55 protein-coding genes (1 of these 55 only partly in view) are annotated in these 57,671 nt (G+C 54.0%); 36 read left to right on the top strand and 19 right to left on the bottom strand.

Annotated elements, in window-relative coordinates; all coding sequences use genetic code 11:
• Positions 1–734, bottom strand: the 5' end (the start) of a protein-coding gene (locus COO92_RS03395; RefSeq protein WP_101299853.1) for a 2Fe-2S iron-sulfur cluster-binding protein. 1,399 nt of this gene lie to the left of the window's left edge; the window shows 734 of its 2,133 coding nt (coding positions 1–734); it begins with the start codon at positions 732–734; the stop codon falls past the left edge of the window.
• Between the two features lie 98 nt (positions 735–832).
• Positions 833–1,450 carry a glutathione S-transferase family protein gene (locus COO92_RS03400; protein WP_101299855.1) on the bottom strand — a complete coding sequence of 206 codons (618 nt, stop codon included), beginning with the start codon at positions 1,448–1,450 and terminating at the stop codon, positions 833–835.
• 136 nt (positions 1,451–1,586) lie between these two features.
• On the opposite strand from COO92_RS03400, the gene COO92_RS03405 reads away from it, so the two are divergent.
• Positions 1,587–2,483 (top strand): LysR family transcriptional regulator, encoded by an 897-nt coding sequence (locus COO92_RS03405; protein ID WP_101299857.1) that lies wholly within the window; start codon positions 1,587–1,589, stop codon positions 2,481–2,483.
• 123 nt (positions 2,484–2,606) lie between these two features.
• Positions 2,607–3,353, top strand: a complete 747-nt coding sequence (locus COO92_RS03410; protein WP_276307555.1) for a ComF family protein — start codon at positions 2,607–2,609, stop codon at positions 3,351–3,353.
• Between the two features lie 98 nt (positions 3,354–3,451).
• Here COO92_RS03410 and COO92_RS03415 read toward each other — a convergent pair whose 3' ends face one another.
• Together COO92_RS03415 and COO92_RS03420 are read right to left on the bottom strand one after the other, a co-directional pair.
• Positions 3,452–4,267, bottom strand: coding sequence for an NAD-dependent epimerase/dehydratase family protein (locus tag COO92_RS03415; RefSeq protein WP_101299861.1), 816 nt, complete (start codon positions 4,265–4,267; stop codon positions 3,452–3,454).
• Complete coding sequence (locus COO92_RS03420) at positions 4,264–4,716, bottom strand: MarR family winged helix-turn-helix transcriptional regulator (protein WP_240626299.1); 453 nt, start codon at positions 4,714–4,716, stop codon at positions 4,264–4,266. Before COO92_RS03420 ends, COO92_RS03415 begins: the two co-directional genes overlap by 4 nt.
• A gap of 292 nt (positions 4,717–5,008) precedes the next feature.
• Between COO92_RS03420 and grxC the strand changes: the two genes are divergently transcribed.
• Positions 5,009–5,266: a glutaredoxin 3 gene (gene grxC / locus COO92_RS03425; protein ID WP_022733069.1), complete on the top strand. Its 258-nt coding sequence runs from the start codon at positions 5,009–5,011 to the stop codon at positions 5,264–5,266.
• 51 nt (positions 5,267–5,317) lie between these two features.
• On the opposite strand, the gene COO92_RS03430 is transcribed toward grxC, so the two are convergent.
• Entirely contained in the window at positions 5,318–6,199 is an 882-nt protein-coding gene (locus COO92_RS03430) for a LysR family transcriptional regulator (RefSeq protein WP_101299862.1), read from the bottom strand.
• A gap of 127 nt (positions 6,200–6,326) precedes the next feature.
• Here COO92_RS03430 and COO92_RS03435 point away from each other — a divergent pair, with 127 nt between their 5' ends.
• Positions 6,327–7,379 (top strand): NAD(P)H-dependent flavin oxidoreductase, encoded by a 1,053-nt coding sequence (locus COO92_RS03435; protein ID WP_101299863.1) that lies wholly within the window; start codon positions 6,327–6,329, stop codon positions 7,377–7,379.
• 91 nt (positions 7,380–7,470) lie between these two features.
• Here the strand turns inward: COO92_RS03435 and COO92_RS03440 are convergent, their stop codons facing one another.
• From COO92_RS03440 to COO92_RS03450, 3 genes are all read right to left on the bottom strand, one after another.
• A complete protein-coding gene (locus COO92_RS03440) occupies positions 7,471–8,808 on the bottom strand; it encodes an NAD(P)H-dependent oxidoreductase (protein WP_101299864.1) in 1,338 nt (445 codons plus the stop codon).
• 24 nt (positions 8,809–8,832) lie between these two features.
• Entirely contained in the window at positions 8,833–9,627 is a 795-nt protein-coding gene (locus tag COO92_RS03445; protein ID WP_022733073.1) for a phytanoyl-CoA dioxygenase family protein, read from the bottom strand.
• A gap of 79 nt (positions 9,628–9,706) precedes the next feature.
• Positions 9,707–10,378, bottom strand: coding sequence for a GntR family transcriptional regulator (locus COO92_RS03450; RefSeq protein WP_101299866.1), 672 nt, complete (start codon positions 10,376–10,378; stop codon positions 9,707–9,709).
• Between the two features lie 280 nt (positions 10,379–10,658).
• Here COO92_RS03450 and COO92_RS03455 point away from each other — a divergent pair, with 280 nt between their 5' ends.
• The gene (locus COO92_RS03455) at positions 10,659–11,483 is read left to right on the top strand and encodes a carbon-nitrogen hydrolase family protein (RefSeq protein WP_101299868.1); all 825 of its coding nucleotides are present in this window, start codon (positions 10,659–10,661) and stop codon (positions 11,481–11,483) included.
• A 30-nt stretch (positions 11,484–11,513) separates the two neighbouring features.
• Here the strand turns inward: COO92_RS03455 and COO92_RS03460 are convergent, their stop codons facing one another.
• Positions 11,514–11,897, bottom strand: coding sequence for a VOC family protein (locus COO92_RS03460; RefSeq protein WP_101299870.1), 384 nt, complete (start codon positions 11,895–11,897; stop codon positions 11,514–11,516).
• Positions 11,898–12,119: 222 nt separating this feature from the next.
• On the opposite strand from COO92_RS03460, the gene COO92_RS03465 reads away from it, so the two are divergent.
• Positions 12,120–12,659, top strand: coding sequence for a YHS domain-containing (seleno)protein (locus COO92_RS03465; RefSeq protein ID WP_206186346.1), 540 nt, complete (start codon positions 12,120–12,122; stop codon positions 12,657–12,659).
• A 99-nt stretch (positions 12,660–12,758) separates the two neighbouring features.
• Here COO92_RS03465 and COO92_RS03470 read toward each other — a convergent pair whose 3' ends face one another.
• A complete protein-coding gene (locus COO92_RS03470; protein ID WP_101299872.1) occupies positions 12,759–14,672 on the bottom strand; it encodes a PhoX family protein in 1,914 nt (637 codons plus the stop codon).
• Between the two features lie 157 nt (positions 14,673–14,829).
• Positions 14,830–15,351 carry a class I SAM-dependent methyltransferase gene (locus COO92_RS03475; protein WP_101300074.1) on the bottom strand — a complete coding sequence of 174 codons (522 nt, stop codon included), beginning with the start codon at positions 15,349–15,351 and terminating at the stop codon, positions 14,830–14,832.
• A gap of 115 nt (positions 15,352–15,466) precedes the next feature.
• Here COO92_RS03475 and COO92_RS03480 point away from each other — a divergent pair, with 115 nt between their 5' ends.
• A complete protein-coding gene (locus tag COO92_RS03480; protein ID WP_022733080.1) occupies positions 15,467–15,901 on the top strand; it encodes a DUF1178 family protein in 435 nt (144 codons plus the stop codon).
• A 74-nt stretch (positions 15,902–15,975) separates the two neighbouring features.
• Here COO92_RS03480 and ubiG read toward each other — a convergent pair whose 3' ends face one another.
• The gene (gene ubiG, locus COO92_RS03485; protein WP_101299874.1) at positions 15,976–16,737 is read right to left on the bottom strand and encodes a bifunctional 2-polyprenyl-6-hydroxyphenol methylase/3-demethylubiquinol 3-O-methyltransferase UbiG; all 762 of its coding nucleotides are present in this window, start codon (positions 16,735–16,737) and stop codon (positions 15,976–15,978) included.
• A gap of 416 nt (positions 16,738–17,153) precedes the next feature.
• Here ubiG and COO92_RS03490 point away from each other — a divergent pair, with 416 nt between their 5' ends.
• The 11 genes from COO92_RS03490 to COO92_RS03540 all read left to right on the top strand — a co-directional run bounded on the left by COO92_RS03490 (position 17,154) and on the right by COO92_RS03540 (position 32,382).
• Positions 17,154–18,374, top strand: coding sequence for an aspartate kinase (locus tag COO92_RS03490; RefSeq protein ID WP_022733082.1), 1,221 nt, complete (start codon positions 17,154–17,156; stop codon positions 18,372–18,374).
• Positions 18,375–18,526: 152 nt separating this feature from the next.
• The gene (locus COO92_RS03495) at positions 18,527–19,555 is read left to right on the top strand and encodes an NAD(P)H-dependent flavin oxidoreductase (RefSeq protein WP_101299876.1); all 1,029 of its coding nucleotides are present in this window, start codon (positions 18,527–18,529) and stop codon (positions 19,553–19,555) included.
• Between the two features lie 5 nt (positions 19,556–19,560).
• Entirely contained in the window at positions 19,561–21,843 is a 2,283-nt protein-coding gene (gene ptsP / locus COO92_RS03500; RefSeq protein ID WP_101299878.1) for a phosphoenolpyruvate--protein phosphotransferase, read from the top strand.
• A gap of 165 nt (positions 21,844–22,008) precedes the next feature.
• The gene (locus tag COO92_RS03505) at positions 22,009–23,184 is read left to right on the top strand and encodes a helix-turn-helix domain-containing protein (protein ID WP_240626300.1); all 1,176 of its coding nucleotides are present in this window, start codon (positions 22,009–22,011) and stop codon (positions 23,182–23,184) included.
• 179 nt (positions 23,185–23,363) lie between these two features.
• A complete protein-coding gene (gene ispG / locus COO92_RS03510; protein ID WP_101299880.1) occupies positions 23,364–24,488 on the top strand; it encodes a flavodoxin-dependent (E)-4-hydroxy-3-methylbut-2-enyl-diphosphate synthase in 1,125 nt (374 codons plus the stop codon).
• A gap of 128 nt (positions 24,489–24,616) precedes the next feature.
• Entirely contained in the window at positions 24,617–25,858 is a 1,242-nt protein-coding gene (gene hisS, locus COO92_RS03515; RefSeq protein WP_101299882.1) for a histidine--tRNA ligase, read from the top strand.
• A gap of 8 nt (positions 25,859–25,866) precedes the next feature.
• Positions 25,867–27,222 carry a glutamyl-tRNA reductase gene (hemA, locus tag COO92_RS03520; protein WP_240626301.1) on the top strand — a complete coding sequence of 452 codons (1,356 nt, stop codon included), beginning with the start codon at positions 25,867–25,869 and terminating at the stop codon, positions 27,220–27,222.
• Positions 27,219–28,301, top strand: coding sequence for a peptide chain release factor 1 (gene prfA, locus COO92_RS03525; protein WP_022733089.1), 1,083 nt, complete (start codon positions 27,219–27,221; stop codon positions 28,299–28,301). Before hemA ends, prfA begins: the two co-directional genes overlap by 4 nt.
• Before the next feature lies 1 nt (position 28,302).
• Positions 28,303–29,220: a peptide chain release factor N(5)-glutamine methyltransferase gene (gene prmC / locus COO92_RS03530; protein WP_240626302.1), complete on the top strand. Its 918-nt coding sequence runs from the start codon at positions 28,303–28,305 to the stop codon at positions 29,218–29,220.
• A 439-nt stretch (positions 29,221–29,659) separates the two neighbouring features.
• Positions 29,660–30,517 (top strand): DUF4167 domain-containing protein, encoded by an 858-nt coding sequence (locus COO92_RS03535; protein WP_101299883.1) that lies wholly within the window; start codon positions 29,660–29,662, stop codon positions 30,515–30,517.
• A gap of 281 nt (positions 30,518–30,798) precedes the next feature.
• Positions 30,799–32,382 carry a type IV secretory system conjugative DNA transfer family protein gene (locus COO92_RS03540; protein ID WP_101299885.1) on the top strand — a complete coding sequence of 528 codons (1,584 nt, stop codon included), beginning with the start codon at positions 30,799–30,801 and terminating at the stop codon, positions 32,380–32,382.
• A 107-nt stretch (positions 32,383–32,489) separates the two neighbouring features.
• Here COO92_RS03540 and COO92_RS03545 read toward each other — a convergent pair whose 3' ends face one another.
• On the bottom strand, positions 32,490–33,254 hold the full coding sequence (locus COO92_RS03545; protein ID WP_101299887.1) for an MOSC domain-containing protein: 765 nt from the start codon (positions 33,252–33,254) through the stop codon (positions 32,490–32,492).
• A 344-nt stretch (positions 33,255–33,598) separates the two neighbouring features.
• On the opposite strand from COO92_RS03545, the gene clpB reads away from it, so the two are divergent.
• Complete coding sequence (clpB, locus tag COO92_RS03550) at positions 33,599–36,190, top strand: ATP-dependent chaperone ClpB (RefSeq protein WP_101299889.1); 2,592 nt, start codon at positions 33,599–33,601, stop codon at positions 36,188–36,190.
• Between the two features lie 141 nt (positions 36,191–36,331).
• Positions 36,332–37,141, top strand: coding sequence for a DUF4197 domain-containing protein (locus COO92_RS03555; protein WP_240626303.1), 810 nt, complete (start codon positions 36,332–36,334; stop codon positions 37,139–37,141).
• Between the two features lie 9 nt (positions 37,142–37,150).
• Here the strand turns inward: COO92_RS03555 and COO92_RS03560 are convergent, their stop codons facing one another.
• Together COO92_RS03560 and COO92_RS03565 are read right to left on the bottom strand one after the other, a co-directional pair.
• Positions 37,151–37,576: an AAA family ATPase gene (locus COO92_RS03560; RefSeq protein WP_101299893.1), complete on the bottom strand. Its 426-nt coding sequence runs from the start codon at positions 37,574–37,576 to the stop codon at positions 37,151–37,153.
• A gap of 8 nt (positions 37,577–37,584) precedes the next feature.
• A complete protein-coding gene (locus tag COO92_RS03565) occupies positions 37,585–39,405 on the bottom strand; it encodes an AMP-dependent synthetase/ligase (RefSeq protein WP_101299895.1) in 1,821 nt (606 codons plus the stop codon).
• Positions 39,406–39,851: 446 nt separating this feature from the next.
• On the opposite strand from COO92_RS03565, the gene COO92_RS03570 reads away from it, so the two are divergent.
• The 7 genes from COO92_RS03570 (at position 39,852) to COO92_RS03605 (ending at position 48,333) form a co-directional block, all read left to right on the top strand.
• Positions 39,852–41,627 (top strand): M3 family oligoendopeptidase, encoded by a 1,776-nt coding sequence (locus COO92_RS03570; protein ID WP_101299897.1) that lies wholly within the window; start codon positions 39,852–39,854, stop codon positions 41,625–41,627.
• A 1-nt stretch (position 41,628) separates the two neighbouring features.
• Complete coding sequence (locus tag COO92_RS03575) at positions 41,629–42,999, top strand: ABC1 kinase family protein (RefSeq protein ID WP_101299899.1); 1,371 nt, start codon at positions 41,629–41,631, stop codon at positions 42,997–42,999.
• Positions 43,000–43,741: 742 nt separating this feature from the next.
• The gene (locus tag COO92_RS03585) at positions 43,742–44,905 is read left to right on the top strand and encodes a Re/Si-specific NAD(P)(+) transhydrogenase subunit alpha (RefSeq protein ID WP_101299903.1); all 1,164 of its coding nucleotides are present in this window, start codon (positions 43,742–43,744) and stop codon (positions 44,903–44,905) included.
• On the top strand, positions 44,898–45,329 hold the full coding sequence (locus tag COO92_RS03590; RefSeq protein ID WP_022733102.1) for an NAD(P) transhydrogenase subunit alpha part 2: 432 nt from the start codon (positions 44,898–44,900) through the stop codon (positions 45,327–45,329). Before COO92_RS03585 ends, COO92_RS03590 begins: the two co-directional genes overlap by 8 nt.
• Positions 45,330–45,341: 12 nt before the next feature.
• Positions 45,342–46,739 carry an NAD(P)(+) transhydrogenase (Re/Si-specific) subunit beta gene (locus COO92_RS03595; protein WP_022733103.1) on the top strand — a complete coding sequence of 466 codons (1,398 nt, stop codon included), beginning with the start codon at positions 45,342–45,344 and terminating at the stop codon, positions 46,737–46,739.
• 120 nt (positions 46,740–46,859) lie between these two features.
• A complete protein-coding gene (locus tag COO92_RS03600; protein ID WP_101299905.1) occupies positions 46,860–47,447 on the top strand; it encodes a hypothetical protein in 588 nt (195 codons plus the stop codon).
• A gap of 121 nt (positions 47,448–47,568) precedes the next feature.
• Positions 47,569–48,333, top strand: a complete 765-nt coding sequence (locus COO92_RS03605) for an SDR family oxidoreductase (protein ID WP_101299907.1) — start codon at positions 47,569–47,571, stop codon at positions 48,331–48,333.
• A gap of 41 nt (positions 48,334–48,374) precedes the next feature.
• Here COO92_RS03605 and COO92_RS22025 read toward each other — a convergent pair whose 3' ends face one another.
• Positions 48,375–48,512 carry a hypothetical protein gene (locus COO92_RS22025; protein ID WP_165792266.1) on the bottom strand — a complete coding sequence of 46 codons (138 nt, stop codon included), beginning with the start codon at positions 48,510–48,512 and terminating at the stop codon, positions 48,375–48,377.
• A 396-nt stretch (positions 48,513–48,908) separates the two neighbouring features.
• On the opposite strand from COO92_RS22025, the gene COO92_RS03610 reads away from it, so the two are divergent.
• The 4 genes from COO92_RS03610 (at position 48,909) to COO92_RS03625 (ending at position 51,885) form a co-directional block, all read left to right on the top strand.
• Positions 48,909–49,745 carry a transporter substrate-binding domain-containing protein gene (locus tag COO92_RS03610; RefSeq protein ID WP_101299909.1) on the top strand — a complete coding sequence of 279 codons (837 nt, stop codon included), beginning with the start codon at positions 48,909–48,911 and terminating at the stop codon, positions 49,743–49,745.
• Between the two features lie 78 nt (positions 49,746–49,823).
• Entirely contained in the window at positions 49,824–50,495 is a 672-nt protein-coding gene (locus COO92_RS03615) for an amino acid ABC transporter permease (RefSeq protein ID WP_101299911.1), read from the top strand.
• The gene (locus COO92_RS03620) at positions 50,495–51,229 is read left to right on the top strand and encodes an amino acid ABC transporter ATP-binding protein (RefSeq protein ID WP_101299913.1); all 735 of its coding nucleotides are present in this window, start codon (positions 50,495–50,497) and stop codon (positions 51,227–51,229) included. The genes COO92_RS03615 and COO92_RS03620 overlap by 1 nt, the downstream gene beginning before the upstream one ends.
• Complete coding sequence (locus COO92_RS03625; protein ID WP_101299915.1) at positions 51,226–51,885, top strand: amino acid ABC transporter permease; 660 nt, start codon at positions 51,226–51,228, stop codon at positions 51,883–51,885. The genes COO92_RS03620 and COO92_RS03625 overlap by 4 nt, the downstream gene beginning before the upstream one ends.
• 59 nt (positions 51,886–51,944) lie before the next feature.
• Here the strand turns inward: COO92_RS03625 and COO92_RS03630 are convergent, their stop codons facing one another.
• The 3 genes from COO92_RS03630 to rpsU all read right to left on the bottom strand — a co-directional run bounded on the left by COO92_RS03630 (position 51,945) and on the right by rpsU (position 54,283).
• Entirely contained in the window at positions 51,945–53,369 is a 1,425-nt protein-coding gene (locus COO92_RS03630; RefSeq protein ID WP_101299917.1) for a PepSY-associated TM helix domain-containing protein, read from the bottom strand.
• A gap of 86 nt (positions 53,370–53,455) precedes the next feature.
• A complete protein-coding gene (locus COO92_RS03635; protein WP_101299918.1) occupies positions 53,456–53,848 on the bottom strand; it encodes a hypothetical protein in 393 nt (130 codons plus the stop codon).
• A gap of 231 nt (positions 53,849–54,079) precedes the next feature.
• Positions 54,080–54,283: a 30S ribosomal protein S21 gene (gene rpsU / locus COO92_RS03640; protein WP_007091098.1), complete on the bottom strand. Its 204-nt coding sequence runs from the start codon at positions 54,281–54,283 to the stop codon at positions 54,080–54,082.
• Positions 54,284–54,330: 47 nt separating this feature from the next.
• Between rpsU and COO92_RS03645 the strand changes: the two genes are divergently transcribed.
• The 5 genes from COO92_RS03645 to COO92_RS03665 all read left to right on the top strand — a co-directional run bounded on the left by COO92_RS03645 (position 54,331) and on the right by COO92_RS03665 (position 57,661).
• Positions 54,331–54,510 carry a hypothetical protein gene (locus tag COO92_RS03645; RefSeq protein WP_101299920.1) on the top strand — a complete coding sequence of 60 codons (180 nt, stop codon included), beginning with the start codon at positions 54,331–54,333 and terminating at the stop codon, positions 54,508–54,510.
• A gap of 138 nt (positions 54,511–54,648) precedes the next feature.
• Positions 54,649–55,086, top strand: coding sequence for a hypothetical protein (locus COO92_RS03650; RefSeq protein ID WP_240626304.1), 438 nt, complete (start codon positions 54,649–54,651; stop codon positions 55,084–55,086).
• On the top strand, positions 55,079–56,311 hold the full coding sequence (locus COO92_RS03655; RefSeq protein ID WP_101299922.1) for an HlyD family secretion protein: 1,233 nt from the start codon (positions 55,079–55,081) through the stop codon (positions 56,309–56,311). Before COO92_RS03650 ends, COO92_RS03655 begins: the two co-directional genes overlap by 8 nt.
• A 56-nt stretch (positions 56,312–56,367) precedes the next feature.
• Positions 56,368–56,955, top strand: a complete 588-nt coding sequence (gene def / locus COO92_RS03660; RefSeq protein ID WP_101299924.1) for a peptide deformylase — start codon at positions 56,368–56,370, stop codon at positions 56,953–56,955.
• Between the two features lie 10 nt (positions 56,956–56,965).
• Positions 56,966–57,661 (top strand): COQ9 family protein, encoded by a 696-nt coding sequence (locus tag COO92_RS03665; protein WP_101299925.1) that lies wholly within the window; start codon positions 56,966–56,968, stop codon positions 57,659–57,661.
• Positions 57,662–57,671 lie beyond the last annotated feature (10 nt).

A 57,671-nucleotide genomic window follows, 5' to 3' on the forward strand; every position in this document is an offset into this window, starting at 1 on the left:
GGAATGGTCAGGGTGCCGTCGGCGGCTATGTGGACAAACCCGGCTTTGCCGCCGCGATGGGATACATCGACTTCGCGTTTTTTTCCGGCACGATCAACATAGGTTGCGACAAAAAAAGTGTCGGCAGCGGCAATGATCGCCCGTGCCCGTTCATCAAGTTCTGCCGACGTTTCGGGGGACGACGCGGTAGGGGCAAGTGGATCACGGATGAATTCAAAATCGCGCAGATGGATATACTGCGGGCAATTGCCATAGCTGTGCCCGACCTCGATGGTAAAGTGATCATCGGAAGAATGCGCAATTGTACCGTTCATACGGTTACGCCGTCTGGTATGCAGTTCAATCCCGATCATGCCGATTGCCGTGCCGTCACCTATGCCAGCATCCGCAGGATCGGTCGCATCGCGCGGGATGTTGACCGAAAGATGATGGGGATCGGGTGAGTTGAGAAATCCGGGGTGGTTGGCGCGAAGGGTTGCCCAGACATCGCCCGCATCATCCACCGTGCCAAATACGGCAAAGGGCAGTTGCGGATAGAACTGACGATGTTGATCAATCAGATGATCACGCAGCACACGTTTGCCCATTTCGGCCATCTTTGTCTCGACACCGACCAACTGTTGCATGTGGATCTCGCCCTCATGCCACGGGCCGGACGTGTCCGCACCTGACGGCGTGAATTGCACGGGGGCGGAAGATGGGATTTTTGAGGGCGATGCACTGCGCGTGTTCATGACAGTTTCCTTTTCGAAGGACGAGGCTCAGGGCCGGTCTTGGGGCAGGGGGGAGTTTGAGCGGGGGCACAAACACAGTGAAAGACCGGCCCGGCCCGTCAGATCGCCGTACGAAGACCGGCGACTGTTTGCTCAAACGCGACGAAACCGGGCAGGGCTTCAACCCGTTTTAGCCACGCGCGCACATTGTCATAGGCGGCAAGGTCAACATTGCCTTCCGGTGCATTGGCGATATAGCTGTAAAGCGCGACATCGGCGATGGTCGGATGATCAAGCGCGATCCAGTCATTACCTGAAAGCTGGCTCTCAATCTGGGCAAGGATGGCATGGGCGCGTGCAATGACTTCCTCGGCATTGAACGGCGCGTTAAACACCGTGACCAGACGGGCCGCACTCACGCCATAGGCAATCTGCCCGGCCGCAACCGAAAGCCATTTCTGAACTTTTGCGGCACCTTCGGCGTCTTCGGGCAGCCAGTCGGTGGCACCAAGCTTCTTGGCGACATAGGTCATGATGGCAATTGAATCGGCAATTACGACATCACCATCTTCAAGAACCGGGACCTGCCCAAGCGGGTTCAGTTTAAGGAATTCCGGTGATTTATGTGCGCCGTTGGCCAAATCGACAATGCTTACCTCGTGCTCAACACCCAGAAGACTCAGGAAAAGATGGGCACGGTGGGCATGACCCGAAAGGGGGAAATGATGCAGTTTCATGATCGCGATCCTTTTCATGGACAGTATTTATGGAATGATCTGATCATGATTGTTGCTTCATGATTAAGGAATATGGTTTTATGGGAATTCATTGTTCCGAAAAATGGAATAATTAGTCAGCGGTCGGGAAAGCATCATGGATCGATTTCAGGCAATGCGAATTTTTGTCCGCGTCGTCGAGGCGCGCAGCTTCGCCGAAGCTGCGCGACAATTACATTCAAGTCCACCCGCAGTCACACGTGCGGTCGCATATCTTGAAGAAATCACTGGTGCGCGGCTTCTGACCCGAACAACAAGATCGGTGACCCTGACCGAACCGGGTGCGCGCTATTATGCCGATTGCAAACGTCTGCTTGCTGCGCTCAGTGAGGCCGAAGCCGCCGCAGGGGGCGAGTATGCCAAGCCGAGCGGCACATTGACGATCACCGCCCCGGTCCTGTTCGGGCAGATGTATGTTTTTCCAATTCTGGCCGAATTCCTTGATCTTTATCCCGAGATGCGCGGCCATGCGCTGTTGCTTGACCGGATTGTCAATATTGTCGACGAAGGGATCGATATTGCCATTCGCATCGGTCACATGGCCGACACATCCATGAGCGCGATCAAGGTTGGAACCGTGCGCCATGTCGTTTGCGGTTCACCGGACTACTTTGCACGAAATGGCCGGCCACAGGTGCCCGCAGACCTTGGCACGCATAAGATTATTGCATCGACCGGATCCTCGATACCCCTTGACTGGCAATTTGGCCGGGATCAGAAAATCAACCTTTCCGTCACAGCACGTCTGCAAAGCAATTCGATTGCAGCCGGCCGCCAGGCAGCAATTGACGGCTGGGGACTAATGCGTCTGCTGTCCTATCAGGCGGCCCCCTATGTTCAGGATGGATTGCTTGACGTGGTTTTAACTGAGTATGAGCCCGAACCACTGCCGATCCATATTGTCCATCCCGAAGGCCGCCATGCATCCGCCAAGGTGCGCTCCTTTATCGATCTGGCGGTGGATCGTCTGCGGGCAGACGCGCGCATTAATTAGGAAGGCACATTTTAGGGTCAGGCCCTGGTCCCGACACATGCTATATTCCGGTTCCAGTTCAGTGTTTTGGGGCATCTGGTGGGAATTTCGTCGTCGCAAATTGGCCGTGTCATCGGCAATGTGGTGCAAATCGGGTTGCGAACCGTTTTACCACCGCGTTGCGGCGGATGTGGGGAAATGACCGACACTACCCATGCGGTCTGTGCCGAGTGCTGGGCCGGATTGCGGTTTATCACCGCCCCACAATGCGCGTGCTGTGGATATCCGTTCGAACTCGATGTTAGCGCTAACATCGAGGCTATTGACCAAAACGCGGATGGTAAAACCCTGTGCGGGAACTGCCATCAAAAGAAACCGGCCTATGATCAGGCACGTGCGGCCTTGGTCTATGACGATCATAGCCGCGAGTATCTTCTGCGATTCAAACATGCGGATCGTACCGATTTAACCCCGCTTCTGGCCCGCTGGATGTTTCAGGCCGGACACGATATGTGGGGCGATGCAACGTTGATTTTACCGGTCCCCTTGCACCGCCGACGTCTGTTGGCGCGGCGCTATAATCAGTCGGGCCTTTTGGCGCAAAGGCTTTCGCGTCACACCGGAATTTCATGGGACGGATTGGTGTTGCGGCGGGATCGCAATACACGCAGTCTTGGCGGATTGGGGCCATCATCGCGTAAGCGCGAGGTTGGGGGTGCCTTTCGCATTGATGACGCCCGTGCGGATCGTCTTGGGCTTGCCGGTGCCAATGTTGTTTTAGTCGATGATGTTTTGACAACCGGGGCAACCGCCAATGCCTGTGCCAGCAGTTTAAAGCGGGCCGGGGTCATGCACGTATCCGTGATCACGGTTGCACGTGTCGTGCGATAAGGCCTGATTTTTGTCACGTCTGCGGGTTCATAGGCACTGCCATCGACCATGGGTAATGTCGCGTGATCAACGTATCATGTGCTTGTTTGACGCCGGAATTATAGCGTGCCGTCGCGATGTGACTGATGCAGGGATGAGACGGCTGGCTGGAAACCAAGGTTGCGTGCCCGAGTACCGTCAAGCTGACCAAACCAAGGATTTGCAAGTGGTGCTGCCGATGGCTGCATGGACCCGCCGATAAGTCGCGTTATTTCATATACCGACATCGGTGCTTCATCGACGATGTTGACGATCTGTCCATCCATTGCCCCGGTAAGGGCGAGATTGATCGCCGTATCGACATCGCGGTGGTGAACCAGACTAAGTTTGTTGGCGGGATGCCATTTGAACATATCGGCCAGTTTGGGGATGGATTGCAGGTGGCCGTCTTGATCGCCGTAAACAAAGCCCAGACGTAATATGGCCCACGTCAGGCCGCTTTCACGCAATTTATTTTCAGCTGCAACCTTGCTCGCAGGGTAGGGCTTTTGGGGATCAACCGCGTCATCTTCACATGCGGGGTGGGCGCTGTCGGCGTTATAGACGAGCCCCGTACTTGCCATGATGATCCGCGCATCGGGTGCATACTGTTTGGTCGCAGCAATAAGGTTTTGCGTGCCGTCAAGATTGGTCTTCCAGATATCGTCAGGTTCTGGCGTGCGCAGGGCCGCCGCAAGATGTACGACCGCTGAAACGCCCTCAACAGCTGCTTTCAACGATTGGGGACGAAGGAGATCGGCTTCAACAGGGTCGACGCCTGTGGGAAGGGACTTTCCCGCACGAACAATTGCACGACAATTGAGTCCCGATGCCACCATACGTTTGAGCAGACGTGTCCCCAAAAGGCCCGTTCCACCGGTTACCAGAATGCTCATTTCTCAACTCCGTCAAATTTATAGGTGTTTAGGCGTTCCGTCGCGGTCTTCAGGACCTCGACGGCCACTTCGAGCATTTCTTTGTCGAAGCCTTGGAATGCGATTTCCTGCATGAATGCGATGGGATCAGGGAGTTCCCCCCACAATTGTCTGCCGGTATCGGTCAAGGTGAGTAAGCGTTGTCGCTGGTCATTTGTATCGGACGTCTGATTGATGAAGCCTTTGCGCACCAGTGCGCGCACGACTTCACTAAGGGTTGGTTTCTCAATCTGGAGCAGGCTCAGAAAATCACGCTGTGGTGTGGGGCCGTTGTTTGCCAGTTGGTATAAAACGTACCACTGGGTTGGGCCCAGATCGTACGGGCGCAAAATCCGTTCCATCATAGACCGGCTGGCAAGATGCAGTCTTTTTGCCCATGCCCCGGGTGATTTGAGATAAGGTTTTTCCAACAGATCCTCCAATGGTTCGGTACCGAACGATATATGTTCGCTACCAAACTAAATGTCAATCTTGTTGTTTTCCGATGTCATGAGTTAAAGGCTGCTTTCCGCGCATGCTAAAGCGGGCCGGGGCCATGCACGTATCCGTGATCACGGTTGCACGTGTCGTGCGATGACGCGGTGCAGAATTTCTGATATACAGCCCTCATCCAAACTGAATTTCACGCCATATCATGCGTTGGTTTCCCGGATTGCCGGGCGATTAAAGGCGATTGGCGGATAGAATAAGGAAGATAGCCACATGGCAAAAGTTGAAGTGTATGCCACCGAATGGTGCCCGTTCTGCAAACGCGCACGTAAGCTTCTGGAAGAAAAAGGTGCCAAGTACCAGCTGATCGACGTGATGATGGAGCCGCGGCGCAAAAAGGAAATGATGGACCGTGCAAACGGAAAACATACCGTGCCGCAAATCTTCATCAATGACGAACATATCGGCGGCTGTGACGAACTGATGGCGCTAAACGCCAAGGGCGATCTGGACACCAAGCTGTCTGCATAAGTTCAAGATTCTAGACGACTAAATCGGGTGGCAATGATCGTTGCCACCCGTTTATTTTTTGATGTCGGATACGGCTTCAAGCGTTTTGCGAAACTCCGAAAATGCCGGGGTTTCAAATCCCGGGCGGCTGGCCAGAACAGTATCAACAGTCATGAGCGGATGTTCCTTGACCGGGCCAAGATGGCGCATCAGATCAACGACACTGCGTGGCATGATGCTGATGCATGATCCTGCTGCTGTGCAGGCAAACATCGCGTGATAGGAACCGACTTCCTGAACTGCGAAATGTTCCTTGATTGATCCAAAACCGGTCAGCCATTCCTCCGCCAGCATGCGGTAGGTACAACCTGGTGCAAAGGCGGCCAATGCTTTTGGTTTGATATCGCTGGCATGGCGGATGTCGGGATGTCCGGGCGGCAACAGCAGCACCAGCTGTTCGCGAAACAGGGCGTGCGTATCAAGTGTTCCGGGTTCCAGCCACCATTCACCCGACGGAACTGCAATCAGCGCGCAATCAATACGCCGCCCCAGAAGAGCATCGATAAGCTGGCGGGTGGGGGCGGTTGAAAGTTCGATTGTGACGTCGGGCCATGCCTTGTTATATGCCGCAAGTGGCACGGGAAGGCGGCTGGCAACCGTGCTTTCCATTGATCCGACCCGCAAGGTTCCGCAAGGAGCCGACGGATTAACAACCTGTCGGGCTTCATCGGCAAGGTTCAGGATGCGATCCGCATATTCCAGAAAAGTTTCCCCTTCCTGTGTCAGCAACATGCGTTTTTTATCGCGTTGAAACAGGGCAACACCGATTTCTGTTTCGAGTTGCTGGATGCGCGTGGTGACGTTTGACGGCACCCGGCCAAGCCGTTCGGCTGCGCGTGTAATTCCCTGTTCTTTTGCAACGGTGCGAAAAATTGCCAGCGATGCATGATCCATCGTGAATTCTCCAATACAGAATTTTCTTGAATTTGTATTCATTATTAAAGAATATATGTCAATCTTAATTCTGAATTTATGAAGGGTGGTTGTGCCTGAGGGTGCGAAAACCTCCGGGAGGATTGAAATGCTCGATACGCTTGGTGTGACATTGCCGATTGTACAGGCCCCAATGGCCGGGGTTTCTACCCCGGCACTTGCCGCAGCAGTTTCCAATGCAGGGGGCTTGGGATCGATTGGTATCGGCGCGACTGATCCGTCCGGTGCGCGCAAAATGATCGAAGAATTACGTGCTGCGACCGACCGTGCCTTCAACGTCAATGTGTTCGTGCATGAAACACCCCAACCGGACCGGGCGCGCGAAGCGGCGTGGCTCGACGCGTTAAGGCCGTATTTTGACGCGTTCGGTGCACCGCCGCCGTCAAGTTTGCGCACCATTTATAAAAGCTTTGCCGATGATCCGGAAATGCTCAAACTTTTGATCGATATGAAACCGGCTGTGGTCAGCCTGCATTTCGGATTGCCGTCTGCCGATGCGATTGCAGCCTTGAAACAGGCCGGGATCATGCTGTTTGCGACGGCCACCAGTCTGGAAGAGGCACGCAAGATTGAGGCGGCGGGCATTGATGTCATTGTTGCGCAGGGGATTGAGGCCGGCGGTCACCGCGGCGTTTTTGACCCCAATGCGCATGATGATGGTTTGGGGACCATCGCATTGACCCGTCTGCTGGTGCGCCATTGCTCTTTGCCGGTTGTTGCTGCGGGCGGCATCATGGATGGTGCGGGGATTGCAGCCGTACGTGATCTTGGCGCCATTGCCGCCCAACTGGGGACGGCATTTATCGCATGCCCGGAAACGTCGGCCGATGACGGATATCGTAAGGCGCTTATGGGGGATGGTGCATATCATACCCAACTGACATCGCTGATTTCCGGGCGTCCGGCCCGGGCGATTGCAAACCGCTTTACGGCTTTGGGGGATGTTTTGGACGCTGCTGTGCCATCCTATCCGATTGCTTATGACGCGGGAAAAGCATTGAATGCCGCCGCCAAGGCACAGGGCGAATACGGCTTTGGGGCGCAATGGGCCGGGCAGGGCGCGCCGCTTGCACGTGCGATGCCCGCAGCCGAGCTTGTCGCGACCCTGATGCAGGAATTCGACGCGGTGGATCGGAGCTGAAACCTTACTGAAAATCAAAACCCCCGATCAAGATGACCGGGGGTTTTGTTGGTGGTGGCACGGGGGATTGGTGGTCGCGCGGGGGAGATTGTCAGGAAAAGGTCTTTTCCATTTCCTTGCGAAACGCGATGGCGGGGTCATGAGCATCAAATTCAACGTCATCCCATGTCAGAACCTGATCACAGGCAACCGCGCGTTTGATTTTCAAATGATGGGCCAGCCCGATCGGAAGGGCGTTGCGGGCGCGTGATGTTTTGGCGGGCATCAGTTTTCCGTAAACCGTAAAGCCGCCTTCACCATCCAGCATGTCACCCACCGCAAGGTTTCGTTTGGCGGTGGCAACCGCATCACCCGACCAGACACGCGATGATCCGGTGGCTTCATGGCGGAGTGCTGCGGACGCCACCGAAATACCAAGTTCAAGGCCGATCAGGTGATAGGGCTTATACATTGTCGAATATTGGCCGGTGGGATCGGTGAGCAAGCCATATTCGGAAAAGCAGCGTGCGACATAATCACTGGGCGCTTCAAACGTGACATAAACGCCCCAGCGCAGATCGCGAAACACCGGGCGGGTATCACGTTCAAGGCTGGATACCACCTCGACCGTGCCCTTGCGGTCCAGAATGCCACCACTTTCACGGGGGCATAAAAGACGCGGTAAATCATCCACCCCGCAGGCCGGGAATTGCAGCCCGCAGTCCTGTGGGATGAGGTCGCAGGCGTTCGATACCGCCGCCATTTCGATGGCTGATTTGGTGCCATCGAGGAAGCTGTTGAAAATTTGCGGGTTCATGCCGCCCGCCTTGGCCTGATCGGGTGTAAGACCATAATGGGTCCAGACATCATCGGGCGTGACGTGATGATAAATCGGAAGGTACTTTGTGCCCTTACCCGCACACACAACCGACAGGCCAACCGCACGCGCCCAATCGACCATTTCGGCAATCAGGGCCGGTTGATCGCCATAGGCCATGGAATAGACCAGACCGGCGGCCTCGGCCCGCTTGGCCAAAAGTGGTCCGGCAAGAACATCGGCCTCGACATTGACCATGACGATGTGGCGGCCATGCTCAATCGCCTTTAACCCGAACCGGATACCGGCTGCCGGACTGCCGGTGGCATCAATGATGACTTCAAGCCCGTCGGCCTCAATCAGCGCGTCGGCATCTTCGGTGAGCCAGGTCGTGCCGTTTTTAAGGGCCAATGCCGGGTCGGGCGCGCCATATTGCTCCGCCGACCATCCGACCCGTTTAAGGGCATCTTTGGCGCGGTCAATGCTGAGATCGGCAATGCCCAGAACGTGATAGCCCGGATGATGCCCGGCCTGACTTAAAAACATCGATCCGAATTTACCCGCCCCGATGATGCCAACCCGAACCGGATTGCCTTCATCGGCACGCTTGCGCAGTTTTGCGTCGAGATTCATTTTATTCTCCAGCCCCGGAACTTTTTAAGCCGCAGATTGCTTTGAAACAAGCTCATCAAGGCAGTCATCGGCAAGTGGGGTGATCGGGGTAAAGTCCCGGTGCGCGATCCATGGTTTACGGTTAAACGCCCGGATGTGGTTGGACACCGCACAGAGGCTGAGATAGACAATCGTTCGGTCAAACGGGCTGATGTTGGGTGGGCTGGCATGAACCAGATTGCCATGGAACATCACAACCGATCCAGCCGGACCAACCGGGGCTTCGCAGCCGCCATCTTTTGCCAGTTCGGTCACTGTTTCGCGATCAAGTGTCCATAGCGGATAGGATGTGGTTTCAAGATCGTGTCCGGCCTTCAGCACACCGGCCTTGTGGCTTTTGGGGATAAACAAAAGCGGGCCGTTGGCCGGGGTGACGTCTTCAAGGAACAGGGCAATGTTAAAGGCGCGCGGTTCGGGCATTTCGTCATCGCGCTGCCAGGTGCCGTAATCCTGATGCCACTGCCAGACCGCACCATCAAAGGCGGCCTTGGCGTTGATTTTGTATTGATGCATGTAGACCTGTTCATCCAAAAACTGTTCAACAGGTTCAATCAGGCGGGGATGGGCGCCAAGGCGGCGGTGGGCATCATTATAGGTGTGCGCGGCAAAGGCCGTTCGGGCAACACCGGATGTCTCGCGCCAGACCTCTTCGCGGTCGGAGGCATAAATCTTGCGGGCTTCGGACAGAAGCAAGGCCGCTTCGTCGCGGGAAAACAGTTCGGGTAGAAAAACAAAGCCCTTTTCGCGAAATTCGGCAAGTGCCGTTTCGTTGAGTTTCATGATGTTTCCTCCGATCCGCACAGTGTTGTTTTTATGGTGCGGCTGATGTGCCCGGTTGCGGGCGGTTTGGGTTCAAACCCTAGTTTGTGTGAGTCTCGCTATCCTTCATTTTCGACGTCAGGCGGTGCTTGGCATTGTTACTATGGTTAATGGCAAGCTGTTGGGCACGGTCGCCATCGCCGGCGCAGATTGCGTCGGCGATGGCTTCATGTTCCATCCAGATCGGATCTCGGGACGATCCGCTCTGAAGATAGGCATGCATAACACGCCGAATTTGCAGCCAGACGGCTGCAGATGCCTCGGGCAATAAGGGATTACCCGAAAGGCGATAGATCGTTTGATGGAATGCGACATCGGCTGCAACAAGGTCTGCGGTGTCGCCGCTGCCCAGAGCGTGGTGTCCCTGTTGTATGGCAGCCCGCAGAGCCGATTTCCGGTTAACATCCAAGGATTGAGCCGCAAGACGGGCCGCGAGCCCGTCAAAGGCTTCTCGCAGGTCATAAACGTGACGGACCAGATTGGCATCCACTTGGGAAACGCGATATCCGCGCCGCCCCATTGGTTCAACCAGTCCGTCACGACGCAGCAACCCCAGAGCTTGCAACACTGGTTGCCGCGAGACATTGAGCTCCTCGGCAATAGCTTCCTGACGCAAAGGCGTTCCGGGAGGGAGAGCACCAGAACACAGCGCATCGACCAAACGGTCGTGCACTTCGTCAGTCAGACTTTTGCGACCGGAAAGAGGTTCCATCTTCAATCCTTCTTAGGTGTACGGAATACTGTATACACTAATTCGGCGTCGCGAAAGATGAAATTTCCCGATGGGGTGATTAGTCATGATTTATGAATAATGGTCCTGATTATGTGTTTTAGGTGAAAAGTCTGTGCGGCGGCTGAGAACCTGATTATCGACACGGATGATAGCGGGTTTATACGGGTTTATATTTGTATGACTAATGGCAAATGAGACTTGCCGCCTCGGGCTGACATCTCCATCATCATAGGGATGATCGTAAAAAGGAGATTGCGTCATGACCCGTTTCATTGCTGCCTGCGTTCAGGTCAATTCGCGTGATGATATGTCCGATAATCTTGCGCGTGCGGCGACCTATGCCCGCGATGCGCATGCGGTTGGGGCGCGGTTGATCGCATTTCCTGAAAACGTATCAATGATGTCGTTTGGCGGGGAAAATGTCCGCGTAGCGGCCTTCCTTGAAGACGAACACCCCGGACTGGCGTTTTTTGGTGATCTTGCCAAAGAATTGGAGGCGACCCTGATTGTCGGATCGCTGCATGTCAAAGCGCGCGACGAGGATCGGGTGGCCAATCGGTGCTTTGTCATCGGACCAGATGGCAATATCATCATATCATATGACAAAATCCATATGTTCGATGTCGATCTGGCAAACGGGGAAAGTTACCGCGAAAGCAAAACATTCCGGCCCGGCGATGCGGCCCGCGTGGCGGAAACAGACTATGGCAAAATTGGTGTGTCGATTTGTTATGACGTGCGGTTTCCCCATCTGTTTCGTGATTATGCCAAGGCCGGGGCAAAGATACTGAGCATTCCAGCCGCCTTTACCCGCACCACCGGGCAGGCGCATTGGCATACGCTTTTAAAAGCGCGTGCGATTGAAAACGGCTGTTTTGTCATTGCGGCTGCGCAGTGCGGGGAGCATCCGGGTAACCGGCAAACATTTGGTCATTCGCTGATCATTGATCCGTGGGGCAATGTTCTGGCCGATGGCGGGACCGATCCCGGCTTTATCACCGCCGAGATCGATCTGGATCGGGTGGAGGAAATCCGACGCATGGTGCCGTCGCTGCAAAACGAGCAGAGCTATAAACCCTGTTAGGTTATTGATCGGCTCGTTTGGGTGAAGCGATCAGGAATAGCTGACGATTTCAAACTCGATGCCGTCTTCATCATCGAAATAAAACCGGCGACCGGGTTCGTAGTCGGCGTGGTTTTTGGTTTGATAGCCAGATGCCTTGATCCGTTGTTCGGTGGCATCAAGATCATCCACCACAATCGCCACATGGTTCAGGCCGCCACGGGTTTCATAGGAACTTTCGGAACCGTCATTTGGTCTGCCCGGCGAATAGAGTGCGACGTAACTGGATGTGTTGCCAACATGATAGGTCGTGCCATCATGGATCGCGGCCCCATGCCAGCGGATATGCCAGCCAAACCAGTCACACAGCCGCTGTGCGGTTTTGGCCGGATCGGAAACGGTGAAATTCACATGTTCAAGAAATGCTTCAGCCATGGCGGTTCTCCTTATTTGATGGGTTAGCTTATTCCTTTGTCCTAATTCCTCAAGTTAAGTTGAGGTCAAATGTTTTTTGACATTGTTTTTAAGGGGAAGTTTTAGGGGCGCATCGTTAAGATCACGCAAGCTCACGAAACAGTGTCGCAACGTCATTTCGATTTTATCGCCCCATCGGTCAATCTTTGGGCATGGCGTAAATTCAACCGGAGAATCTGGGAAATGTTAAAGCGATTTTTGATGAGTTCGGCAGTGCTTGTTACCATGTCGGGGGCAGCGATTGCCGGTGAGCAATATGTTGATGAAACCGGCTTTGCGATTAGCGGTTATGACGCGGTGGCCTATTTCAATTTGCCGCAAAAAGATCCCGGCATGATGCAGCCCCATGCGGTGCCGGGCCGGGCGGATATTACGGCCGATTATAATGGTGCGACATGGGCATTTTCCAGTGCCGAGAACCGCGACATGTTTCTGGCGAACCCGGAAAAATACGCCCCGAAATATGATGGTCATTGTGCCTATGGCGTTGCCAAGGGCGGCAAGGTGCCTGCCAATCCCAACCTGTGGCGGATTGTTGATGGGGAACTTTATCTTAACATCACCCCGGCGGTGGTTGGGTTCTGGAATGAGGATATCAACGGCAACATCAGTACCGCCGAAGGCAATTGGTCCGGTCTTGAGGCCAAGGATGCCTCGGAAAAAAGCTGGACTGCAATCAGCGATAATGACGGGACTTATGATGGTCCTGCACCGATAAAATAAGGTGTGGAAGCATTGCCAGACCGTATGAAAGCCTAAAAAGAAACAAGCCAGTTGCGATATGCAACTGGCTTGTTTTTATAGGTTATGGGTTTGGTGCGATTAGCTGGCGATTTCGCCGCCATCCTGCTTGGTAATTGCGACAACGGATGGACGCGGAGGCATGCCATCGGCAAAGTCCGGCCAGCGCGTACTTGGCGCATCAAATGTCGAGCCATCCGCAGGATGCTGAACCGCGACAAACAAGGTCGTCCCGTCCGGGGTGAATTCCGGACCGCACATTTCAGCACCTTCCGGGCACGCAAAGAAGAATTTGGTCAAGGCCCGGCCCGCACCAGATACGTCGGTTGCATGCATGCCGTCCGGAATATCTGATTTTGGCGCGCCATCGGTTGAAATCCACAAGCGTCCTTTGTGGTCGACGGCCATGTTGTCGGGGCAGGAAACCCAGCTTTCGGCGCCGGGATGATACGACGATTTGTCGTCTGAATTTGCCGGATTGCCGCCGAGAAGGAAGATGTCCCACGTGAAGGTATCTGCGGTGTGATCGGCGTCCTTGCCCATGCCACCCGGAGGCGTCAGTTCGAGCACGTGACCATGGATGTTTTCAACGCGCGGATTGACGATATTGGCTTCTTTGCGTTTTGAGTTGTTGGTCAGCATGACATAGACCTTGCCATTGACCGGGTTTGGTTCGACATCTTCGGGGCGGTCCATTTGGGTCGCGCCAAGAAGATCAGCCGCACGGCGCGTTTCGATCAGAACATCGGCCTGACTGTTAAAGTCGTTTTGGGCTGTCAGCGGACCATCACCGTGAACCAGTGGCATCCAGTTTACGCTGCCATCTTCGTTGAATTTGGCAACGTAAAGCGTGCCGTCTTCAAGAATGTCCATATTGGCGGCGCGGTCATTCGGATTGAATTTTTTCGATGCGACAAATTTGTATAAGTAATCGAAACGCTGATCATCCCCGGAATAGGCGACAACCGAGTTGTCCTTGTTGAGGATGACGGTCGCGCCTTCGTGCTTGAAGCGGCCAAGGGCGCTGCGTTTTTTTGGCGTTGAGGTAGGATCATACGGATCGATTTCGACCATCCAGCCGAATTTGTTCGGCTCGTTCGGTTCTTTTTCCACATTGAAGCGGTCGAAATATTTGACCCAGCTGTACCAGCTGTCAGTGCTGATGCCCAGGCGCTTGTAATTGCGTTCTTCGTTGGTTTTGCTGATGTCGCCACCAAAGTATCCGTTGAAGTTTTCCTCGGCGATCAGGATCGTGCCCCATGGGGTTTTGCCACCAGCACAATTGTTAAGTGTGCCGATAACCCGTGTGCCGGTTGGGTCGCTGCTGGTTTTTAGGCGGTCATGGCCTGCGACCGCACCTGTAATGACCATTTCCGTATCAAGAGCAGAGATGCGGCGTGCATATTTCGATCCGTCGACGACCTGCCACGTGCCGCCGGTTTTTTTGACTTCAACGACGGAATGCCCGTGAGCGGCAATTTCATGAAGTGCCTGTTCTTGCGATACGCCCATCGCATCTTTGAGGCCCGGCCACATCAGTTCGGCATTGGTGTATTCATGGTTGACGCATAGCAGGCCGTGATCGGAGCTATCAGAACCAATCGGCAGCGGCATGAATGCGATGAAATCGTTATTATATCCAAACTGTTTGTTTTGCGAGACGGCATCAACGGCCCCTGGCACGAACGCCGGCGCATCAGCCACAACCTTGTCGCCGTAACGAATGAGAATATTGGCATCATAGCCATCGGCAACAGCGTGGGTTTTTGTAATTTTCTGCGGGATCGACTTAAAGGTCAGGGTCGATGCATCCTGTGCGCGGACCACGCCATTGGTTGCCACATAGGCACCTGCAACGGCGGAAGTTGCCATGAGGCCCTTGAAAAATCCACGGCGGGAAAGACGCGCATTGATCAGGTCGGCAACGCGGGGGTTGCTGGTTGGATTAGATGGGATGTCGTCTTGATCTTCAATAATTTCAAATTGTTCGTTCATGGCAAATTCTCTCTCTTTTTTTGGGCGGGCGGTGAAACCAATGAAGAGGAAGATGCCAGAAAGATGTGCGCGATGAGTGTGACACTTGTGTTGTTTTTTTGCTTTGCGAATGCGCACGGAATAAGAAGGTTTTTTCCGCAGATTTTAGGTCCTGAGCCTAGGGCTTTCGGACAGCTATGGCCTGTTTGACCGCATGGGGATGTGGGGCGTTTTCGTGGTAAACGTCACCCTGCATCTGGTTGATTATGCGCCAGCCGGAAAACGCGGTCAGAAGTTCGTCTTCTTGTAACAGGAAGTCAGGAGAACGCGGGCGGCCAAATTGCTCATTGCCGATCATGAATGTTTCATAGATCAGCGTGCCACCAGACCGGACCGCATCGCGCAGATGATCAAAAAGCGGCCGGTGCAGGTAATTGACCACAACAATCAGGTCAAACTGCTGGGTGCCCAACGGCCAGTGGCCGGTTTCAAGGTCAGCTTGCAGCCAGTCAATGCGTGCATCGGCGGCGCAATCGGTTTGGGAAAGATCACGGTCAAGGGCGGTTACCTGCCATCCGTGCTGGGCCAGCCAGAAACTATGCCGTCCTTTGCCACACGCAACATCAAGCGCACGGTTGTGCCCCGGTGCCGGTACGGGCGCATTTTGGGTGATCCAGTGTGACGGCAATTGGGATGACATTTTCATAAATCTTGTTTATTGAAGGTTTTGCCTGTGGCTGGCGATGTTTGCCCGTAGGGCCATATTACAGTTATCATATCGTCATGCGATCAATACGGTTTGCACACATACCATCATGATTCTATTTCAGCTTAAATGCGAACATGATCACGAATTCGAAGGCTGGTTCAAGGACGGCGCGACCTATGACGCGCAGGCCGCCGGGGGTGATTTATCCTGTCCGGTTTGTGGCACGTCCAATGTTGGCAAGGCCTTGATGGCGCCGCGTCTTCGCACGACACGCCAAAAAGAAGATGCTGCTGAAAAACAGCGTCAGAAAGCGGTTGCTGAAGCCACCAAGACCGCGATTGCCGAAATCCGCAAACAGGTCGAAACCAATTGCGAAAATGTCGGTACCAAGTTCGCCGAAGAAGCCCGCAAAATCCATTATGGCGAAACCGAAAAGCGCGGCATCTACGGCGAAGCGTCGATCAAGGAAACTGCCGAACTGGTCGATGAGGGCATTGATATTCATGCCTTGCCCTGGGACGACAAGACCAAGAAAAACTGATCAAGAGATCAGGTTTCTATCACCTGTCGTCGTGCAAGGTTTTCCGGTCTTTCGGAACAGGCGTTTGCCCGTCTTTACGCCGCAGGTTTGCGCGCAATCACCATGTAATTGACGTCAAGGTCGCGGGGGGCCGGGGACCATTTGTCATTGATCGGGTTGTAGGCGACACCGGTGATATCAACCATCTCAAGTCCGGAACCGCGCAAGTAACCTGACATTTCCGATGGTTTGACGAATTTGCGCCAATCATGGGTTCCAGCGGGCACCCAGCGCAGGATGTATTCCGCGCCGATCTTGGCAAGGGCAAGGGATTTCAGCGTGCGGTTCAGGGTGGCGATAAACATCAAGCCGCCCGGTTTAAGCACCGACGCGCAAGCCTGCATGAAAAACTGCGGGTCATCGACGTGTTCGATGACTTCCATGTTCAGCACGACGTCAAACTGTTTGCCCTCATCTGCCAGCATTTCGGGCGTGCCACAGCGATAGTCGATCTCCAGCCCGGATTGTTGGGCGTGGACCTTGGCGACATCGATGTTGTTTTGCGCCGCATCGACAGAGGTCATTTTGGCCCCCATGCGGGCAAGCGGTTCGGACAGAAGGCCCGCACCACACCCGATATCGATGATTTCGATGTCCTTGAGCGGTTCAATGGTGTTGGGATCGCGCCCAACATGCGCACAGATATTGTCGCGCAAGAGCCCCAAACGTACCGGATTGAATTTATGCAGCGGCTTCATCACACCATTGGGATCCCACCATTCTTCAGCCATGGCGGAAAAGCGTGCAATTTCCTCGGCATTGGCAGTGCGGCTGGTTTTGGTGGGGGCTTCCGACATGGCGTGGCTCCGAAGGCGTGATGTCAAATATGCTGTGCTCTGCATTGTTTACGCGCGCACGCCTAGCAAGGCAATACTTCGGTGCAAGGCGGTGGTTGGCAATTGTGCGAGGTTCCCGGAAAAGGTGCCCTGCGTAAATGGTATGGGTCATCAGGGTTATTAGGTAAAATTCGTGGAAAATTTCACAAATTTTGGCAATCATGAACCGTTCGGGGCGGTCGGGGGTGGTAAAAAATGCATCGACGCAATTTATCGGCTTGGTTGATGCTTGTTTCGCAATGCGTATGGCAGTATTGATAACGCCGCCCGGATCAGGAGTAGCGCTGTATATAGAGCATGCACCCTTGGTTCGGCACCGGATCACATGCCGTCGTTTTCGGATAGCCGATCGACGGCGAGCATAGCGGGGATACTTCATGGCCCGTATTGTCATGAAATTTGGCGGCACTTCGGTCGCCGATGTCGAAAAAATCAAGAATGTCGCACGCCGGGTTAAAACCGAGGTCGATGCAGGCAATCAGGTTGCTGTTGTTGTCTCGGCGATGTCGGGCAAGACCAACGAACTGGTTGGCTGGGCACAGGAAGTGTCGCCGATGTATGATGCGCGTGAATATGACGTCATCGTATCGTCGGGCGAACAGGTGACTGTGGGTCTTCTGGCCATGGCGCTGCAAAGCATGGATGTGGCAGCACGGTCGTGGCTGGGATGGCAAATTCCGCTTAAGACCGATGGCGCACATGCCAAGGCACGCATCAAGGAAATCGACACCACCGAACTTGATAAACGCCTGAATGGTGGCGAAGTTGTCTGTGTGGCCGGGTTCCAAGGGATTGCACCCGATAACCGGATTACCACGCTGGGCCGTGGTGGGTCCGATACATCGGCGGTGGCACTGGCGGCGGCATTGAAGGCGGACCGTTGCGATATCTACACCGATGTTGAGGGTGTCTATACCACCGACCCGCGGATCGTGCCCAAGGCGCGCAAGATCGATAAGATTACCTACGAAGAAATGCTGGAACTCGCTTCGCTGGGTGCGAAGGTCCTGCAAACCCGATCGGTTGAGATGGCGATGAACCATCGCGTCCGGGTTCAGGTCCGTTCGACCTTTAGCGAAGCAGAAGGAACACTTGTTGTAGACGAGGACGAGATCGTGGAACAGGAAGTCGTAAGCGGGATTGCCTATAGCCGTGACGAAGCCAAGATTACCTTGGTCAAGGTTGCGGACAAGCCGGGCATCGCTGCTTCTATCTTCAGCCCGTTGGCTGATGCGAATATCAATGTCGACATGATCGTGCAGAACGTCTCTGAAGACGGGAAAAGCACGGATATGACCTTTACCGTTCCGCGCGGAGAATTCCAGCGGGCGCTTCAGGTCATTGAAAAGAATAAGGCGCATATCGCCTATCAGGAACTGCTGAGCACATCGGATGTGACCAAAGTGTCGATCATTGGTGTTGGTATGCGGTCCCATGTTGGCGTGGCACGCAAAATGTTTGAGACCCTGGCTGAAAAGGGCATCAACATTCAGGTCATCTCAACCTCGGAAATCAAGGTCAGTGTTCTGATCGCCGAGGAATATACCGAACTTGCGGTTCGTGCCCTGCACACCGCATACGGTCTGGATGCCGATTAAATTTAGCGGGGCATTCGCTTTTTACGCGATTAAGCCACTGTTAAAGTAAGTATAATACTACATACTAGCTGGGGCTTCTTGGTTTCAGCTTTCTTGATGAAATGGCAGGGGACCTCGCGTTCCCTGCATTTCTGCTTTGGGGTACAGACAATATGAGCGATCCGAAATTTGACGCAGCACGCGCGCGCCTTGAAACATTGTGGGCAGCGGGCAAAGACTTTCTGGGAACCGATTACGCCATTATGGCTGGCGCAATGTCGTGGGTGTCAGAACGTCACCTTGTGTCGGCTGTGTCGAATGCGGGTGGTTTCGGGGTGATTGCCTGTGGCTCGATGACGCCGGATTTGCTGTCGGCTGAAATTGCCGCCACCAAGGAAATGACCAAGAAGCCGTTTGGCGTCAATCTGATCACCATGCATCCGATGCTTGATGACCTGATCGAGGTTTGCCGCGAACATAACGTGGGTCATGTGGTTCTTGCGGGTGGGTTGCCGTCATCGGCCTCGATCAAAAAGGCCAAGGAATTTGCTAAGGTTATTTGTTTTGCGCCGGCACTTGTTTTGACCAAAAAGCTGATCCGGTCGGGTGCGGATGCGCTGGTGATTGAAGGCAGTGAGGCCGGGGGGCATGTTGGTCCGGTGTCATTGACGGTTCTCGCACAGGAAATCCTGCCGCATGTTGCCGATATTCCGGTTTTCTGTGCTGGTGGTATTGGGCGCGGCGAAGCGATTACCGGGTTGCTTGAGCAGGGCGCATCTGGTGTGCAGATCGGCACCCGTCTGGTCTGTGCCGAGGAATGCATTGCCCATCCCGATTTCAAAAAGGCCTTTATCCGTGCCAGCGCACGTGATGCGATTACCACGGTTCAGCTTGATGACCGTTTCCCGGTTATTCCGGTGCGTGCCCTTGCCAACAAGGGGACCGATGAATTCCGCGATAAACAGCGTGCGGTGATTGAAAAGTTCCGCGCAGGTGAGCTAGATCAAGGCGAAGCCCAGCTTGAAATTGAACACTTCTGGGCCGGTGCATTGCGCCGTGCCGTGATTGACGGTGACGTTGAAAGTGGATCGGTTATGGCAGGGCAGTCGGTTGGTATGGTAAAGAAAGAACAACCGGTTACCGAAATTCTTGAAGAGCTGGTCGAACAGGCCGTTCAATCCCTGGTTAAGAGAGACGACTAAGACAGATGAGCATTCCGTCCGCCGCAGTTTCTGGCCCGCGACGCCTTTTAAAGCGCGTCCGCGACGTTATGGCTGGACCGGGGACTGCGGAGGAACGCCTTGGACAGATCGTGACCATTATTGCTGCTGATATGGTGGCAGAGGTGTGTTCGGTCTATGTGATGCGTGCGGGCGAGGTGCTTGAGCTGTTTGCGACATGTGGTTTGTCCAAAGAGGCAATCCACATGACGCGCCTTCGGGTGGGGGAAGGCATTGTCGGGTTTGTTGCCGCCCACGCGCGGCCCTTGAACCTTAAGGACGCGCAAAGTCATCCGAACTTTGCCTATCGCCCGGAAACCGGCGAGGAAATCTATCATTCCATGATCGGTGTGCCGGTCCTGCGCGGGGGCCGTATCATTGGCGTTTTGGCCGTGCAGAACCGCACCGAACGCCTGTATTCCGAGGACGAGCAGGAAGCGCTTGAAAACGTTGCCATGGTGCTGGCCGAAATGGTCGCCGGTGGTGAGTTGGTCAGCCGCGAAGAACTTATTCCGACCGATGGCATTGCACTTTTGCCGCTGCGTCTTGGCGGAGCGCGGCTTGCGCCGGGGATTGGCAAGGGGATTGCCGTTCTGCATGAGCCGCGGATTGTCATTGACCGGATGGTGTCCGATGACCCCGAAGAAGAACTGACGCGGCTGCGTGAAGCCATGCGGGCCTTGCAGAACCATCTTGATAAGATGCTTGAGGCGGTTTCCGATATTGACGGCCTTGATGAGGCCGACGATCCGGGCGATATCCTTGAGGCCTATCGAATGATTGCCCAGGATACCGGGTGGCTGAACCGGATTACCGAGGCGGTCCATACCGGGTTGACGGCCGAAGCGGCCGTGCAGAAGGTCCATGATGATACCCGCGCACGCATGGCGCAGGTGACCGATCCGTATTTACGCGAACGCCTGCACGACCTTGAAGACCTTGCCAACCGGTTGTTGCAGCATTTGTCGGGCCAGTATCAGTCGCCGGCATTTGGTGATCTGCCCGATGAAATTATTCTGGTGGCGCGCAACATCGGCCCGGCGGAGCTTTTGGATTACGATCACACCCGTTTGCGGGGGTTGGCGCTTGAGGAAGGGTCGCATACATCGCATGTGGCGATTGTGGCCCGTGCCCTTGATATCCCGGTTCTTGGCGGGGTAAAGGGCGTTCTTGACAAGGTCGAAGGCGGCGATCCACTGATTGTGGATGCAGACAATGCCCAGTTGTTCGTGCGCCCCAGCGAAGATGTCCGTGCGGTCATTGACGGGGCGCTTAAGGCGCGTGCACAGCGCAAGGCTCTTTATGCGCAGATGCGCGACATGCCGTCGTGTACGACCGATGGGGTGGATGTTTCGCTTAATATCAATGCGGGGCTTTTGATTGATGTGCCCCATGTCATTGAAAGCGGCGCGGATGGGATTGGTCTGTACCGAACGGAAATCCCGTTCATGGTGCGATCTGCCATGCCCGACATCACCGATCAGACAAAATTATATAACCGTATTTTCGAGCAGGCCGAAGGCCGCCCAATCGTATTTCGGACGCTGGATGTCGGCGGTGACAAATTGTTGCCCTATTGGGAAGATATGACTGAAGAGAACCCGGCAATGGGGTGGCGTTCAATCCGCATTACGCTGGATCGGCCTGCCGTGCTGGTGCATCAGCTGCGCGCCTTGATCCGTGCGGGGCATGATCGTGATCTTTACATCATGTTCCCGATGATCGCCGAAGTTGCCGAGTTTGATCAGGCGAAAGCCCTGCTTGATGATCAGTTACGGCGTGAAGCCGAACGTGGTTTTGTGCCGCGCAAGGTTGAAGTTGGCGCGATGCTTGAGGTGCCAGCCCTTATCTGGCAGGCACCAGCCTTGCTTAAGCGTGTTGACTTCCTGTCGGTGGGGACCAACGATCTGTTGCAGTTTATGTTTGCCGCAGATCGTGGTAATCCGCGGATTGAAGGACGATATGATACATTATCACCCAGCGTTTTCGCATTTATGCGCCAGTTGGTAACGTTGTGTGACGAGAAAGATGTCCGGTTAACCATTTGCGGCGAAATGGCCGGACGACCGTTAGAGGCAATGGCCCTTATCGGCTTGGGAATAAAGCGTTTATCTATGGCACCTGCGTCTATCGGTCCTGTAAAGGAAATGGTTAGAAGTATGTGCAAGTATGAAGTTGAACGTTATGTTCTGACGATAATGAATAATTCCACCAGATCATTGCGATCTCGTCTTAAGGCTTTCGCAATAGATCACGGTGTAAAACTTTAAAAACAATCGCTTTTGGTGGGGATTTCTGATATTTTTATTGCTAGATCGTAACGTGGGGGTGCGGAGTTGGCGATCAAAAAGCGAAAGGAAGATCATTTGAATGAGGATGCCCGCGGGCGCCTGCGCTTCAGGCCGTTGTCCGGGGATAATCCCTCGAATGATATTATGATGGAAGCAGAGAACAACCAGCTCGGCGGTCACGCCGATGTCGGACAACTCTTGAAACAGACCCGTATCGGGTTGGGGCAAACCGTTGAAGACGTTTGTCAGCTTCTTCGTATTCGTAAAATTTATGTCGAAGCCATCGAGAATGGGGAGTATTCGCTTTTGCCGAATGGTCCCTATGGTCTTGGCTTCGTTAAAGCATATGCCGAGCATCTTGGCCTCGACGGGGCTGAGATTGCGCGTCGTTTCCGTGAGGAAAACAACGCGCCGGCAGCACGAACGCAATTGACGTTCCCAAAACCGGTTCAAGAAAGCCGGGTTCCAGGTGGGGCAGTCCTTTTGATTGCCGCGATGCTTGGACTTGGGGCTTACGGCGGGTGGTACTATCTTTCAAGCCAGGGCAAAACCATTGCCGATCTGGTCGATCCACTGCCTGAACGACTGGCAAGCTATACGACGTCTGCACCGGAAGAACCTGAGCCGCGGACACTTGAAAACGCGGCTGAGGCACAGGCAGCCGAAGCGCCGGTTTCATCGACGGATACTACCGACACTGCAAACGAACCTGACGGGGTGGAAGCACCCGTTGCAAGTTCAGCCACCACGCCGGAAGGTGAGGGTGCAGGGTCAAATGATGTTGCCGTTGTCGAAACCGCACCAGAAACGGCTACTGCCCCGGTTGAAGAAGCCGAAAATACGGCGGCAGACGTTGCAGAACAGCCCGTAAGCGAAACGGCGCAAGCAGAACCTGCTGCGGAGCCGCAAGCACCGGTGGCTCAAGCACCTGAAACGACACCTGATACGACACCGGCTGCGCCAGCCGCAGAAGTTGCGTCTGTACCGGAGGTACCTGACGTTGACGATGCGGGGGGTGCGCGTGTGTTTGGATCGGTCAATGTTGACAGCCGTGTGACGATTTCAGCGACGGAAACCAGTTGGGTTCGCATTCGCGAAGCTGATGGCAATGTCTTGCTGACCCGGATGTTGACGGCGGGCGATACGTACCGCGTGCCGAATCGTGACGGGCTTAAGCTTGAAGTCGGTAATGCCGGTGCCCTGACCTATAGCATCGACGGGAACGAAGCCCTTCCGGTTGGTGAATACGGCGCGGTTATTTCGGACTTTTCGTTAAATGTCGATGATTTGACCGAAGCTGAAACATCGACTGTTCAGTAAGCACAGGGCCTGTGAAACGGCGTATGTGACAGATTAAATGCCAAAGGCGGCCCTGTTGGGTCGCCTTTTTCGTGCCTGCCATGCAAAATCGGTGAGAAAATCCGTCAGCCAACGGTTTCTAATCGGCGTTTGATAAGCTATATACACCCCAAGACACCTTGAACATTTTGGAACCGGAAATGAGCGTCCGCCCATATCGCGATATTGAACGCCGCAAAAGCCGCAAAATCCTTGTCGGGAATGTGGAAGTTGGCGGCGACGCACCGATCACGGTGCAGTCGATGACAAACACCCTGACCACCGATGTGAACGCGACAGTTGCGCAGATCCATCGTCTGGAAGAAGCCGGTGCAGACATCGTGCGTGTGTCCTGCCCGGATCAGGAATCCTCGTTCGCGCTTAAGGAGATTGTCAAACAGGTCAATGTCCCGATCGTGGCCGACATCCATTTCCATTACAAACGCGCGATTGAAGCCGCCGAATCCGGTGCGGCGTGCCTGCGGATCAATCCGGGCAATATCGGATCGACCGAACGTGTGCGCGAAGTTGTGAAGGCCGCCAAAGATCATGGCTGTTCAATGCGGATCGGGGTAAATGCCGGGTCGCTTGAAAAAGAACTGTTGGAGCGTTACGGCGAACCTTGCCCCGAGGCGATGGTTGAAAGTGCGCTGAACCACGCCAAAATCCTTGAAGACCTTGATTTCCGCGAATTTAAAATCTCGGTCAAGGCGTCCGACGTTTTTCTGGCAGTGGCGGCCTATTACGGGCTGGCGGAAGCATGTGATTATCCGCTGCATCTTGGCATTACCGAGGCCGGTGGCCTGCGCGGTGGGACGGTGAAATCAGCCATCGGGATGGGCAACCTTCTGTGGGCCGGTATTGGCGATACGCTGCGCGTGTCATTGTCGGCCGACCCGGTTGAGGAAATCCATGTCGGGTACGACATCCTGAAATCGCTGGGGCTTCGCACCCGTGGTGTTCAGATTATTTCTTGCCCGTCTTGTGCGCGTCAGGGCTTTAACGTGGTTGAAACCGTGGCCGCCCTTGAAGAACGTCTTGCCCATATCTCAACCCCGATTTCGCTGTCGATCATTGGCTGTATTGTCAATGGGCCGGGCGAAGCGCGTGAAACCGATATCGGTTTGACCGGTGGCGGTGGTGGCAATCACAAGATGTATATTTCCGGGCGCCCGGATCATAATGTCAGCACGGAAAAGATGGTCGATCATATCGTCGATCTGGTCGAAGAACGTGCGGCAAAAATCGAAGCCGAAGAGGCCGCCAAGCTGGCTGCGGCGGAATAGCAAAGTTGTATTGATCAGTTTTGGCTTTCCGCCACACCGGCGGAAAGCTATTTTCATGTTCGCATGAATTTGCACACAATTGCCTTGTGGGCAAATTGCTGGATTTAAAGAAAGATCGGAGACCCAAAGTGGCATCGCTTCAACCCGTCCGTGGTACGCATGACCTTCTGCCTGAACAGAACCGTCTGCAGGATCATATCGCGAATACCGCACGCGACATTGGCGAGTTGTATGGTTATCAGCGCATGACCACGCCGATCTTTGAATTTACCGACGTGTTTGCCCGCACCCTTGGCGATACATCCGATGTCGTGACCAAGGAAATGTACACCTTTGAAGATCGCGGTGGTGAGCAGATCACCCTGCGTCCCGAAGGAACAGCCGGTATTGCGCGTGCCTATATGTCCAATGGCATGCAGCAGATGTCCCCGGTCAAGGTCAGTTACTATGGCCCGATGTTCCGTTATGAGCGTCCGCAAAAAGGTCGTCAGCGCCAGTTCCACCAGATCGGTGCCGAACTGCTGGGTGTTGAACAGGTTGCCGGCGATATCGAGATGATCGGGTACGGCGCGCATATCCTAAAAACCCTTGGTCTTTGGGACAGCATCACGCTGGAGCTGAATACCCTTGGCGATCCGGAAAGCCGTGCGGCATATCGCGACGTTCTGGTTGATTATTTCAAGGGTCATTTTGACAAGCTGTCGGAAGACAGCCGCAATCGTCTTGAAAAGAACCCGCTGCGTATTCTTGATTCCAAGGATGACGGGGACCGCGAACTGGTGGCCAATGCACCGCTGTTTGCCGAGTACCTTAACGAACACAGCAAGGAATTCTTCAAGGGGCTGACCGAAGGGCTTGGCGATATCGGGATCAATTATGAACTGAACCCGCGTCTGGTGCGTGGCCTTGATTATTATTGCCACACCTGTTTTGAATTCACCACCAACACACTTGGTGCGCAAGGAACCGTCATGGCCGGTGGCCGGTATGACGGGCTGATTTCGACCATGGGTGGCCCGCAGACCGCCGGTGTTGGCTGGGCGGCAGGTGTTGAACGACTTGCCCTTATGGTTGGGCAAGCCCCGGCAGGTCCGCGCCCGATTGCGCTTATTCCGATGGGGGATGCTGCCGAAGCCAAATGTCGTGCGCTGGCCCAGACGCTGCGCGAAGCCGGTATTGCGGTTGAGCTTGGCTATTCCGGCAATATGAAAAAACGCCTGAAACGGGCAGACAAGGCCAATGCCCGTATGGCGGTGATCCTTGGTGATGACGAACTGGCAAACGGTGTTGCCCAGTTGCGCGATCTTGATAGCAGCGAACAGCGCGAAGTGGCCCTTGATCAACTGGCTGGCGTGATCAGCAAAGGATGAGTTAAGGCGTGACAGACGGGGCAGACGGGATTTCGCATGAAGATGCCGGGGATTGGCCGCTAGATCGCCTGTTGGTGATCGGCACCAATCATCGGCGGTCCAGCGAAGATACCCGGGACCGTCTGTTTATTGACGAAGCCCGCCTGCCACAGTTTCTTGCCGCGATTGCGCAAGCCCGTTTGGGGCAGGGGGTTGTGGTTTCGACCTGCAACCGCACCGAAATCCATCTGTTGGCGTCCGAGGCCGAACGTGGTCGCGAACGGTTGATTGATTTGATGTCGCTTTGGGCGGATGTCGATCGGGATCAACTGGCCGCCGAGCTTTATATTCGTTCGGGCCGCGATGCGCTGCGCCATATGTTTGCGGTGGCGGCATCCCTTGACAGTCTGGTGATTGGCGAGCCGGAAGTTTTCGGTCAGGTCAAGGATGCGCACCGGATTGCGCGCAAGCATGAGCTTGTCGGGCGTGAGCTTGAACTGGTCTATCAGGCGGCCTATGCCATTGCCAAAAAGGTTCGCAACCAGACCGGCATCGGGCAGGGAGCCGTTTCAATTGCGGCGGCGGCCCAGTCGGTGGCGCGCGATTTACATGGTGATCTTAAAAACTGCACCCTGTTGCTGGCAGGGGCCGGTGATATGGGTGAATTGATTGCCGCATCGCTTGCCGAACGGGGCATTGGTCGCATTCTGGTGACGGACCGTTTGGCCGCACGCGCCCGTCTTGTCGCACGACGCCTTGATTGCCATTGGTCGGAAATGGATGACCTTGATCGTCTGATGGCAGAGGCCGACCTTATTCTGACTGCGGGCGGATCGCGGCGTTACATGATTGATCGGGATCGTGCGTTGGCAGCGGTCAAACGCCGCCGGTATCGCCCGGTCTTGATGATTGATACCGCTGTGCCCGGTGATATCGACCCGCAGGTCGATGAGATTGACGAGGTTTTCCTGTATCGGATCGAAGACCTTGAAAATATCGCCGCCGAAGGGCGCGGTGGACGTGAACAAAAGGCCGAAGAAGCCTGGGCCCTGATTGAGGCGGAACTTGACAGGTTTGTGCGCGACCGTGCACAGCGGGCCGCCGTTCCGGCAATTGCAGATTTGCGCAAACGATTTGAAACGGTGCGTTCTGATGTTTTAAACGAAAGCCAGGGGGATGCGGAAAAGGCAACGCGGCTTTTGATCAATCGATTGTTGCATACGCCGACCCAGGCCCTAAAAGATCTGGCGACGACAACGGATGGTGCAGGCACTGTCGAATGGGTGAAGGCCCAGAAACTGTTGGCGCGCTTATTTGAACTTGATGACAAACCGGTTGGCGATAAAAACACCCCAACCGACCCCGAACAGGAGAATAAAGAGTGAGTTTGGACCTTGGTAAGCTTGATGGCGTCGTACGCCGGTTCGACGAGCTCAATTCCCTACTGTCGAGCGGTGAGCTTGATGGTGATAACTTTGTCAAACTGTCGCGTGAACATGCGGAACTGTCGCCGATTGTCGAGGCGATTGGGGTCTATACAAAGCTTCTGAGCGATCTGGATGATGCCAAGGAAATTCTGGCTGACCCGGATGGCGATCGCGATATGCGCGAAATGGCCGAGGCGGAAAAATACGAAATTCAGGACAAGCTGCCTGAGGCCGAACACGCCGTTAAGCTGATGCTGATCCCCAAGGACAGTGCGGATAGTAAAAACGCCATCCTTGAAATTCGTGCGGGTACGGGCGGCGAGGAAGCTGCGCTGTTTGCCGCCGATCTGTATCGGATGTATCAGCGTTATGCCGAAGGGCGTGGCTGGAAGTTCGAACAAATGGACGCCAGCGAAAACGATCTTGGCGGGTTTAAGGAAGTCATTGTCAATGTGTCGGGCACGGACGTATTTGCCCGCATGAAGTTTGAAAGTGGTGTTCACCGCGTACAGCGTGTGCCCGTGACCGAGGGCGGTGGGCGTATTCATACGTCTGCGGCAACAGTGGCGGTTCTGCCCGAGGCCGAAGAAGTTGATATCCGCATTGATCCAAAAGACCTGCGGATTGATACCTATCGCTCGCAAGGGGCGGGTGGCCAGCATGTTAACACGACCGATAGTGCGGTGCGGATTACCCATATTCCGTCCGGGGTGGTTGCGGCCAGTCAGGAAGCAAAATCCCAGCATAAGAACAAAGAAAAAGCGATGAAGATGCTGCTGTCGCGCCTGTATGATCAGGAACGCGAAAGCAAGGACACCGCACGTGCCGCCGACCGTAAATCGCAAGTCGGGTCGGGGGATCGGTCCGAGCGCATCCGGACATATAACTTCCCGCAAGGACGCGTGTCGGATCATCGTATTAACCTGACCCTTTATCGTCTGGATGATTTCATTGCGGGTGGCCCGTCAGTTGATGAAATGATTGATGCGCTGATTTCCGAAGAACAGGCACAGAAACTGGCTGAAATCGAAAGTTGAGATGATGGTGGCCAGTACTTCGCAGCATGATGGATCGACCCTTGGTGCCTTAATGGCTGATGGGGTTTCGGCGTTGAACGCCGCCGGGATCGAAAATGCGCGTATGGATGCGCGTATTTTGCTGGCACGTGCGGCTGGTGTGGATGGTGGCCGGATCTCAGCATGGCCCGAAGATGACGTTGCGCCCGAAAAGGCCACGGCATTTCGCGATATGATTGCGCGCCGCGCCCGACATGAACCGGTTGGGCGGATTTTGGGCGAGCGCGACTTTTGGCGCCATACCTTCAAACTCGCCCCTGATACGCTTGAACCACGTCCCGATAGTGAAACGCTTGTTGAGTGGGCGATTGATTTTCTTGAGGATGCGGATGCGCCGCGCATTCTTGATTTGGGGACCGGTACCGGATGTCTGTTGTTATCGGCCCTTGGCGATTTGCCCGGCGCAACGGGTATTGGTCTTGATATCAGTGAAGGGGCGGTTGACTGTGCGCGTGAAAATGCCCGCGCACTTGATATGACCGAGCAGGCCGAATTTCGGGTGTCGGACTGGGCGCGCGCACTTAGCGATGGGGAACGGGCCGAGGGGTTTGATCTTGTGATGTCAAACCCGCCCTATATCACGCGTGACGAGATGGATATGCTTAGCCCGGAAGTGCAGAAGTTTGATCCGCGTCGTGCCTTAACCGACGAAGGCGACGGATTGGCGGCCTATCGCATATTGGCACAGGTGGCGTTTGATCTGACCAAGCCGGCGGGATTTGTCATCTTTGAAATCGGGCGCGGTCAGGAAAATGATGTTGGCCGCATGCTTGTCGAGGCGGGATTTGTCGGTGTGGAACACCGCGAAGATCTGGGCGGAATTGTCCGTTGCGTCGCGGCAAAGAAAACCCGTTGTTCGGTAGGGCGCTGCGTGATGTAGAGCGTGCCGCATTTAGTCTGCGATTTTGCCGGAGGCAGTCCTCCACCCTACAGCGTCAAGGCCCTTGACCGTACCCCGCTACGCTCTGCAGCCCTTTCCTTGCCGGGCAGAAGGCTGCCTTCCGGCATTAAATGCGACACGCTCTCGCTTTTGCATATGTCCTATGTGAAAAAAAGCGTTTGGCACTGAAAAAAACAGTTGGAATAACCGAACAAGCCATATAGGTTGGTTTGAACGGGCCGGGTGCCCGACGCGCTTATGAAAGCGCCGTGTTCCCCAGTAAACAGTTAGTAATCTCCGTTCCTGATTAGGTTCTTGGTTGATTTGTCTTGAGACCGTTTGATCGGTGCTGTTTAGCGGGAAATATGTTTTTCAGACGGAGTGGTTCCGGGGCCGATGATGTCACCGGATTGTCCTTCAACACCAAAGTCATGTTGATATGAGAAATAACAATAAACGTCCGCGCGGACGGCAACAGCCTAATAAACGTCCAGTAAATCCTAAATTTCAAACTTTTGACAGCAACGGTCCAGATGGACGCGTTCGTGGCAATGCCCAACAGGTTCAAGAGAAATACGTTTCTCTGGCCAAGGATTGCACCGACGATCCGGTTTTGGCTGAAAACTATTACCAGCATGCTGAACATTACCATCGCATCCTGCAAGCTGCGCAGGAGTGGGAAAATCAGCGTCGCGACGAACGCGGCAGCGATAATAGTAACAACAATAACAACAGCAATAATAATAACAATCGCCCACGTAACCAGCACGTTAACCGTGATGGTCGCGGCGAAAACCAGTCCAATCAAAGTGATGATCAGGGCGAAAACACTGAAAATGCGGCAACGTCTGACACTCCGTCAAACGCGTCCGCAAACAGTGAAAACGCCAGCCAGGAAAATACAGCACCTGCATCGGCTGATGGCGTAGAAGACAAACCGAAACGTGCACCACGTGCACGCCGTACGGACAGTCGTAGCAGCCGCAGCCGCAGACCTGAAAATTCCGATGGTGCCGTGAGCTCTGATCGTCTCAATGCCAATGCCGGTTCTTCGGCTGAAACCCCGGCGCCAGTTGCTTCTTCATCTGATGGTGAAAGCACGGCTCAGGATTCAGGGCTGGATGCCGGTTCGGACGGTGAAGAAAAGAAACCGCGTCGCGCATCAAGCAGCACGACCCGTACACGTGGGCGTCATCCGACGGCACGTCGCGGGCGCAGCCGGGCTGCTGGTCGTGATGAAGACGGCGAAGGTGGTGAAACCGTATCTGATGATGGTTCCGAACCCGTTTCGGCCTGATACGAATAACACCTGATATCTTTTACGTAAAAACACCCCCGCAGAAATAGATCTGCGGGGGTGTTTTGCTGTGTGCGATGCGCGCTTTTCGCGGCACCTTGTGGCTATGGTTGCGGATAAAATGCAGTGTAAAACTTTGGATTATAAAGCCGAATAAACCGTGCAACCGTTGATTATTATTGGTATCAGTTTAACCAACGTCACACATAATAAGTGACGAGATGACCGCAATGCGGCGATGGGTTGGCGTGGTGCAGATTGCCACTACTTGGGAGTCTTTGATGGGGACTGGCTTATTTCGCGTCGTCATGGTGCTGCTTTGGGCGCTTGGCGCAATGGTTGTTGCTCTTGGGTTGTTTAACGGCGACTACGAGTTAGCACTTCTTGGTGCGGTCTGCTTCATCATTCCAATGTTCCTCCCTGTTGTGGTGATTGCCTTGAACCGCATGAAGGGATCATCCCCAAGCAAGAACAAGAAATCCATGTCACCGGCACAGGCCGCCAAAACAAAGGCCGAAGGCCAGTGGGCAAAGCGTGAAGATTTAAACGCACGCAAAATGCTTGAAAGCAATCCATCAATGGTTCTTGGCCGTTGGGGCGAGGACAAAAGCCTTATCGGGGCATCCGGGCTTAAACGTGTTTTGACATTTTCGACATCGCCCGAAGAATATTACCGCGCATCGGCAGAACCGAATGCGTTGCTTCACACCGGAAATCTATTTGTTTATGAACGCCATGGCAGCATTTTTCGCGCCATTCATGATCGGCGCAAGAAGCTTGGTCAAAACCTGATTGTCATTGATCCGCATGGTCAGAGCGGCTTTGAGTCAGATCAGTTTAATCCGTTTGATTTCATCCGCCAGCAGGGCGAGGGCATGATCACCGATACCGGTTTGATCGCCGATACGTTGCTGGCCCCGATGTTTGTTAAGGAACTTGACGAGCAGGAAGTGCGCATTGCGCGTTCGCTGTTGCAGGGATTTATTGTTCATACGATCCGGACAAGCCCGAAAGAAAACCGCAATCTTGGCGAGGTGCGCCGCAACCTGATCATGCCGTCGCACCGGTTTTACAAGATCCTTGAAGAATTGATGAACATTGAATCGGCTGACGGCCGGATTTCAGACGTTGCGCTTAATATCCTTGATATGACCGAAGATCAGCGCATGAAGATCATCGAAGCCTGTCGTGCGTCGACCGCAGAATTTGATAATCCGCAAATTTCGCGCGTTCTAAGCAAAAGCAGCTTTGACATTGACGACATTGCCAGCAGTGCGGTTTCGATTTTTGTCATTGGTCAGGTGGGCGGGGATACGCCCGATGTTCAGCCATCCTTTAGCCGCGTTATGCTGGCCGGGATGATGAATATGCTCAATCAACGCAATTGGAAAAGCGGTGATCCCGAGTTTCTTGTGCTGATGGACGGGATCGAAAGTGTTGGGCGCATGCCACTTTTTGAACGCTTGCTGGGTGGTGGGTACGGCGAAGGCATGATCGTCTGGCCGGGCTTTAGCGGCGTCAGTGCCTTGATGGATGTGTGCCTGAACTGGGAAAACGTTGTGGGCCGGGTGGATGCCATTTCAGTACTTAGTCAGGATGGGGCATTCAACCTTGATTGGGTGGCTGGCCTGACGGCGATGTCAAAATTTGATGATACGGGGGGTGGCAGTTCGACAGACCGTCCTGTTCATTTAAAGGGACAGGATGCTCAGCCAATCTTGCGGTCAGCAGAAGTCGCACGGTTCCCCAAAGAGGAACAAATTTTGTTCCGCAAGGGCGTGCCACCGATCAAGGCGCACCGGATTGACTGGTATCATGATGAACTGTTTACCGGGATTGCTGTTCACGCGCCGACCTTTAATTAGGCGCCAACCCGAGGTCTTGCCATCAAAGAAAACGCCTGACCCCGAACTGCGTTTCATCGCAGCAAAAGATCAGGCGTTTTAACCGGCGGCTATTGTGTTCGATAAGATCAGGCGATGGTTACGGTGTCGCCCGGTGCGATGACCGCATCGCTGACGGGTTCAATATACATGCCCATATAAAGGTGATTGACCCCTTTGCGCAGCATCAACGGCACATTGATGTCCGAGACCGCGGTATCGGGATTGATGCTGGTGGCTTTGCAGCGCGTAATGGGGTGAACAACCCGGAAGGTGCCATCGTTGATCTTGATGATCTGGTCTTCTTCCCATTCCAGTTCTTTCCACGGCGCCAGCCCGTCAATCAGCAGATTGCCGCGAAAACGCATCGGATCGATTTCGGCCTGAACAATGCGTTCGCCGAAATCACGGATCGAGGCCAGATTGAGGATCGAAATATAGGGTTCCTTCATGTCGCCAAACTGCGTGTCCGGAACAGAATAGATTTTCGGTGTGCCGGCGATATCGTTTTTCAGGAATGCCTTGAGGAAATCCTCGATGACAGTACGGCCCATGGCGTCATCAAGTTTGCCTTTGCAGATTGCCCGGCCATTGCGCATCACCGTCAGGGTTGATGTGGCGTCGTCATACTCGGTGCCGAGCTCGGCCAGTTTCGGGGTGTTGACCAATTGCAGGAAATTGCTTTTGCGCGCCCACTCATGCACGCCGTCCTGCCCGGTTGACGACTGGGTGGCAATCACAAAACGCCGATCATCGGGTATCATTTTATGGGCGGTGATGGTGGCTTTGGGCATATCAATCCCGCGCATCCCCTTGACGGGGTAACGTCGGATGGCTTTGAGCTCGACGGTCATTGTCTTGTTTCCTGTATGGCGCATTGTCCATGCCGTTTAAATTTGGGCGAGCCAGCATAGATTTATCGTGACGTTAATGTGTTGTTTTGCGCTGGGCAACCCCTGCTTTCGCAGTAAATTCAGGTCGTTTTCACGCAGACTGTAACAATGACAGAAAATCGTGTTGCGGTGCACAATTAATTCTTGCAACTTTTGTAGGGGTATCTGCTTGCAAACGGGTTAAACTGAGACATATCAAAGTAGTCGGCGATGAAAAAATCTATAATTTCTTCATCGCTTACGCCGTGGATGCTTCCAAGAAGGTCCACATCTCATAAACACTGTTGGCTCAAGGAGTGACAGGAATGGAATTTGAAAACTTTACGGATCGGTCCAAAGGTTTCCTTCAGTCTGCGCAATCGCTGGCGTTGCGGGAAAACCATCAACAATTTGTACCCATCCATCTTCTTAAGGTGCTGCTGGACGACGAAGAAGGTCTGGCAGCCAATCTGATCAAGGCATCGGGGGGCAACCCCAAACTGGCACAGCAACGCTGTGCGCAGGAGCTTGCCAAACTGCCGAAGGTTTCCGGCGGGAATGGTCAGATTTATCTGTCATCGGAATTTGCCCGCCTGATGGATCAGGCACAGGAGGTCGCCAAAAAAGCCGGTGACAGCTATGTCACGGCGGAACGGTTGCTGTTGACCATTGCCCTTGATCCGAAATCAACGGCGGGCAAGGTTCTGGCCGATGCCAGTGTGACCGCGCAGTCGCTTAATGGTGCGATCAATGACATCCGCAAAGGCCGCACGGCCGACAGTTCAGGTGCCGAAAGCCAGTATGACGCGTTGAAAAAATACGCCCGCGACCTGACCGAGGCCGCGCGCGACGGCAAACTTGACCCGGTGATTGGCCGGGACGAGGAAATCCGTCGTGCCATTCAGGTCCTGTCACGGCGGACCAAAAACAACCCGGTGATGATCGGCGAACCCGGTGTGGGTAAAACCGCGATTGCCGAAGGCCTGGCCTTGCGCATTGTGAAGGGGGATATCCCTGAAACGCTTAAGGACAAGAAGCTTCTGTCTTTGGACCTTGGCGCATTGATTGCCGGGGCGAAATTCCGCGGCGAATTTGAAGAACGTCTGAAAGCGGTTCTAAGCGAAATTGAATCGGAGGCCGGTGAAGTCATCCTGTTTATTGATGAGCTGCATACGCTTGTCGGGGCGGGCAAGGCCGAAGGATCGATGGATGCCTCCAACCTTTTGAAACCGGCGTTGGCACGTGGCGAGCTTCATTGCATCGGTGCGACGACACTCGATGAATATCGCAAGCACATCGAAAAGGATGCGGCCCTTGCCCGGCGGTTCCAGCCGGTGTTTGTGTCTGAGCCAACGGTGTCTGACACGGTATCGATCCTGCGCGGGATCAAGGATAAATACGAACTTCATCACGGGGTTCGCATTGCCGATGCAGCACTTGTTGCGGCGGCAACGCTTTCGAACCGTTACATCACCGATCGGTTTTTGCCCGATAAGGCGATTGATTTGATGGATGAAGCCTCATCGCGGTTGCGCATGGAACTTGATTCCAAGCCAGAAGAAATCGATGAACTTGATCGTCGAATCATCCAGCTTAAAATCGAACGTGAGGCGCTTAAGAAAGAAGACGATGCGGCATCGAAAGATCGCCTTGGTCGCCTTGATAAGGAGCTGTCGGCCCTTGAAAGCAGTTCGGCATCCCTGACCGCGAAGTGGGAAGCACAGAAAACCGAAATGGCGGCATCGACCCATATCAAGGAACAGCTTGATGTCGCGCGTGGTGAACTTGAACGTGCGATGCGCGATGGCAAGCTTGACCGTGCCGGGCAGCTTCAATACGAAGAAATCCCCGCCCTTGAGCGTCTTCTTGAAAAAGCCGAGGACGATCAGGCCGATGGCATGAAGGAAGAGGCGGTGACTGAAAAGCACATCGCATCCATCGTGTCACGCTGGACGGGAATTCCTGTCGATAAGATGCTGGAAGGCGAACGCGAAAAGCTTCTTGAAATGGAAGATACCCTGCGCAAAAGGGTTGTCGGTCAGGATGAAGCGGTGCGCTCGATCTCCAACGCGGTGCGGCGCGCACGTGCGGGGCTTCAGGACCCGAACCGTCCGATGGGATCGTTCCTGTTCCTTGGCCCGACGGGTGTGGGTAAAACCGAGCTTACCAAAGCACTGGCGCAGTTCCTGTTTGATGATGAACAGGCCATGGTGCGGATTGATATGTCCGAATTCATGGAAAAACATGCCGTTGCGCGGTTGATCGGTGCGCCTCCGGGCTATGTCGGCTACGAAGAAGGCGGGTCGTTGACCGAGGCTGTTCGTCGCCGTCCGTATCAGGTGATCCTGTTTGACGAGGTCGAAAAAGCACATCCTGATGTGTTTAACGTCCTGTTGCAGGTTCTTGACGAAGGGCGTCTGACCGACGGGCAGGGACGTGTTGTCGATTTCCGCAATACGCTGATTATCCTGACATCCAACCTGGGTGGTGAAATTCTTGCCAAGCAGGAAGAAGGTCATGACAGTGGCGAGCTTCGCAGTCAGGTGATGGAAATTGTCCGGGCATCGTTCCGGCCAGAATTCCTTAACCGTCTGGACGAGGTCATTTTGTTCCATCGTCTGCAACGTGCGCAGATGGGGACAATTGTCGAAATCCAGCTTGGCCGTTTGGCAAAGCTTCTGTTTGATCGCAAGATTGATCTGGCTTTGGATGACGCAGCCAAGGATTGGCTGGCGGAAAAAGGCTATGACCCGGTTTATGGTGCACGTCCACTTAAACGCGTGATCCAGCGGTATCTGCAAAACCCGTTGGCGATGCAGATCCTCGAAGGTGGAATCAAGGATGGTGATAAAGTCCCGGTTTCTGCCGAGGGTTCCGATCTTTTGCTAAATGGTAAAAAGGTCGATGTCGTTGAATAACACGGCCTAACCGCATACATGCAAAACCCCGATCATCGCATCGGGGTTTTGTCTTTTTCGGGCCATGATTATTGGCCACCATGTAGCAATCGCCAGTAAACACACATGACAGTAAACACACATGACAGACCGGGATATGAAATGCAGTTTTTGAAAAACCATTCGGCAATGCGCGCGGGTGCCGTGACATTTGCCATCGCGATCATGGCAGGCGGCATCGCGCCGCCGGTGATGGCGCAGTCGTTTTTTGACAAGGCAAAGGACGCGCTGGGCGATGTCATGGAGCAAAATGGCAGTGGTAGCACGTCTTCTGGAACTGCAAGCAATTCGGCCGTGTCGGCCCTGTCGTCAGACACGGTTGAGCAGGGTCTAAAACAGGCACTTGATGCCGGGGTGGAGGCGGTTACCGCCCAGCTTGGTGTAAAGGATGGCTTTAATGCCGATCCGGTGGCGCATATTCCGTTGCCTGACAGTGTAAAAACCGCACAGCAATTGATGAATAAGGCCGGACTTGGCAGCTATGCCGATGAAATCGAATTGCGCATGAACCGTGCAGCGGAAGATACCATGAGTGAGGCCGGTGATATTTTGGTCAATGCGGTCAGTCAGATGACGCTTGAGGATGCCAAGGGCATTCTGAGCGGCCCGGATGACGCGGCGACAAGCTATCTCCGTCGCGTTTCGGGCAGCGATATCGAAGCCCGCCTGCGTCCGGTGATTACCGATGCCCTGGCCGATACCGGGGCACTTTCGATGTATGATCAGATGGTCGGGCAATATGATACATTGCCGTTTGTGCCCGATTTGAAAACATCGCTGACCGATCATGCGACGGATAAGGCAATGGAGGGGCTTTTCCATTATATCGCGCTTCAGGAAGCCGATATTCGCAGTGACCCGGCGCGCTGGACGACAGATGTGCTCAAAAAGGTGTTTTCCGCCGCGAATTAAGATCAAGCCCTAGCGATATTTGGCGGGCAGGGCTTCCCAGCGGTCCTGCATCGCCTTGATCTTATCGACCGGCACGCCGTGGATATTGTTAAAATGGCCGTGGCATTCAATGACTTGCAGGGCAACGCCATGGCGGTCTGCCATGTCAAGATAGGCCTGCATTTCCCATATCTGGGTGAAGGTATTGGCAACAATGACGCTGTTGCCGGTGCCGAGCCCCTCATCGCATGCGGTTTCGCAGTTCTGATGGGCTTCGCGCAACTTTCGCGCATCGAACCGGTATTTCCCCGCCCGGTCGACCATAAATTGGTCGGCTTCAAGGTGCTTCGCACCGGTCTGTGCGGCCAAGGCAGCGGCCATGGTCGATTTCCCTGATCCGGGAAGGCCACGGATCAGGGTCAGGGTTTGTTGTTTGCCGTCATCGGGGGAGCCCATCGCGACGGTTACTGCCCTTTGCGTTTGCGTTGATACAGCCCGTCAAGCTGCTGACCATAGGCATCGCGGATTTTATGACGGCGGATTTTCATTGATGGTGTGAGCATTTCGTTGTCGATGCCAAAGGCGGCCTCGGCGAACATAAAGCTGCGTACCTTTTCAATCGTCGACAGGCGGGTATTCACCCGGTCAATCGCGGAGCGGATGATTTTGCGGAACGTGTCATTCTGCGACAGTTCGTCAATGTCATTGTTGATCGAATTGTCACGGGCAAATTCGCGCATGAAATCTTCGTCCGGCCAGATCACCGCAACCAGATACGGTTTGTCATCGCCGTAGACCATGGCTTGGGAAATCTCGGTTTCCAGGGTCATCAGGCCTTCGATCCGTTGGGGCGAAATGTTGTCGCCACCGGAATTGACGATGATGTCTTTCTTCCGGTCGGTGATCATCAGGCTGCCCTGTTCGTCGAACTTGCCAATGTCGCCTGTATGAACCCATCCATCAATAATCGTCGTGGCGGTCACGTCGGGCAGGTTCCAGTATCCCTTCATCATGCTTTCGCCGCGCAGAAGGATTTCACCGTCATCGGCAATGCGAACTTCGGCCCCGACCATGGGCGGGCCGACCGTGCGCAGTTTGTTGTTTTCAGCACGGTTGCACGAAACGACCGGGGCAAATTCCGTCTGACCGTATCCTTGCAGAATACGAATGCCGCACGATACAAACAGAACACCCAGTTCGTAATTCAGCGGCCCGCCACCCGATACCATGGCCTTGATCCGGCCGCCAAAACGCTGACGCAGTTTCCGGCGCAGTAAAATCTCGCAGGCAAAGTTCTGGAGCTTTTCAATCAGGCCAAGATGCTCACCTTCGTAGGTTTTGCGACCAAGGCGAAGGGTCAGTTCAAACAGTTTTTGTTTGATGCCGCCTTCCTTTTCGACCATGCGGCTCATGCGTTGATAGAGCATCTCATAAAGACGCGGCACAGCCGTCATGATGGTCGGACGGACTTCGGTCAGGTTGGCGGCAAGCTTGTCGATGCCTTCGGCGTAGTAAATCTGTGCGCCGATGCTGATCGGGAAATACAGCCCGGCAGTATGTTCATAGGAATGTGACAGCGGCAGGAATGACAGAAATACTTCTTCGCCGATGCCAAGCGTTTCAATGATGTCAAACGCGCCCATACAGTTTGATATGATCGCCCCGTGCGACAGCATTACGCCCTTGGGCGCGCCACCGGTACCCGATGTATAGATCAGGCAGGCCAGCTCATCGCGTTTGATGTTGGCAACCCATTCGTCAATATCATGTGCAAGGCCACGGCCCTTGGCGATGACGTCGCTCCAGCGGGTGATGGTGATATCGCCGACAAAGCTTTGGCCCCATTCTTCCATCATGATCGCATGACGGCAGCGCCCGCTATCAAGGGCGGCATGCAAGAAGGGTTGGGCCAGTTTTTTGGTCGAAATGATGGCAATCGCCGCACCACTGTCTTCGATCGCGTGCAGATGGTCGCGCTCGGTATTGGTGGTATAGGCCGGAACAGTCATGGCCCCGACACACATCACGGCAAGGTCGGCAATGCCCCATTCAGTGCGGTTTTCCGACACCAGCAAAACACGGTCGCCACTGCGCACCCCAATGTCATAGAGCGACCGGGCCAGTGCGCGCACCTGATCGGCGGCCTCCGCCCATGAGGTCGCGACAAATTCCCCTGCTTCGCTATCCTTGGTCCACAGAAACGGCGCGTCGCCGTATGTCTGGGCTTTTTCGAAAAACATCGAGGGCAAGTTCTGCCAGTTGGCATAATCCTGCAGGCTTGTCATGACGTTTCCTTGCCTTGTTTTCGTTTCTATTTATCGCATCAGATGGATTTCAAGTCATTTGATACGTGATCCGCGTGAGAGAGATCATGGTGGCATGCGCACGATGTAGCGGCGAAATCTACAGGCGCAATCCATCTTCTTTTTGTTATCAGGGATTAAGTCGTTTCGCAGCCGGAAAATGACAATCCCTGTCATGAAATCGCAATCTTGTGATCTGGCGTGCAGAAATAATACACCGATTTGGGCAATCGGAGGTGTGATCTTGGTTGCAGCCCGCATCATGACTTATATGTTCAGCAACAAGACAAGGCCGGATATAACGACTGGTCTGAGCATAGGGACTGGCACAGGCCGCATGCGCGTCATATATGATCGTTGCGCATCGGCCTGCTCAACCCATAAGATGCAGCGCACAAGATACATAACGCCGACCGTCTGGAGGACAAATGAACGCGATCAACAAGAATTTGCCGACCTGGGATCTGACTGATCTCTATAACGATCCGAAAGACCCGGCCATCCGGCGCGATCTTGATGATGCCAAGTCCCGCTCGCAAGCGTTCCAGAAAAGCTTTCAGGGCAAATTGAATGATCTGACCGGGGATGAGCTGATGGCAGCTATCGCCGAATATGAAGCCGTCAGCGAAATTTGCGGCAAGATCGGGTCATATGCACAACTGCTGTATGCCGGGGATAGCTCGGATGCGGCAATTGGTCAGTTCTATCAGTCGGTTCAAGAAGAAATGACCGGCATTTCGAGCCTGACCTTGTTCTTCGGGCTTGAGATCAACCGCATCGATGACGCATCGCTTGATGCCAAATACGCCCAAAGCGAAGAACTTCGTCGGTACCGTCCGTTTTTGGATGAAAACCGTGCGTTCCGCCCGCATCAGCTTTCTGATGAGGTCGAGCAGGTTTTGCATGAACGCCGTGTTGCCGGATCGGCCGCATGGGTGCGCCTGTTTGATCAAACCATGGCCGAACTGCGGTTCCCGATCAACGGCGAAGAGCTGACCATGTCAGATGTCGCCAACATGCTGTCATCGACCAAGGTTGAAGAACGCAAAGCTGCGGCGAAATCCATTGGCGACGTTTTGGGCAAAAACATCAAACTTCTGGCGCATGTCACCAATACCCTTGCCAAAGATAAGGAAATTGATGACCGCCTGCGTAAATTTGCCACCCCGGTGTCATCGCGCAATCTGGCCAATCAGGTCGAAGACGAAGTTGTCGATGCGCTGAATACCGCGGTGAAAGACAGCCATGCGGACCTGTCGCATCGGTATTACCGTTTGAAAGCCAAATGGTTTGGTGTCGATCAGCTTGATTATTGGGACCGTAATGCGCCGCTTCCCGATGATGATGATCGTCAGATTGACTGGGATACGGCGCGTTCGACCGTGCTTAAGGCATACGGCGAATTTTCGCCGGAACTGGCCGAGGTTGGTCAGAAATTCTTTGATAATCCATGGATTGATGTGCCGCCGCGTGCGGGGAAATCATCGGGGGCCTTTGCCCATCCGACGGTGCCGTCCGCCCATCCTTATTTGTTGTTGAACTATCACGGGAAGACGCGTGATGTGATGACGCTGGCACATGAATTGGGCCATGGCGTGCATCAGGTTCTGGCTGGTGAGCAGGGGTATTTCCTGTCTGATACGCCGCTCACACTGGCGGAAACCGCGTCGGTGTTTGGTGAAATGCTGACGTTCCAGTCGATGTTGCGCGCAGAAACCGATCCGAAGATGAAGCGCATCATGCTGGCGGGTAAGGTTGAGGATATGCTCAACACGGTCGTGCGTCAGATTGCGTTCTTTGAGTTTGAAAAACGCGTCCATGAAAAACGCCGTGAAGGTGAATTGACGGTCGATGAGATCTGCGACATCTGGATTGCCGTACAGCATGAAAGTCTGGGTGATGCGATCCGTTATGAGGACGAGTACAAATATTACTGGTCCTATATTCCGCACTTCATCCATTCACCGTTTTACGTTTACGCCTATGCGTTTGGCGATTGTTTGGTCAATTCGCTTTATGACGTTTATGAAAATGCCGAAGACGGTTTCCAGCAAAAATACCTTGATATGCTGAAAGCCGGCGGCACCAAGCGCCATAAAGAACTTCTCGCACCGTTTGGTCTGGATGCATCTGATCCGGCCTTCTGGCAGCGCGGGCTTAACATGATCAAACGCATGATCGACGAGCTGGAGGAGCTTTCCTGATATGAGTAACGACGACGATTATACCGCGCCAAATGAAGAAAATCGATTTGGCGGACGGGTTCGTCGTTACGCACGGGTGGGGGCGTCGGCCAGCAAGCTGGCCGCGCGCCTTGCCACCGGGAAAGTGTTCGGCGGCGACGTTGATCATGCCAAATACGCCGCCGAACTGACATCTGCACTGGGCGGGCTTAAAGGCCCGTTGATGAAGGTTGCGCAAATCCTGTCAACCATCCCCGATGCGCTTCCCAAGGAATATACCCAAGCCTTGGCAACCCTTCAGGCCGACGCCCCCAGCATGGGGTGGCTGTTTGTCAAACGCCGGATGCGCAGCGAATTGGGCGCAGGATGGCAATCAAGCTTTACCGATTTTAGCCGCGAGGCGGTGGCGGCCGCGTCCCTTGGTCAGGTGCATAAGGCAACCTTGCCCGACGGGCGCGCGGTTGCGTGCAAGCTGCAATATCCTGATATGTCCGCCACCGTGGAGGCCGACCTCAAGCAGCTTCGTGCCGCCTTTGCGATCTATAAGCGCTACGACAGTGCGATTGATGCGCAAAACATTCAGGAAGAACTTTCCGCCCGCCTGCGCGAAGAGCTTGATTACAAGCGCGAAGCAAAACACATGCGGCTGTATCGCCATATGCTGGCCGATGAAGATGCGGTGCATGTGCCCGAACCAGTGGATGAACTTACCACCAGCCGGTTGTTGACCATGACATGGCAAACCGGGCAGAAATTCCAAAGTTTCCTTGATAGTGATGCCGATCAGGATGCGCGCAATCAGGTGGCCCTTAATATGTTTCGCGCATGGTATGTACCGTTTTATCGGTATGGCGTGATCCATGGTGATCCGCATTTGGGCAATTATACGCTGCGCGAAGATCGGTCGGTGAACCTTCTTGATTTCGGGTGTATCCGCATTTTTAAACCCGATTTCGTGCACGCGGTGCTGACCCTTTATGAAGCATTGCGTGACGGGGATGAGGACAAGGCGGTTTCGGCCTATGAAAGCTGGGGCTTTGAAAATCCGTCGCGTGAGTTGATTGATGTGCTCAACATCTGGGCCAGTTTTGTCTATGGGCCGATTTTGGATGATCGCAAACGCAAAATGGGTGAAACCAACTCGGTTGCCTATGGCGCGGAGGTCGCGGCAAAAGTTCACAAGGAACTTAAAGCCGTTGGCGGGGTAAAACCGCCGCGTGAGTTTGTTCTGGTGGATCGGGCCGCTGTGGGGCTTGGTGCGGTATTTTTGCGCCTTGATGCGCATGTGAACTGGTATCAGCTGTTCCATGATCTTGTCGGGGATTTTGATCCGGCCAAGCTTGCGGCCAATCAGGATGCTGCACTTCAGTCGGTTGGGCTGGAACGCCCATAAGTGAAAGGCGCAAACGGTTGGTGGTGGGCGTGTGGCGATTCGTCGAAAACCCGTGCCGGAATCGCGCTATCACTGCCGGAAGTTTCCCCCAAAGCGACTTAATATTATTTGAAAATGCCGCCGGGTTTGAAGCCTGCGGCATTTTTTTTAAAGAACCTTTTGCCTTATTGCGCGTTCCGTTAGAGTTGTTATCGTGCTTATTGATGCAGACTTCTGCGTTCTTTTGTAAGATAATGTTCACTTACCGCGTGGGGGTAAAATGAGGGAAACTGCCCAATATCAAGGATCTATTGTGTGAGTATGGGTTCAAAGACCTGTTCCACAGTGGAAATAAACTGTGCGGTTAATCGCACATTAATTGCGCGAAAATGATTAAACTTAATTTCGGTTAAAGTGCTTTTTCGTCGTTTTTTGATATTGAGGTTATCGGTCGGAAATCGCATCTTGCTTTCAACGCAGACATGGCAGGGCGTCATTGATTGTTTGTCCTGAGCACCGATGACGGGTGGGACCTGACATGTCGCCAAGGCTTTATCGCCTTGGAATGCGTGGTGGGAAAGTGGGCGGTTTCTTCTGCGTAAGCTGGAAGAACCGCCTTTTTCTTTTCTGGTTCTTTACTTGGCAAGGGAAGCTTGTAATCGGATGCAAACAGGGCGCACTGTGATGTCCTGATATCGATCACACCGTAAATAATAAAAAACACCATGCTTATCATATGATTTAGGGAAGGAGGTCGAACGCGATGAAACTGGCCGTTCCAAAGGAAATATGGCCCGGAGAGAAGCGCGTTGCCGTCACGCCAGAGACAGTCAAGAAGCTGAAGTCACTGGGGTTTGACGTTGCAATTGAGGCTGGCGCCGGAATAGATGCCGCCATACCGGACGATCGATTTGTCGATGCCGGGGCAACCATTGCCAAAACAATGAAAACCACCGTCAAGGATGCCGACGTTATCTTTAAGGTACGTCCACCTGTCATTGACGGCAAAACCAACGAATTGACCGCCTATAAAAAGGGGGCCGCGGTTGTGGCCCTGCTTGAGCCGTTTGACCGTAAAGAGCTGCTTGATGCGATGGCAAAGGCCGGTGTTGATGGCTATTCCATGGAACTGATGCCGCGTATTTCGCGTGCGCAGTCGATGGATGTTTTGTCATCGCAATCGAACCTTGCGGGCTATCGCGCCGTGCTTGAGGCCGCCCATGAGTTTGGCCGCATTTATCCGATGATGATGACAGCAGCAGGGACACTTGCCCCGGCGCGTGTTCTTGTGGTTGGGGCCGGTGTTGCCGGTTTGCAGGCGATTGCAACCGCCAAGCGCCTTGGTGCCGTGGTGTCGGCATTTGATGTGCGCCCGGCAGTCAAGGAACAGGTCCAGTCGCTTGGCGGGACATTTATTGAAGTCGAAGACGACGAAGCGGACGCTGCCGAAACATCGGGCGGCTATGCCAAGGAAATGTCGGACGACTACAAGAAAAAGCAGGCCGATAAGCTTAAAGAGGTTCTGGCGAAAACCGATATCGTCATTACCACAGCACTTATTCCCGGCCGTCCGGCCCCGGAAATTGTCACGGCCGACATGGTTGCAGGCATGAAGCCGGGTTCGGTGATCATTGATCTTGCGGCCGAACGCGGTGGCAATGTCGCCGGGGTTAAACTTGGTCAGACCATCACGACGGCCAACGGGGTCAAACTGATTGGTCCGGAAAACATCACAAGTGCGGTCGCAACCGATGCAACCGCGATGTATGCCAAGAACCTTTTGAATTTCATCACGCTTTCTGTTGATACGGAAAAGGGCGCATTAGTGTTTAACGGCGAAGATCAGATCATTGCCGAAACCCGCCTGACCCACGATGGAAAGATTGTTCACCCGAAATTCGGTGGGGAGGCGGTCGCAAATGGCTGATCAATCCGTTACCCAGAATGCAAACGAGCTGCGCGATGCAGCCCTTGGACTGGCCGAGCAGGCCGCACAACTGGCCGATAAATTGGCCAATGGTGCGGGTGATGCGGCAATGACGGTGACAACCACTGTTCAGGGGTCGGGTGTCAGCCCGACCGTGATGGGGTTGACCGTTTTCGTACTGGCCTGCTTTGTCGGCTATTACGTTGTGTGGAAAGTCACCCCGGCCCTTCATTCGCCCCTGATGGCGGTGACCAATGCGATTTCATCGGTGATCATTGTCGGCGCGCTTCTGGCGTCCGGTCCGGTTGACATGAACCTGTCAAAGGTCATGGGCTTCCTCGCCGTGGTGTTGGCATCCGTGAACATCTTTGGCGGCTTCATCGTTGCGCAGCGCATGCTGCAAATGTTCAAGAAAAAGAAGTAGGGGGAACACACAATGTCGGAAAACCTATCGGCTTTCCTGTATCTGGTGGCCTCGGTCTGCTTCATCCTGTCATTGCGCGGGCTGTCGTCACCTGACTCTGCACGTACGGGCAATATCCTTGGCATGGTGGGGATGGCAATTGCCATTGCGACCACGCTGGCGTCGCCCCAGGTGCTGTCTTACACCACCATCATCGTCGGCATTCTGATTGGTGGCTCGATCGGTACTGTGATCGCGCTCAAGATCAAAATGACGGCCTTGCCACAACTGGTGGCGGCCTTTCACTCGCTTGTCGGTCTGGCGGCGGTGTTTGTCGCGGGTGCTGCGTTGTATTCGCCGGGCGCCTATGGCCTTGGTACAGCAGGCAATATCGGTGCGGCCAGCCTGATTGAAATGGGGCTGGGTGTTGCGATTGGTGCGATCACCTTTACCGGCTCACTTGTCGCCTTTGGCAAGTTGCAGGGGATTGTTTCGGGAACGCCAGTGCGCTTTACCGGGCAACATATGCTGAACCTTGCCATCGGGATTGGGATTGTTGTCTTTGGCATCATTCTGGTCACGACCGAAAGCCATATGGCGTTCTGGATACTGGTGGCACTGGCACTTGTTCTGGGCATTACGCTGATCATTCCGATTGGCGGGGCGGACATGCCGGTTGTTGTTTCCATGCTGAACTCCTATTCGGGTTGGGCAGCATGTGGCATTGGCTTTACGCTTCAGAACAATGCGTTGATCATTACCGGTGCGCTGGTGGGTGCATCGGGTGCGATCCTGTCTTACATCATGTGTAAGGGCATGAACCGCTCGATCTTTAACGTCATCTTTGGCGGCTTTGGTGCCGAAGGCGAAAGTGCCGCTGTTGCCGGCGGGGATGCGGATCGTCCGGTTAAATCCGGTTCGGCCGATGATGCGTCGTTCATCATGAAAAACGCATCGAGTGTGATCATCGTGCCGGGCTATGGCATGGCGGTGGCACAGGCACAGCATGCACTGCGTGAAATGGCTGATATCCTTAAGGCTGAGGGCGTTAAAGTCCGTTATGCCATTCATCCGGTGGCCGGACGTATGCCGGGGCATATGAACGTGCTTCTGGCTGAGGCAAATGTGCCGTATGAGGACGTCATGGAGATGGACGAAATCAACCGTGATTTCGGGTCTGCCGACGTGGCGTTTGTTATTGGTGCGAATGACATCACCAACCCGGCGGCCAAAACCGATCCGGCCAGCCCGATCTTTGGTATGCCGATCCTTGAGGTCGAAAAAGCCAAAACGGTGCTGTTCATCAAACGCGGCATGTCTGCCGGCTATGCCGGCATTCAGAACGAATTGTTTTTTAAGGACAATACGATGATGCTGTTTGGGGATGCCAAAAAGATGTGCGAAGAAATCGTCACGCATCTTGATAACTGATCGAACCGAATGGTTTGAGAAGGCGAAAGGCGGCTCCATTGGGGCCGCCTTTTTTTCGTCAGGTCGGCACTTTATAAGATCAGTTCGCGTTCATCGGTTAAGGTCTGTTCGGAAGGTTCTATGTTTCGATTGATAAAAGTCTCTGTGCTTTCTATCGCGTTGCTAACGGTGGCTTTGGCGGGGTCCATTGCGCTGACGGTACTGACCTATACGCGCCTGACCGATGAAAAGCCGATTGCGTCGCTGTATTTTGAGCCAGTTGCCGAGGAAGAATTCATCGCGCATTTGAGCTCCCCGCATGCGGATGTTGACGGGACCTATAAGCTTTATGGGGATCAATGGCGCATTGATGCCGCGTTCATGAAGCTTCAGCCGTGGGCCAATATTCTGGGCATGGATGCGCGCTATAAGCTGGTGCGGTTTGAAGGCCGGTATAGCGATATCGAACGCGAAAATACCCAGCCACATATCGCATATGAACTGGGTTCGGACGGTGGGTTTGATCTTGGGTATCTGCTGGTGAAGTTGCCCTTTTTGATGGATGCCCAATACGGCAGTTCGACCTTTACCGATATTTCCGAAGATGCGGTCTATACCGTCTATCGCACCCAGTTTGGCCTTCTTGTTCGAAGCGAACCCAAGCCTGAACCGATTGGGGAAAAGGCATCTGTTTTGGGGCAAGTCAGAAGCTGGATCGGCGGGGATTAAGCGATAAAAACGTCAGGTCCGAAACTGGCGAGCGGTTATTTCGGGGGCGTCATATCTTTCTTTCCATCGTGAACCGCACCGGGTTGATCAGATGCCCGCTGCCAGATGGATTGGAAAAATCATGTTACTTCAAGATAAGATTGTCATCATCACCGGGGCCAGCAGCGGCATCGGTGCGGCGTCGGCAAAACTGTTTGCATCCGAAGGGGCCAGGCTTGTGCTCGGCGCACGTGGTGCGGACCGGCTTGATCAGGTTGTTACTGAAATTGTTGGTGCCGGTGGCGAAGCTTTTGCACTGGCGGGCGATGTTTGTGATGAAGCTTACGCCAAGGCACTGGTCAATGCTGCCGTTGGGGAATATGGCGGGCTTGATGTCGGCTTTAACAATGCCGGACGGCTGGGAACACTGGGGTCGCTTGATGATATTACGGTTGACGACTGGGACAAGACGCTGCGTGCCAATCTGACATCGGCAATGTTCGGCGCGAAATATCAGCTGCCCGAGATCGCCAAGCGGGGCGGTGGATCGGTGATTTTCACATCGACTTTTGTCGGGCATACGATTGGAATGCCCGGCATGACGGCCTATGCCGCCAGCAAGATGGGGTTGCTGGGGATGGCGCAATGTCTGGCGGTGGAACACGGCACGGCCAATATCCGGGTCAACGCACTGGTGCCGGGCGGGACCGATACGCCGATGGCGGCAAGCTTTACCAGTGATCCGGAAACCCGTGCGATGGTTGAGCGGTTTCATGCTTTGGGCCGTATTGCGGATCCAGTTGAAATCGCCAAGGCAGCCCTGTTTCTGGCATCGGATGCTTCAAGCTTTGTGACCGGATCGGCAATGCTTGTCGATGGCGGCACGTCGATCTGCAAGGCGGCGTAAAATGGTACCCCCGCCCAAACATCCGGGCGGGGTTCTTTTTATTAGCCAAGGGCGCGTTTGAGAACCGGCACGTTTGAGGCGATTAGAGCATCAATTGCCAATAATGGCCTGTGATGCCCGCTAACAGGGCCTTCATCAAGTTTACCTTTGTCATCGGAAATGCGCTTGAGGCACGGCATGTCGAGCCCCGGTTTGCCGGAGATTAGGCGAAGGTCAAAGCTCGTTAAATGCCAGAGGCAATGAAGGATAATTTTTGTCATGATACAAACAAGGTAATGTGAAGCGTAAATCGATTTTAAGGTTGAACTGTAAATAAATAAAAGTGGTGATTGATATTTAAGGTGTAGTTTTTTAGATGAGTTGACAAATTTAACTCATCTTTTTTTGAGTTTATGTCTTGTAAGTAATTGTTGGTATGTATTTTCACATTGCGCCATTTAGATTCGACATTGTTTTATTTCGTAAGTATGTTTCAAAAACTTTGCTGTTGGCGCTTGATGTTTGTACTGGGATTGGGGAAATCACCTATGAACAGACAAGGCCCATAGCAGCAATTATCTAATCAGGAGGCATATATGAAAAATAGATTTGGGAAACTGATCCCGGCTGCCGCGATGCTTGCCCTAGCATCCTTTGGGTCAAACGCAGCGCAGGCTGAAACCCTGACCGCGGGTGTTGAAGCCGCTTTCCCGCCGTGGGCCTATGTCGAGAGTGGCGAGTATAAAGGCATTGCGATTGATGCCATGCGTGCCATCGCCGAAGATCAGGGTATGGACGTTGAGTTCAAGGACTTGCCATGGCCGTCGTTGATTCCGGCCCTTGTTAAAGGGCGTATTGACCTTCTTGTGACCGGGCTTAACGTGACGCCGGAACGCGCCGACGCGCTTGATTTCACCATTCCGTGGTGGGAAAATGACGACGAAATTCTTGTGCCCAAGGATTCCGACAAAAACCTGATTACCGCAATGTGCTGTGGTGCGACGGTTGGTGCGCAGGGTGGCGCAACCCAGTTTAAATGGCTTGAAGACAATCTGGCGTCCAATGACGACGTCGATGTGACCCTGCGTGGCTATGAGGACTATGTCACCGCCATTGAAGATATGCTTGCGGGGCGTCTGGACGCTGTTGTGACCTCGACCGATACCGCCGAGGACTTCATCGCCAAAGGGCGTCCGGTCAAAATCGCCGGGACCATTCAACAGAACCAGCCGCAGGCGCTTGCGGTTGAAAAAGGTGATCCGAAGGAACTTCTGGGCAAAATCAATGCCGGGATTATGAACATCTATAAATCCGGTCAATGGGCGGAAATTGTTCATAAATATGCGCCGCAGTCTTCCATTCGCGATATTCCGACCTCGATGCCTGATTATGTCGATACCTATCAGGGCGACATTCCCGGTTACTCGAAGTAGCTGATTTCGGGCCGTATCGCTGCAACTGCCTTGGCTGTTGCGATACGGCCTATTTTTTTGTTCCTGTGGGCATAAATCATGATTTTCGAAACAATATTGAGCCAGATGCCCTATCTGGTGCACGGCTTGTCCGTGGCAATTGCGTTGCTTGTTTGCCTGTTGTCACTGGGGCTTGTTCTGGGGCTGCTGCTGTCGGTTGCGGAAGTCTACGGGCACTGGACGTTGCGCATTCCATGTACGGTGTTTGAGCGTATTTTCCGTGGCATTCCGGCCATTGTGTTGCTGTTGCTGTTTTACTATGGCGTGACCGATTTCATTGAAATGGGATCATTTATGGCGGCCGTTCTTGCCTTGGGTCTTCGGTCCGCAGCGTATCAGTCGCAGATTTTTCGGGGGGCATTTCTGTCTGTTCCCCAAGGGCAGATGATGGCGGCGCGCGCGATGGGCATGAACAAGTTTCAGGCGATCCGTGACATTGTCCTGCCGCAGGCACTGCGTATGTCCATCGGACCGTGGACCAACGAATTTTCCAGTGAACTCAAGGCGACATCGCTTGCCTATGTCATTGGTGTTGTCGAACTGACCCGTCAGGCGAAATACATCATTTCCAATACGCAGGGAAACATCCTGATCGTTTTTGCGGTGGTTGCGTTGATGTATTTCATCGTCAATCGCGCAGGCAACTGGGCCCTATACCGGCTTGAGAACCGTCTTGCTCTTCCGGGCTTTGAACACAGAGGAGACGCCTGATGTTGTTGCGCGTTGAAAATATTCATAAAAGTTATGGTGATGCGGAAATACTCAAGGGCGTTTCCTTTGATATGGAGCCGGGGCAATCCAAGGTTATTATGGGGCCATCGGGCACGGGGAAATCGACCCTTCTTCGGTGCATCAATCATTTGACCGAGCCTGATCAGGGGCATGTCTTTGTCGACGGCGAAGAACTTACGTCAAAGAACCTGAATGCCATGCGTCAGAAGGTTGCGTTTGTGTTTCAGGATTTCAATCTGTTTACCCATTTGCGTACGGTGGACAATGTCGCAATCGGGCCGCGTAAATTACGTGGTTTTGATAAAAAGGCCGCCCTTGATCTTGCCTATCAGGAACTGGATCGTGTTGGTCTTTCTGACCGCGCGGATGCGTATCCGGCGGAACTTTCTGGTGGGCAGCAGCAGCGTGCCTCGATCGCGCGTGCGCTTGCGATGGAGCCCAAGCTGATCTTGTTTGATGAACCAACCAGCGCGCTTGACCCGGAATTGACCGGCGAAGTGGTTTCAGTGATGAACAAGCTGGCATCCGAAGGGATGACGATGCTGGTGGTTAGCCACGAAATCGGATTTGCCCGTCAGGCAGCCGATGAAATCATCTTCATGGAAGGTGGTAAAATCATCGAGCAGGGCCCGCCGTCACAAATTTTTGAAGCCCCCCAGCAAGATCGAACGCGTGCGTTCCTGAACGTGATAGAACACGGAGGCCATGAATGAGCGAGTGGTTCGATTTTGCAATTGAACATTTGCCCTATGTGCTCCAAGGGATTCCCACCACGTTGGGACTTTGGGCATCGGCCATGGTTATCGGCGCGGCATTGGGGCTTGTTCTGGCGTGGGCGCGCATTTATGGCAGTCGCCCGATTTATTTGGCAGCCACGGTTTATGTAGAGATATTTCGCGGCACCCCGATGCTGGTCCAGATGTTATTTATCTATCTGGGCTTGCCCGAAATCGGCATTGTTTTTGACCCGCTTACTGCCGCAATCATTGCCATTGGTCTGAATACAGCAGCATATCAGGCGGAATACTTCCGGGGTGCTGTGCGATCAGTTCCGGTGGGGCAGATGGCAGCGGCCCGTGCACTTGGCATGGGGCAGTTTCAGGGTTTTAAAAACATCATTTTGCCGCAGGCATTGCGCCGGGTTATCCCGCAGTGGTCGAATGAAGCGATTTTAGAACTCAAATATACCTCTATCGCCTATGCCATCGGGGTGACCGAAATTACCGCCCGTGCTGAAAAGATTGGCTATGAAACGTTCCAGTTTTTCGAGGTCTTTTTATTGATCGCAGCAATCTATGTGGTCATGACCAGTGTGGTCGCACAGATTTTGCTGTTTGTCGAAAAGCGGGTTTCTGTTCCGGGACTTTAACAGACGTTGCTAAACACAAAATACCCGCCCGACATACGTCGGGCGGGGCTTAAAACGGTTTAGCCAATCGCGCGTTTAAGAACCGGCAGGTTTGAGACAATTAGCACATCAATTGCCAGAACTGTGACCAGCGTAATGCCGGTTAGCGGGAAGGCTAATGATAGCGCTAACATCATGAATACGGCGCCTTTCCAAAGAGGTAGGTTGTTGGGAAGGGGCGGGGCGGATAGGTGAAAATTGCCGGATGTCGGGCGGCGTAGCCACCACATGACAATGCCGCTGATGCACAGGAAAATCACCGTCAGGCAAAATAGCGTATTGGCAATCACGTTCCACCAGCCAAGGTCGCCTTGATGCAGGGCAATACCAACTGCCATGCTTTTGGCCCCCAGTGAATAATCAGCAAAGCCAATATTGGCCAGAACCTTGCCGGTATATTGGTCAACATGGATGGTACGGTCGCCGGTGGGCGAGACGCTGTCGCCGCTCATGGTGTCGGCCGAAAGGGTGTAAACACCGTTTTCACCTTGCGGCAGATTAACCCGGAATTGGCCAACAAAGCCGATGCTGCGCGCAAAGGCGGTCACGGTATCAAGATTAACCGGTGTGCCATCGGCAAGACCAGTGATCCCGGCATCTGATCCCGATGCAGGCATTGGGGTTTGTTCCAATCCCCAGGGTGCATCATGCAAAACCCCGTGGTTCATATCGGCGTGAATGTCATCAGATAGCGGGACATTATCCCATTTTTCAGCGGGAAAGGTGCTCCAGGCCTGAACAAACTGACCGCCCCAGATGCCCGCCCATGACAGGCCGGAAATCAAAAAGAAGAACAAAACGACCGAGATGTAAAAGCCGCTTGTGACATGCAGTTCTTTCCAGAAAGTCCGGCGGGTTGCGCGGAAATCTGGCCAAAGAACGGAGGCAAACCGTTTGCCGTCGCGCGGCCACCACATGTAAAGCCCGGTTACGATCAGGATAATGCCAAGCCCGGCGGCAATTTCGATCAACCGGTCGCCAAGATCGCCCATCAGAAGTTCGCCGTGAATGCCATTAGCCCAGTAAAACCAGCTGTCATCCGTAATAATGGTTTCGCGGATGTCGGTTGTGACGGGATCGACCGTGACGACATGCTGCTTGCCGCCACTATCGACGAGAAACATGGTGGCAAGATCATCTTCGATCGGGGCGATGTATTGGCTAACCGTCGCATCGGGCAGGGAGGAGGCCGCGGCATCAGCCTGTATCTGAAGGCTTTGGTGCGGGCCGTCGGATGCGAGGATGCGGTCGCCAAACCGGGTTTCAATGACATTGAAATACATCATCATCAGGCCGGTCACCGCCAGCATGAGGAGGAACGGTACGACATAAAGCCCGGCATAAAAATGCCAGCGCCATGCGGCCAGATAGAATTTACGGGTTAATGTGCGGTTGTCGCGATCGCGCTGAGGCGCATCCGCCGAATGTGCGGGATGGGTTGTCATCAAGTTCACCTGTATCATCGAAAATGCGTAAAGCACGGTATTGCTGTGCCAGATAAGCGGCGCGCAAAACGTGCGATTGGGGCAGATCAGATGATCAAGGGCGGCGCGCGTGGGACGGCTGGCGTGTCATAGGTGGTGGCCTGCCATTCGACACGGGCGGGCAAATGGGCCAGCGCACGTGAGACGAATTCTATTGGTTCAGGCAGCTGCGGATTATCAGGCAGGGTAACCGATGCGGCGATCCGGCAAAACTCACAGGTATCAAGCATCCCACGGTCATTATCGGGATCGGCAGCCTGACCGCCAAGGCACAAGATCGGCAATGTGCCATCGGGGAGGGCATAGCTTGTCAGGCTGGCTTGCGTGTTTTGGGGAAGCGTTCCAAAGGATGCCAGCTTGTGCGAAAAGCCGACAAGCATCAGCGCGATCACGCATAAAATGCGGATTCCGATATTTGCCTGTGATCGCAATGAAGACATGAAGTATTCCCCGGCCAATGTCATCGTGTCATGACAGCTACGCGCCGAAGCTCTGAAAGGTTTCAAATAGGCATGCCATGACAATTGTCATGTTTGCAAAAAATGGAGCGTAGAAAAACCAAACCCGCCTGGATTGCTCCGAGGCGGGCTTGGCGCACGGGTCCGAACTTAGCAAGCTAAATTCGACCATGCAGTATCACGTTCGAGGAACCCCGAAAGTGAAAAAGAAGACTAGAAGCCTTCACGCTCGATGCGCTTACGCTCCAGCTTGCGGGAACGACGGACTGCTTCCGCCCCTTCGCGAGCTTTCTTCTCCGACGGCTTTTCAAAGTGACGACGGAGTTTCATCTCACGGAAAATGCCCTCACGCTGCATCTTTTTCTTAAGGGCTTTCAGAGCCTGATCGACATTGTTGTCGCGAACGATTACCTGCACGGAAACCACGCTCCTTTCAAAAAAACAAAAACACCCGGAAAGGCGGAATGCCTACCGGTTGGATTTACGGTCAACATGACCGTGGGCTGTATATAGTGCAAACCAGTCAAAAAGAAAAGAGGGAAGAGGATATTCGCCTTGGGCGTTTATTCGGCCAATGGGTGCAAAACGCCAAGGCATGGACACCGCATTTTGGTGTCAGTTATGTCATTGCGCTGCTTGCGTGAATTTGAGGATAATAATTATCCAAAAAGTTGCTATAATGGCTTGGTAAAGGTCTATATATCAATGGATTGGCAATGGGTGGAGTATCCTGAGGGCAGTGTCCTGATGGGATTGAACAGTGGTTTGGTTGGGATAAAAAAATGGAAAACAGTTTGCGAGAGGCGGCAATTGCACATGCGCCTTTCTTTATAACCGCGCCGGGGGAAACAGATGTTTTGTTCTACGGTATCGTGTGGTTTGTGGTTTTGGCCGTGTTTGCGCTTGGCGCGCTCTATCTGACCTTGCATGCCTTGCCGGAAAAACTGGCGCATCACGCCAATCACACGCAGATACAGTTGATCGGCGTTCTGACCCTTTTGGCGCTGTTTACCCATAACGGTGTTTTCTGGGTGGCCGCACTGGTTCTTGCCGTTGTCCAGTTCCCTGATTTTATTTCACCAATTCAGGCCATTGCAGATTCCTTGAAAACAATTGCAAGGAACAAGGGCGGGTTTGGCGACTCGGCCCCTCAGGAGCCCGTGGCCGAGACATCCGCAACCCCCGATATGACCAAGCAGGAGAACCCAAAAGATGTTTGAGCTTCTTCTGTGTTCAATGTTTACCATTCTGCCGGATTATCTGGTGCGCCGGTATCGTCAGGGCAAACGTATCGGTAAGGAAATCAACCTGTTTTCGGTCTGGTATGAATTGCGGTATGGCATCACCGCATGTGCGATCCTGACCCTGTCGCTGATCACGCTTATTTTCTATTTTCATCCATCAAGCCAAAATGTTGGATCATTCTTTAGAACATTGACAATCCTGCCCGAAAAGAATGGTCGGGTGGTTGAAATATATGTCGATAACGATCACCGGGTAAAATCGGGCGAACCGCTGTTCCGGCTTGATGACCGTGCAGAGACGGAATCGGTGGAAATGGCCCAGCAAGACGTCGAACAAATCCGTGCCCAGATGGCGGTTGCCGAGGCCGACCTTGCGGTCGCGCAAGGGAACCTGGAACAGGCACAAGGTGCCTATGAACAGGTTCGCGAAGAATTGTCGGTGAAGGCGGATCTTTTGTCGCGCGGCACCAACGCGGTTTCCCGGCGCGAGGTCGAACGGCTTGAAGTCGCATTGACGACACGACAGGGTGGGGTGAATTCGGCAAAGGCGAGTGTTAACGCCGTTCAGACCAAAATGGAAACCCTGTTGCCCGCCCAGCTTTCAAGTGCAGAGGCATCCTTGCGTGCAGCACAAGTGGCGCTGGGCAAAACAGTTGTTCGTGCCGGTGTTGATGGCACCGTACAGCAGTTTGCATTGCAAATTGGGGATGTGGTGAACCCGTTATTGCGTCCGGCAGGCATCCTGATCCCCGACAAGCCCAAGGAAGTGGTATTTCAGGCAGGCTTCCAGCAGGTATCCGCACAGGTTGTCAAAGTTGGCGGGCTTGCGGAAATGTCGTGTGCTTCGCTGCCATTTGAAGTCATTCCGATGGTGTTCTCAAGCGTGCAGCCGGTTATTGCGGCCGGTCAGTTCCGCCCGACCGACAGGTTGCTTGATATAACCGAACGCGGCGTGCCGGGAACGTTCCTGGCCAAGATGGTGCCGCTTTACCCCGAGCAGATCAAGGATGTGCCGTGGGGCAGCCAGTGCATTGCCAATGCTTATACCAATACCCATGATCAACTTGAGGATCCGGAAATTGGTGCGGGGCGCTGGATGTTCCTGCATATGGTCCAGACGGTCGGTGTCGTGCATGCCTTGTTGCTGCGTATTCAGGCACTTCTATGGCCGGTCCAGACACTGGTTCTTACCGGGCATTAGGATCGCGGGGCGCATAGGGGCTTTACAGCCGGGCAATTTTGGTTGGATATAGAGATATGTCGATCCTTAAAATTGCCCGGATGGGCCACCCGGTTTTGCGTGCTGTCGCGGATCGGGTCGAAGACCCGCTTGACCCTGAAATTCAGCGTCTGATTGCGGATATGAAGGAAACCATGAAGGATGCCGGGGGCGTTGGCCTTGCGGCACCGCAGGTGTTTGTGTCCAAGGCGATCATGGTCTATTTCGTGCCGAGTTTACGCAAAAGTGACGATCCCGATGACGGTGAAGTGCCCGTTAGCGTTTTGATTAACCCGGAAATTGAGCCGATTGGCGATGAAATCGTTGATGGTTGGGAAGGGTGTTTGTCGATTCCCGGATTGCAGGGCGTGGTGCCGCGTTGGAACAAAATCCGTTATCGCGGGTTAAATGAGAAGGGCGATGAGGTTGAACGCATCGCCGGTGGTTTTCATGCGCGCGTGGTCCAACACGAATATGATCATTTGATCGGCGTGATGTATCCTGAACGTATAGAAGACATGACGTTGCTTGGATTTAACGAAGAATTACGCGAATACCCGCCTGAAACCGCCTTCAGGCAAGCTGCGGCATCAGATGATGTGGTGGCACACCCTGATGAACCTTAAGGAGGCATAAATGACCGTTTCCGAAAGCATGTCCCGACTGCGCGCCCAGCGCGAAGCATTGGTCGAAGCCGCATTGGAACATGTGCCTTTTGATGGTTGGAGCAAACAGGCGTTGATCGCCGGCGCCGAGGACCTTGATCTTGCACCGGGCGAGATTGACCGTCTGTTGCCCAAAGGAACGGGGCAGGCCATTGTGACCTATGTCGAGATGACCGACCGCAAGATGGTCGATGCCCTTGACGCACTTGAGCTTGATCAGATGAAAATTCGCGAGCGGATCGCCGTTGCGGTAAAAACGCGCCTTGATCTGGTTGAAAATCACAAAGACGCGGTGCGTGCCGCCGTTGCCTGGACCGCCCTGCCGCAGAATGTGGCCAAGGGGCTTAAGCTGACCCATGGGACGGTTGATAAAATGTGGATTGCGGCGGGCGATACATCGACCGATCACAATTGGTACACCAAGCGGATGTTGCTTGCGGGTGTCTATGGCTCAACCCTTGCCTATTGGCTCGATGACACATCCGAAGGTCACAGCGACAGCTGGGCATTTCTGGATCGTCGTATTGGCAATGTCATGCAAATCCCGAAAATCACCGGAAAGATCAGCAAGGCAGGGCAATTTGCCGCGGCACCGTTAAAGCTTGGTGCAAAGCTTGCGCGCTGCATGCCGACGCCGGGACGGGTTCGCCGCCAGTTTGGCGGGTAGTACCGCAAAG

It is taken from the genome of Thalassospira lohafexi (genome assembly GCF_002844275.1).
GTDB classification, from domain to species: domain Bacteria; phylum Pseudomonadota; class Alphaproteobacteria; order Rhodospirillales; family Thalassospiraceae; genus Thalassospira; species Thalassospira lohafexi.

Coding starts and splice junctions, on each gene's coding strand:
- COO92_RS03415 (WP_101299861.1), bottom strand. CDS start 4,267: ATGAGCATTCTGGTAACCGGTGGAACGGGCCTTTTGGGGACACGTCTG.
- COO92_RS03560 (WP_101299893.1), bottom strand. CDS start 37,576: ATGGGCTCCCCCGATGACGGCAAACAACAAACCCTGACCCTGATCCGT.
- grxC (WP_022733069.1), top strand. CDS start 5,009: ATGGCAAAAGTTGAAGTGTATGCCACCGAATGGTGCCCGTTCTGCAAA.
- COO92_RS03610 (WP_101299909.1), top strand. CDS start 48,909: ATGAAAAATAGATTTGGGAAACTGATCCCGGCTGCCGCGATGCTTGCC.
- COO92_RS03460 (WP_101299870.1), bottom strand. CDS start 11,897: ATGGCTGAAGCATTTCTTGAACATGTGAATTTCACCGTTTCCGATCCG.
- COO92_RS03585 (WP_101299903.1), top strand. CDS start 43,742: ATGAAACTGGCCGTTCCAAAGGAAATATGGCCCGGAGAGAAGCGCGTT.
- COO92_RS03565 (WP_101299895.1), bottom strand. CDS start 39,405: ATGACAAGCCTGCAGGATTATGCCAACTGGCAGAACTTGCCCTCGATG.
- COO92_RS03405 (WP_101299857.1), top strand. CDS start 1,587: ATGGATCGATTTCAGGCAATGCGAATTTTTGTCCGCGTCGTCGAGGCG.
- COO92_RS03645 (WP_101299920.1), top strand. CDS start 54,331: ATGCCTACCGGTTGGATTTACGGTCAACATGACCGTGGGCTGTATATA.
- COO92_RS03655 (WP_101299922.1), top strand. CDS start 55,079: ATGTTTGAGCTTCTTCTGTGTTCAATGTTTACCATTCTGCCGGATTAT.
- COO92_RS03505 (WP_240626300.1), top strand. CDS start 22,009: ATGATGGAAGCAGAGAACAACCAGCTCGGCGGTCACGCCGATGTCGGA.
- ptsP (WP_101299878.1), top strand. CDS start 19,561: ATGAGCATTCCGTCCGCCGCAGTTTCTGGCCCGCGACGCCTTTTAAAG.
- COO92_RS03665 (WP_101299925.1), top strand. CDS start 56,966: ATGACCGTTTCCGAAAGCATGTCCCGACTGCGCGCCCAGCGCGAAGCA.
- COO92_RS03445 (WP_022733073.1), bottom strand. CDS start 9,627: ATGAAACTCAACGAAACGGCACTTGCCGAATTTCGCGAAAAGGGCTTT.
- COO92_RS03570 (WP_101299897.1), top strand. CDS start 39,852: ATGAACGCGATCAACAAGAATTTGCCGACCTGGGATCTGACTGATCTC.
- COO92_RS03555 (WP_240626303.1), top strand. CDS start 36,332: ATGCAGTTTTTGAAAAACCATTCGGCAATGCGCGCGGGTGCCGTGACA.
- def (WP_101299924.1), top strand. CDS start 56,368: ATGTCGATCCTTAAAATTGCCCGGATGGGCCACCCGGTTTTGCGTGCT.
- COO92_RS03625 (WP_101299915.1), top strand. CDS start 51,226: ATGAGCGAGTGGTTCGATTTTGCAATTGAACATTTGCCCTATGTGCTC.
- COO92_RS03545 (WP_101299887.1), bottom strand. CDS start 33,254: ATGACCGTCGAGCTCAAAGCCATCCGACGTTACCCCGTCAAGGGGATG.
- COO92_RS03480 (WP_022733080.1), top strand. CDS start 15,467: ATGATTCTATTTCAGCTTAAATGCGAACATGATCACGAATTCGAAGGC.
- COO92_RS03440 (WP_101299864.1), bottom strand. CDS start 8,808: ATGAATCTCGACGCAAAACTGCGCAAGCGTGCCGATGAAGGCAATCCG.
- COO92_RS03490 (WP_022733082.1), top strand. CDS start 17,154: ATGGCCCGTATTGTCATGAAATTTGGCGGCACTTCGGTCGCCGATGTC.
- COO92_RS03600 (WP_101299905.1), top strand. CDS start 46,860: ATGTTTCGATTGATAAAAGTCTCTGTGCTTTCTATCGCGTTGCTAACG.
- COO92_RS03435 (WP_101299863.1), top strand. CDS start 6,327: ATGCTCGATACGCTTGGTGTGACATTGCCGATTGTACAGGCCCCAATG.
- COO92_RS03615 (WP_101299911.1), top strand. CDS start 49,824: ATGATTTTCGAAACAATATTGAGCCAGATGCCCTATCTGGTGCACGGC.
- clpB (WP_101299889.1), top strand. CDS start 33,599: ATGGAATTTGAAAACTTTACGGATCGGTCCAAAGGTTTCCTTCAGTCT.
- COO92_RS03630 (WP_101299917.1), bottom strand. CDS start 53,369: ATGACAACCCATCCCGCACATTCGGCGGATGCGCCTCAGCGCGATCGC.
- COO92_RS03540 (WP_101299885.1), top strand. CDS start 30,799: ATGGGGACTGGCTTATTTCGCGTCGTCATGGTGCTGCTTTGGGCGCTT.
- COO92_RS03475 (WP_101300074.1), bottom strand. CDS start 15,351: ATGTCATCCCAATTGCCGTCACACTGGATCACCCAAAATGCGCCCGTA.
- COO92_RS03635 (WP_101299918.1), bottom strand. CDS start 53,848: ATGTCTTCATTGCGATCACAGGCAAATATCGGAATCCGCATTTTATGC.
- COO92_RS22025 (WP_165792266.1), bottom strand. CDS start 48,512: ATGCCGTGCCTCAAGCGCATTTCCGATGACAAAGGTAAACTTGATGAA.
- prmC (WP_240626302.1), top strand. CDS start 28,303: ATGATGGTGGCCAGTACTTCGCAGCATGATGGATCGACCCTTGGTGCC.
- COO92_RS03400 (WP_101299855.1), bottom strand. CDS start 1,450: ATGAAACTGCATCATTTCCCCCTTTCGGGTCATGCCCACCGTGCCCAT.
- COO92_RS03450 (WP_101299866.1), bottom strand. CDS start 10,378: ATGGAACCTCTTTCCGGTCGCAAAAGTCTGACTGACGAAGTGCACGAC.
- COO92_RS03465 (WP_206186346.1), top strand. CDS start 12,120: ATGTTAAAGCGATTTTTGATGAGTTCGGCAGTGCTTGTTACCATGTCG.
- COO92_RS03535 (WP_101299883.1), top strand. CDS start 29,660: ATGAGAAATAACAATAAACGTCCGCGCGGACGGCAACAGCCTAATAAA.
- COO92_RS03620 (WP_101299913.1), top strand. CDS start 50,495: ATGTTGTTGCGCGTTGAAAATATTCATAAAAGTTATGGTGATGCGGAA.
- COO92_RS03650 (WP_240626304.1), top strand. CDS start 54,649: ATGGAAAACAGTTTGCGAGAGGCGGCAATTGCACATGCGCCTTTCTTT.
- COO92_RS03590 (WP_022733102.1), top strand. CDS start 44,898: ATGGCTGATCAATCCGTTACCCAGAATGCAAACGAGCTGCGCGATGCA.
- COO92_RS03455 (WP_101299868.1), top strand. CDS start 10,659: ATGACCCGTTTCATTGCTGCCTGCGTTCAGGTCAATTCGCGTGATGAT.
- COO92_RS03605 (WP_101299907.1), top strand. CDS start 47,569: ATGTTACTTCAAGATAAGATTGTCATCATCACCGGGGCCAGCAGCGGC.
- COO92_RS03470 (WP_101299872.1), bottom strand. CDS start 14,672: ATGAACGAACAATTTGAAATTATTGAAGATCAAGACGACATCCCATCT.
- COO92_RS03595 (WP_022733103.1), top strand. CDS start 45,342: ATGTCGGAAAACCTATCGGCTTTCCTGTATCTGGTGGCCTCGGTCTGC.
- COO92_RS03495 (WP_101299876.1), top strand. CDS start 18,527: ATGAGCGATCCGAAATTTGACGCAGCACGCGCGCGCCTTGAAACATTG.
- COO92_RS03430 (WP_101299862.1), bottom strand. CDS start 6,199: ATGGATCATGCATCGCTGGCAATTTTTCGCACCGTTGCAAAAGAACAG.
- ubiG (WP_101299874.1), bottom strand. CDS start 16,737: ATGTCGGAAGCCCCCACCAAAACCAGCCGCACTGCCAATGCCGAGGAA.
- ispG (WP_101299880.1), top strand. CDS start 23,364: ATGAGCGTCCGCCCATATCGCGATATTGAACGCCGCAAAAGCCGCAAA.
- COO92_RS03575 (WP_101299899.1), top strand. CDS start 41,629: ATGAGTAACGACGACGATTATACCGCGCCAAATGAAGAAAATCGATTT.